Source organism: Mesorhizobium sp. M1329, from assembly GCF_040318035.1.
Lineage (GTDB): Bacteria > Pseudomonadota > Alphaproteobacteria > Rhizobiales > Rhizobiaceae > Mesorhizobium.
In genome coordinates this window covers 56,132-107,258 of the sequence record NZ_JAMYLN010000023.1, presented here as the reverse complement: position 1 = coordinate 107,258, position 51,127 = coordinate 56,132, and the positions used below count along the sequence as shown (strand labels likewise).

The 51,127-nt window shown below is 61.3% G+C and carries 55 protein-coding genes, 1 tRNA gene and 2 pseudogenes (1 of these 58 only partly in view); 27 read left to right on the top strand and 31 right to left on the bottom strand.

Annotated features, from left to right (window positions below):
- Positions 1 to 545: 545 nt before the first annotated feature.
- Positions 546 to 1,727, bottom strand: a complete 1,182-nt coding sequence (locus tag NKH21_RS22290; protein WP_352867545.1) for a tyrosine-type recombinase/integrase — start codon at positions 1,725 to 1,727, stop codon at positions 546 to 548.
- A 112-nt stretch (positions 1,728 to 1,839) separates the two neighbouring features.
- Between NKH21_RS22290 and dusA the strand changes: the two genes are divergently transcribed.
- Entirely contained in the window at positions 1,840 to 2,853 is a 1,014-nt protein-coding gene (gene dusA, locus NKH21_RS22285) for a tRNA dihydrouridine(20/20a) synthase DusA (RefSeq protein WP_502911907.1), read from the top strand.
- Between the two features lie 9 nt (positions 2,854 to 2,862).
- Here dusA and NKH21_RS22280 read toward each other — a convergent pair whose 3' ends face one another.
- Together NKH21_RS22280 and NKH21_RS22275 are read right to left on the bottom strand one after the other, a co-directional pair.
- Positions 2,863 to 3,567: a TIGR02281 family clan AA aspartic protease gene (locus NKH21_RS22280; RefSeq protein ID WP_352666649.1), complete on the bottom strand. Its 705-nt coding sequence runs from the start codon at positions 3,565 to 3,567 to the stop codon at positions 2,863 to 2,865.
- Between the two features lie 13 nt (positions 3,568 to 3,580).
- The gene (locus tag NKH21_RS22275) at positions 3,581 to 3,814 is read right to left on the bottom strand and encodes a DUF1289 domain-containing protein (protein WP_031193575.1); all 234 of its coding nucleotides are present in this window, start codon (positions 3,812 to 3,814) and stop codon (positions 3,581 to 3,583) included.
- A gap of 197 nt (positions 3,815 to 4,011) precedes the next feature.
- On the opposite strand from NKH21_RS22275, the gene NKH21_RS22270 reads away from it, so the two are divergent.
- A complete protein-coding gene (locus tag NKH21_RS22270) occupies positions 4,012 to 5,010 on the top strand; it encodes a nicotinate-nucleotide--dimethylbenzimidazole phosphoribosyltransferase (protein WP_352666872.1) in 999 nt (332 codons plus the stop codon).
- A gap of 4 nt (positions 5,011 to 5,014) precedes the next feature.
- Here NKH21_RS22270 and NKH21_RS22265 read toward each other — a convergent pair whose 3' ends face one another.
- A complete protein-coding gene (locus tag NKH21_RS22265) occupies positions 5,015 to 6,529 on the bottom strand; it encodes a sensor histidine kinase (protein ID WP_352666651.1) in 1,515 nt (504 codons plus the stop codon).
- 75 nt (positions 6,530 to 6,604) lie between these two features.
- Between NKH21_RS22265 and NKH21_RS22260 the strand changes: the two are divergent.
- The 4 genes and pseudogenes from NKH21_RS22260 to NKH21_RS22245 all read left to right on the top strand — a co-directional run bounded on the left by NKH21_RS22260 (position 6,605) and on the right by NKH21_RS22245 (position 9,222).
- Positions 6,605 to 7,229: pseudogene (locus tag NKH21_RS22260) on the top strand (thermonuclease family protein).
- 41 nt (positions 7,230 to 7,270) lie between these two features.
- On the top strand, positions 7,271 to 7,882 hold the full coding sequence (locus NKH21_RS22255) for a glutathione S-transferase (RefSeq protein ID WP_352666656.1): 612 nt from the start codon (positions 7,271 to 7,273) through the stop codon (positions 7,880 to 7,882).
- A gap of 13 nt (positions 7,883 to 7,895) precedes the next feature.
- The gene (locus tag NKH21_RS22250) at positions 7,896 to 8,528 is read left to right on the top strand and encodes a uracil-DNA glycosylase family protein (protein ID WP_352666659.1); all 633 of its coding nucleotides are present in this window, start codon (positions 7,896 to 7,898) and stop codon (positions 8,526 to 8,528) included.
- A gap of 202 nt (positions 8,529 to 8,730) precedes the next feature.
- On the top strand, positions 8,731 to 9,222 hold the full coding sequence (locus tag NKH21_RS22245) for an Lrp/AsnC family transcriptional regulator (protein ID WP_006333679.1): 492 nt from the start codon (positions 8,731 to 8,733) through the stop codon (positions 9,220 to 9,222).
- Between the two features lie 320 nt (positions 9,223 to 9,542).
- On the opposite strand, the gene NKH21_RS22240 is transcribed toward NKH21_RS22245, so the two are convergent.
- The 11 genes and pseudogenes from NKH21_RS22240 to NKH21_RS22190 form a co-directional block, all read right to left on the bottom strand.
- Entirely contained in the window at positions 9,543 to 10,112 is a 570-nt protein-coding gene (locus NKH21_RS22240; protein ID WP_352666662.1) for a DUF3299 domain-containing protein, read from the bottom strand.
- A gap of 62 nt (positions 10,113 to 10,174) precedes the next feature.
- A complete protein-coding gene (locus tag NKH21_RS22235; RefSeq protein ID WP_352666665.1) occupies positions 10,175 to 10,756 on the bottom strand; it encodes a GNAT family N-acetyltransferase in 582 nt (193 codons plus the stop codon).
- On the bottom strand, positions 10,716 to 11,420 hold the full coding sequence (locus NKH21_RS22230) for a DNA alkylation repair protein (protein ID WP_352666668.1): 705 nt from the start codon (positions 11,418 to 11,420) through the stop codon (positions 10,716 to 10,718). Before NKH21_RS22230 ends, NKH21_RS22235 begins: the two co-directional genes overlap by 41 nt.
- 9 nt (positions 11,421 to 11,429) lie before the next feature.
- Positions 11,430 to 12,317: pseudogene (locus NKH21_RS22225) on the bottom strand (NAD(P)-dependent oxidoreductase); the annotation flags it as partial.
- A 46-nt stretch (positions 12,318 to 12,363) separates the two neighbouring features.
- Entirely contained in the window at positions 12,364 to 13,191 is an 828-nt protein-coding gene (locus NKH21_RS22220) for an ABC transporter permease (RefSeq protein WP_352666670.1), read from the bottom strand.
- Complete coding sequence (locus NKH21_RS22215) at positions 13,188 to 13,901, bottom strand: ABC transporter permease (protein ID WP_352666673.1); 714 nt, start codon at positions 13,899 to 13,901, stop codon at positions 13,188 to 13,190. The genes NKH21_RS22220 and NKH21_RS22215 overlap by 4 nt, the downstream gene beginning before the upstream one ends.
- A 118-nt stretch (positions 13,902 to 14,019) precedes the next feature.
- Complete coding sequence (locus NKH21_RS22210; RefSeq protein ID WP_352666676.1) at positions 14,020 to 14,802, bottom strand: ABC transporter substrate-binding protein; 783 nt, start codon at positions 14,800 to 14,802, stop codon at positions 14,020 to 14,022.
- A 213-nt stretch (positions 14,803 to 15,015) separates the two neighbouring features.
- Positions 15,016 to 15,525, bottom strand: a complete 510-nt coding sequence (mobB, locus tag NKH21_RS22205) for a molybdopterin-guanine dinucleotide biosynthesis protein B (protein WP_352666678.1) — start codon at positions 15,523 to 15,525, stop codon at positions 15,016 to 15,018.
- The gene (gene mobA / locus NKH21_RS22200) at positions 15,522 to 16,151 is read right to left on the bottom strand and encodes a molybdenum cofactor guanylyltransferase MobA (protein ID WP_352666681.1); all 630 of its coding nucleotides are present in this window, start codon (positions 16,149 to 16,151) and stop codon (positions 15,522 to 15,524) included. Before mobA ends, mobB begins: the two co-directional genes overlap by 4 nt.
- Before the next feature lie 66 nt (positions 16,152 to 16,217).
- Positions 16,218 to 17,138, bottom strand: a complete 921-nt coding sequence (locus tag NKH21_RS22195; protein ID WP_352666684.1) for a DMT family transporter — start codon at positions 17,136 to 17,138, stop codon at positions 16,218 to 16,220.
- Positions 17,139 to 17,260: 122 nt separating this feature from the next.
- Complete coding sequence (locus NKH21_RS22190; protein WP_352666686.1) at positions 17,261 to 17,617, bottom strand: hypothetical protein; 357 nt, start codon at positions 17,615 to 17,617, stop codon at positions 17,261 to 17,263.
- Between the two features lie 353 nt (positions 17,618 to 17,970).
- Here NKH21_RS22190 and NKH21_RS22185 point away from each other — a divergent pair, with 353 nt between their 5' ends.
- Positions 17,971 to 18,228 carry a hypothetical protein gene (locus NKH21_RS22185; RefSeq protein ID WP_352666688.1) on the top strand — a complete coding sequence of 86 codons (258 nt, stop codon included), beginning with the start codon at positions 17,971 to 17,973 and terminating at the stop codon, positions 18,226 to 18,228.
- Between the two features lie 5 nt (positions 18,229 to 18,233).
- Positions 18,234 to 18,536 carry a hypothetical protein gene (locus NKH21_RS22180; RefSeq protein ID WP_352666691.1) on the top strand — a complete coding sequence of 101 codons (303 nt, stop codon included), beginning with the start codon at positions 18,234 to 18,236 and terminating at the stop codon, positions 18,534 to 18,536.
- A gap of 51 nt (positions 18,537 to 18,587) precedes the next feature.
- On the opposite strand, the gene NKH21_RS22175 is transcribed toward NKH21_RS22180, so the two are convergent.
- The gene (locus NKH21_RS22175; RefSeq protein WP_352666693.1) at positions 18,588 to 19,061 is read right to left on the bottom strand and encodes a hypothetical protein; all 474 of its coding nucleotides are present in this window, start codon (positions 19,059 to 19,061) and stop codon (positions 18,588 to 18,590) included.
- A 55-nt stretch (positions 19,062 to 19,116) separates the two neighbouring features.
- Positions 19,117 to 20,112, bottom strand: coding sequence for a GTP 3',8-cyclase MoaA (gene moaA / locus NKH21_RS22170; RefSeq protein WP_352568644.1), 996 nt, complete (start codon positions 20,110 to 20,112; stop codon positions 19,117 to 19,119).
- Between the two features lie 199 nt (positions 20,113 to 20,311).
- Between moaA and NKH21_RS22165 the strand changes: the two genes are divergently transcribed.
- Positions 20,312 to 20,665: a gamma-butyrobetaine hydroxylase family protein gene (locus NKH21_RS22165; RefSeq protein ID WP_023717628.1), complete on the top strand. Its 354-nt coding sequence runs from the start codon at positions 20,312 to 20,314 to the stop codon at positions 20,663 to 20,665.
- Positions 20,666 to 20,688: 23 nt separating this feature from the next.
- Here NKH21_RS22165 and NKH21_RS22160 read toward each other — a convergent pair whose 3' ends face one another.
- A complete protein-coding gene (locus NKH21_RS22160) occupies positions 20,689 to 21,237 on the bottom strand; it encodes a nuclear transport factor 2 family protein (RefSeq protein ID WP_352666695.1) in 549 nt (182 codons plus the stop codon).
- A gap of 40 nt (positions 21,238 to 21,277) precedes the next feature.
- Here NKH21_RS22160 and NKH21_RS22155 point away from each other — a divergent pair, with 40 nt between their 5' ends.
- Entirely contained in the window at positions 21,278 to 21,889 is a 612-nt protein-coding gene (locus NKH21_RS22155) for a pyridoxamine 5'-phosphate oxidase family protein (protein WP_352666698.1), read from the top strand.
- Positions 21,890 to 21,917: 28 nt separating this feature from the next.
- Here NKH21_RS22155 and NKH21_RS22150 read toward each other — a convergent pair whose 3' ends face one another.
- Positions 21,918 to 22,370, bottom strand: coding sequence for a MarR family winged helix-turn-helix transcriptional regulator (locus tag NKH21_RS22150; protein WP_352666701.1), 453 nt, complete (start codon positions 22,368 to 22,370; stop codon positions 21,918 to 21,920).
- 47 nt (positions 22,371 to 22,417) lie between these two features.
- Between NKH21_RS22150 and NKH21_RS22145 the strand changes: the two genes are divergently transcribed.
- Positions 22,418 to 23,326, top strand: a complete 909-nt coding sequence (locus NKH21_RS22145) for an alpha/beta hydrolase (RefSeq protein ID WP_352666704.1) — start codon at positions 22,418 to 22,420, stop codon at positions 23,324 to 23,326.
- Between the two features lie 35 nt (positions 23,327 to 23,361).
- Here NKH21_RS22145 and NKH21_RS22140 read toward each other — a convergent pair whose 3' ends face one another.
- Positions 23,362 to 23,976, bottom strand: a complete 615-nt coding sequence (locus tag NKH21_RS22140) for a TetR/AcrR family transcriptional regulator (protein ID WP_352867532.1) — start codon at positions 23,974 to 23,976, stop codon at positions 23,362 to 23,364.
- Between the two features lie 98 nt (positions 23,977 to 24,074).
- Here NKH21_RS22140 and NKH21_RS22135 point away from each other — a divergent pair, with 98 nt between their 5' ends.
- Together NKH21_RS22135 and NKH21_RS22130 are read left to right on the top strand one after the other, a co-directional pair.
- Complete coding sequence (locus NKH21_RS22135; RefSeq protein ID WP_352666710.1) at positions 24,075 to 24,821, top strand: 3-oxoacyl-ACP reductase family protein; 747 nt, start codon at positions 24,075 to 24,077, stop codon at positions 24,819 to 24,821.
- A 220-nt stretch (positions 24,822 to 25,041) separates the two neighbouring features.
- Positions 25,042 to 26,937 carry a L,D-transpeptidase family protein gene (locus NKH21_RS22130; protein ID WP_352666713.1) on the top strand — a complete coding sequence of 632 codons (1,896 nt, stop codon included), beginning with the start codon at positions 25,042 to 25,044 and terminating at the stop codon, positions 26,935 to 26,937.
- A gap of 11 nt (positions 26,938 to 26,948) precedes the next feature.
- Here the strand turns inward: NKH21_RS22130 and NKH21_RS22125 are convergent, their stop codons facing one another.
- Positions 26,949 to 27,425, bottom strand: a complete 477-nt coding sequence (locus tag NKH21_RS22125) for a hypothetical protein (RefSeq protein WP_352666716.1) — start codon at positions 27,423 to 27,425, stop codon at positions 26,949 to 26,951.
- 127 nt (positions 27,426 to 27,552) lie between these two features.
- Entirely contained in the window at positions 27,553 to 27,804 is a 252-nt protein-coding gene (locus NKH21_RS22120) for a PepSY domain-containing protein (RefSeq protein ID WP_352666719.1), read from the bottom strand.
- Positions 27,805 to 28,063: 259 nt separating this feature from the next.
- Here NKH21_RS22120 and NKH21_RS22115 point away from each other — a divergent pair, with 259 nt between their 5' ends.
- The gene (locus tag NKH21_RS22115) at positions 28,064 to 28,276 is read left to right on the top strand and encodes a hypothetical protein (protein WP_352867529.1); all 213 of its coding nucleotides are present in this window, start codon (positions 28,064 to 28,066) and stop codon (positions 28,274 to 28,276) included.
- Between the two features lie 38 nt (positions 28,277 to 28,314).
- On the opposite strand, the gene NKH21_RS22110 is transcribed toward NKH21_RS22115, so the two are convergent.
- Positions 28,315 to 28,389: transfer RNA gene (locus tag NKH21_RS22110), tRNA-Val, on the bottom strand.
- Positions 28,390 to 28,490: 101 nt separating this feature from the next.
- On the bottom strand, positions 28,491 to 29,174 hold the full coding sequence (locus tag NKH21_RS22105; RefSeq protein ID WP_352471880.1) for a phosphoglycolate phosphatase: 684 nt from the start codon (positions 29,172 to 29,174) through the stop codon (positions 28,491 to 28,493).
- A 144-nt stretch (positions 29,175 to 29,318) separates the two neighbouring features.
- Between NKH21_RS22105 and rpiA the strand changes: the two genes are divergently transcribed.
- The 3 genes from rpiA (at position 29,319) to gor (ending at position 32,122) form a co-directional block, all read left to right on the top strand.
- Entirely contained in the window at positions 29,319 to 30,050 is a 732-nt protein-coding gene (gene rpiA, locus NKH21_RS22100; protein WP_352666723.1) for a ribose-5-phosphate isomerase RpiA, read from the top strand.
- Positions 30,037 to 30,615, top strand: a complete 579-nt coding sequence (locus NKH21_RS22095; RefSeq protein WP_352491320.1) for a DUF2059 domain-containing protein — start codon at positions 30,037 to 30,039, stop codon at positions 30,613 to 30,615. The genes rpiA and NKH21_RS22095 overlap by 14 nt, the downstream gene beginning before the upstream one ends.
- Positions 30,616 to 30,733: 118 nt before the next feature.
- On the top strand, positions 30,734 to 32,122 hold the full coding sequence (gene gor / locus NKH21_RS22090) for a glutathione-disulfide reductase (protein WP_352666725.1): 1,389 nt from the start codon (positions 30,734 to 30,736) through the stop codon (positions 32,120 to 32,122).
- A 57-nt stretch (positions 32,123 to 32,179) separates the two neighbouring features.
- On the opposite strand, the gene mgtE is transcribed toward gor, so the two are convergent.
- Positions 32,180 to 33,544: a magnesium transporter gene (mgtE, locus tag NKH21_RS22085; RefSeq protein WP_352666728.1), complete on the bottom strand. Its 1,365-nt coding sequence runs from the start codon at positions 33,542 to 33,544 to the stop codon at positions 32,180 to 32,182.
- Between the two features lie 271 nt (positions 33,545 to 33,815).
- A complete protein-coding gene (locus tag NKH21_RS22080; RefSeq protein ID WP_352666730.1) occupies positions 33,816 to 35,705 on the bottom strand; it encodes an ABC transporter ATP-binding protein/permease in 1,890 nt (629 codons plus the stop codon).
- A 638-nt stretch (positions 35,706 to 36,343) separates the two neighbouring features.
- On the opposite strand from NKH21_RS22080, the gene NKH21_RS22075 reads away from it, so the two are divergent.
- Complete coding sequence (locus NKH21_RS22075) at positions 36,344 to 36,778, top strand: hypothetical protein (RefSeq protein WP_352666733.1); 435 nt, start codon at positions 36,344 to 36,346, stop codon at positions 36,776 to 36,778.
- Between the two features lie 6 nt (positions 36,779 to 36,784).
- Here NKH21_RS22075 and NKH21_RS22070 read toward each other — a convergent pair whose 3' ends face one another.
- Complete coding sequence (locus NKH21_RS22070; RefSeq protein WP_292653598.1) at positions 36,785 to 37,462, bottom strand: DsbA family oxidoreductase; 678 nt, start codon at positions 37,460 to 37,462, stop codon at positions 36,785 to 36,787.
- Positions 37,463 to 37,485: 23 nt separating this feature from the next.
- A complete protein-coding gene (locus NKH21_RS22065; RefSeq protein WP_352867525.1) occupies positions 37,486 to 39,306 on the bottom strand; it encodes an extracellular solute-binding protein in 1,821 nt (606 codons plus the stop codon).
- Between the two features lie 229 nt (positions 39,307 to 39,535).
- Here NKH21_RS22065 and NKH21_RS22060 point away from each other — a divergent pair, with 229 nt between their 5' ends.
- Positions 39,536 to 40,165: an invasion associated locus B family protein gene (locus tag NKH21_RS22060; protein WP_352491327.1), complete on the top strand. Its 630-nt coding sequence runs from the start codon at positions 39,536 to 39,538 to the stop codon at positions 40,163 to 40,165.
- Positions 40,166 to 40,282: 117 nt separating this feature from the next.
- On the opposite strand, the gene hspQ is transcribed toward NKH21_RS22060, so the two are convergent.
- Together hspQ and NKH21_RS22050 are read right to left on the bottom strand one after the other, a co-directional pair.
- Positions 40,283 to 40,606 carry a heat shock protein HspQ gene (hspQ, locus tag NKH21_RS22055; RefSeq protein WP_023675043.1) on the bottom strand — a complete coding sequence of 108 codons (324 nt, stop codon included), beginning with the start codon at positions 40,604 to 40,606 and terminating at the stop codon, positions 40,283 to 40,285.
- A gap of 208 nt (positions 40,607 to 40,814) precedes the next feature.
- Positions 40,815 to 42,023 carry a UbiH/UbiF family hydroxylase gene (locus NKH21_RS22050; protein ID WP_352666741.1) on the bottom strand — a complete coding sequence of 403 codons (1,209 nt, stop codon included), beginning with the start codon at positions 42,021 to 42,023 and terminating at the stop codon, positions 40,815 to 40,817.
- 61 nt (positions 42,024 to 42,084) lie between these two features.
- Between NKH21_RS22050 and NKH21_RS22045 the strand changes: the two genes are divergently transcribed.
- The 8 genes from NKH21_RS22045 (at position 42,085) to NKH21_RS22010 (ending at position 50,386) form a co-directional block, all read left to right on the top strand.
- On the top strand, positions 42,085 to 43,008 hold the full coding sequence (locus tag NKH21_RS22045) for a DUF2182 domain-containing protein (RefSeq protein ID WP_352867522.1): 924 nt from the start codon (positions 42,085 to 42,087) through the stop codon (positions 43,006 to 43,008).
- A gap of 14 nt (positions 43,009 to 43,022) precedes the next feature.
- Complete coding sequence (locus tag NKH21_RS22040) at positions 43,023 to 43,637, top strand: DUF1326 domain-containing protein (RefSeq protein ID WP_352666747.1); 615 nt, start codon at positions 43,023 to 43,025, stop codon at positions 43,635 to 43,637.
- Positions 43,638 to 43,672: 35 nt separating this feature from the next.
- The gene (pcsA, locus tag NKH21_RS22035; protein WP_502893794.1) at positions 43,673 to 44,449 is read left to right on the top strand and encodes a phosphatidylcholine synthase; all 777 of its coding nucleotides are present in this window, start codon (positions 43,673 to 43,675) and stop codon (positions 44,447 to 44,449) included.
- A gap of 18 nt (positions 44,450 to 44,467) precedes the next feature.
- Positions 44,468 to 45,445, top strand: coding sequence for a quinone oxidoreductase family protein (locus NKH21_RS22030; RefSeq protein ID WP_352666749.1), 978 nt, complete (start codon positions 44,468 to 44,470; stop codon positions 45,443 to 45,445).
- A 150-nt stretch (positions 45,446 to 45,595) separates the two neighbouring features.
- A complete protein-coding gene (locus tag NKH21_RS22025) occupies positions 45,596 to 47,188 on the top strand; it encodes an ABC transporter ATP-binding protein (protein WP_502911906.1) in 1,593 nt (530 codons plus the stop codon).
- Positions 47,185 to 48,297 carry an ABC transporter permease gene (locus NKH21_RS22020; protein WP_352666875.1) on the top strand — a complete coding sequence of 371 codons (1,113 nt, stop codon included), beginning with the start codon at positions 47,185 to 47,187 and terminating at the stop codon, positions 48,295 to 48,297. Before NKH21_RS22025 ends, NKH21_RS22020 begins: the two co-directional genes overlap by 4 nt.
- The gene (locus NKH21_RS22015; protein WP_352666755.1) at positions 48,297 to 49,271 is read left to right on the top strand and encodes an ABC transporter permease; all 975 of its coding nucleotides are present in this window, start codon (positions 48,297 to 48,299) and stop codon (positions 49,269 to 49,271) included. Before NKH21_RS22020 ends, NKH21_RS22015 begins: the two co-directional genes overlap by 1 nt.
- Before the next feature lie 47 nt (positions 49,272 to 49,318).
- Positions 49,319 to 50,386: a BMP family ABC transporter substrate-binding protein gene (locus tag NKH21_RS22010; RefSeq protein ID WP_352621764.1), complete on the top strand. Its 1,068-nt coding sequence runs from the start codon at positions 49,319 to 49,321 to the stop codon at positions 50,384 to 50,386.
- A gap of 62 nt (positions 50,387 to 50,448) precedes the next feature.
- Here NKH21_RS22010 and rimO read toward each other — a convergent pair whose 3' ends face one another.
- On the bottom strand, positions 50,449 to 51,127 hold the 3' portion of the coding sequence (rimO, locus tag NKH21_RS22005; RefSeq protein WP_352666758.1) for a 30S ribosomal protein S12 methylthiotransferase RimO. Its footprint extends 635 nt past the window's final position; 679 of the gene's 1,314 nt are visible here — the last part of the coding sequence; the start codon falls outside the window, past its right edge; the stop codon is at positions 50,449 to 50,451.

The window sequence follows — 51,127 nt, the reverse complement described above, 5'->3', positions numbered from 1 at the left end:
GGAACGCTACTACGCCATGTTGGATGAACCAGCCATAGCCGCGTGACTCAAACGAAACGGCCTCCGGAAAACCCGGGGCGGTTCACTCTGTAGTCTAGGCAACGCTTTGACAAGTTGTTCGTACTAAAGGCACTCCATCTAGGTCAATTGTGCCCATCCGGGACTAAAACACGATGATTTCCGCTCAAATTCTGTCGCCCAAGGTTTGCGTCGTGCCTGTTGCTGTCTCAGCTTGGATGCTTCGATGCCAACAGATTCGGGCTGAATGGCACCTTGTCGAGGACGAGCTGGAAGCGAGAGAAAAGGCCAGTTTCGTTACACAAATCCTTACATTGATTACAAAACCGGCTATTATCGCTGCGTAAACAACGAGATGCACAAGGCTATTCGGTCTCCAAAACCGCAGGTCCTTTTACCGATGGGAACCACCGACGCCCTATTCCAAAGCATCCGCCGTCCTCAACGTCCTTCTTGCTCGGCAGGGTTGCCGCCATGGCGCCAGGCCGCAAGCAGAGCCAAATTGGCCGTCTATCGGCGCGCCTTCATCATTGATGCTGACCGCTACCATTGTTCCGGTCGGAACGCCGTCGGCGTGGGAATTGCCCGTGTCGCACGAGTTTCAGGCTGGGGTCCTTCTTCGTCACCTCTGTGAGCCATTTCCAACCGTCGTACTTGTCTCCTGTCTGGCGCAAGTGCGTGTAGCGCTTGAGGGATGTCCAGGATCGGTGTCCGGAATTTGATGCGACCCTTGGGATGTTAAAGCCAAGCTCGAACAATCTCGAAACGCCGTCGTGCCGCAGGTCATGAAAGCGAAGGTCCTCGATCTCCAGGAGCTTGCAGGCCAGCGTGAAAGATGCGCCGATCGCGTCGGTCGTGTACGGGAAGATTTGTTCCGCAACCTTGGGCATGGCTTCAACTATCGCCAATGCTTCCTCCTGCAGGTCGCACCAAACATCGTTCCCAATTTTCTGACCGGGATTTTTCATGTCGCGTACGAGGACGCGATGACCCTCCTTGTCCAGGTCTTTCCAGGCTATCCGAATGATCTCCTCTTGCCGGCGGGTTGAGAAGATGGCGAAGGCAATGATCCGGTGCATTGGAATGGACGACGGTCTCGCGGTTGACCGGTCCTCGAAATGCTTCATGAGCTTTTCGAGTTCGACGAGTGTTGGACGACGGTCGCGTTCTCGGCTTTTTGTTGTTAGCCCGAGCCTGTCCGCAACGATCCAGGCGTCTTGCATGGCTTGCCGGTCAAGCGGGTAGTTCCAAGCAGGACGCGCTATGGCGAATACCGCGCCCAGATGGGAAAGATAGTTGGAGACAGTCTGCGGCTGAACGCCCGTCTCGAGCTTCTCGCGCGCGAATGCGACTATGTCGGTGCTCGTGATCGAGGCGCACGCCTTGTTGGCGATATCGAAGTCCTTGATGCTCTTGAGTACCTGGCTTTTCGTGCGGCCGATCTTCTTGTTGCTTTCGCGAATGTAGAGATCTATCGCGTCCGCGAGTGTTGGTACGCGGTTGTCGTTCGACTTGGTTTGCAGTTCCGATTCCAAGGCATCGGGCTGCCCAAGATGCTCTTCACGTTGGCTGAGCCAAGCGGAAGCGGTTAATCGGCGTTCGAAGGTTTTGTTCTCACGCAGAAGGATCTTGCCGCCGCGCTTTATGACAATCTGTGCGAGCCATGCTATAGAGCCATCCTTGCGTGAGCGCTTCACAATGGTGCCCATATCGGTACAACATCCCCTTAGGCGGTACAACATTTGTTGTACCTTTCGGGAAAAACGGTACAAAATCGGACGAAACGAGACAAGCGTAAAAGTGATTAAGAAGGCCTAAGTAGTGGAAACAGAAGAGAAATCGCAAATTATCGTATCTCGGCGTTTTGCCATTGCCCCTATGATGGACTGGACAGACCGGCACTGCCGGTTCTTCCATCGCCAGCTGACGCGCGAGGCGCTGCTCTACACCGAGATGGTGGTGGCCGATGCGGTCATCCACGGCGCACGCGAGCGGCTGCTCGGCTTCGACGACAGCGAACATCCGGTGGCGCTGCAGCTCGGCGGCGCTGATCCGGGAAAGCTGGCCGAGGCGGCGCGCATCGGCGAAGCCTTCGGCTATGATGAAATCAACCTCAATGTCGGCTGTCCGTCCGACCGCGTCCAGTCGGGCACCTTCGGCGCCTGCCTGATGAAGGCGCCTGTGCTCGTCGCGGATTGCGTCGCTGCGATGAAGGCGGCGGTGAAAATACCGGTTACCGTCAAGTGCCGCATCGGCGTCGATGAGCAGGATCCGGAAGCGGCACTCGATGCGTTGGCGGACGGTGTTTTCGCGGCCGGCGCCGACGCGCTTTGGGTGCACGCCCGCAAGGCCTGGCTGGAAGGACTGAGCCCAAAGGAAAATCGCGACATTCCGCCGCTCGACTATAGCCGCGTCTATCGGCTGAAAGCCAGAAAACAAAACAAATTCATCGGCATCAATGGCGGTATTCAATCTCTCGCAGAGGCGCTGACCCATCTCGACCATGTCGACGGCGCCATGCTCGGCCGCGCCGCCTATCACACGCCAGGGATACTGGCCGGCATCGATGCCGCGTTTTACGGCGGCACAGCTGAGCCGTTTGATTTTGCCGCACTGATCGATGCGATGGCGGACTACGCGGCAAGCCATATCGAGCAGGGCGGCCGGCTGGGGCATGTCACCCGGCACATGGTCGGGCTGTTTCACGGCCTGCCCGGTGCACGGCGCTACCGCCAGATCCTTTCCACCGAGGCGACAAAGCCGGGTGCGGGACCGGAGGTGCTCAAGACGGCTTTCGCAGAGGTCGATTTCGGCAGGACCGCAGAGGCGGCCTGAGGAGAAGACTTAATCCCGCAACACCATGCGGTCACCACGGACGTCGAAACCCGATAGCGAGCCGATGAAATTCATGCCGAGCAGGCTCTGGCCGAGCGTGCCGGGTGCGGCGATCATGATGGGCATGTCCTTGCGCACGATGCCGCCGATCGACAATTCATCGGTTCTCACGGCGGCGGCGCGTGTCATGCCGTTGGCGGTAGAGATCGGTATGGTGAAGCGGAGAGCCGCCGAATTGAACCCGACCGCCAGCGCGTCCTCGGCGGTCAGCACGGTGCTGGTCGCGCCGGTATCGACAACCGTCAGGATCGGCGTGCCGTTGATCGTGACGCGCGCTTCGAAATGGCCGTTGCCGGCCTTGTCTAGAGTGACGGTGACATGGCCTTCTTCCACACCCAGCGCCAGCGGACTGCCGGGAACAAGGCCGGCGGTGATGCGGCTGGCGAAATCCTGCAACTCATAGCGGTACTGATAGCCGGCGATCAGCGCCAGCACGATGGCAGCCCAGGCGCCAAGACTGCGTGCCATGGTGCCTAACGGCCTGCCTGATCTGAGCAGGCCGGCGCCGACGAGCGCCGCTAAAGCGCCAAGCCAGATCAGCTGGCTGAAATCGTAATTCTCAATGCCGAATGTACTGCCGGCGGAATCGTTGAGCATGAGCAGGAGTACACCCGCCCCGATCGCGACGATCAGAATCCACAACAGTCGGTTCATCTCTGCGGCCGGTTCACGAGAGGGCGTCGCGTTCGCGTGCCATGCGGCTGCGACGGGTTTCCCGGCGGGGGCGTCGTTCGACCGTTTCCAGCCTTGCCGGCAGCTCGGCCATGACGCTGCGACGGGTTTGCGGGGTCATGTCGATCCAGGCGGCGATTTCCTCGCGCGTGCGCCCGCAACCGAAACAGAAGCCGGTTTTCATATCGATCGAGCAGACCAGGATGCACGGGGATTCAATGGCCGTCATAAGGATTTCCTTGGCTAGCCTCCACATGGTGCAACGACAAAGTCAATGCAAGCCCTCCGGGATGCGCCGCCAACGAATGCTTTCGCGTCAAAACCGCCAAGTTGTACCGGGCCTGGAGGTTGTGCCGGCTTGAGGTTGTGCCGGCTGGCCAAGGCGGCTATGCCGCTCACCAATTCACACGGACGATCGCCATCGACATGACCAGCGCGCTGCCTTTCGACGATTTTCGCGACCTTCTGGTGAGCCTGCCGCCGCCAGATCTGACGGCCAAGGCCCGCGTGCGCCAGTTGTTTGCCAAGGCAGACAAGCCCAAAGGCTCGCTCGGCCGCATCGAGGACGTCGCCGCCTGGCTCGCCGGCTGGAGCGGTCGCGCGCCGCCGGCGGTGACGCGACCATTGGTGGCAATCTTTGCCGGCAATCATGGCGTCACCCGCCACGGCATTTCGCCGCGCCCCGCCGCCGCCACGGCAAATGCAGTCGAGCTCTGCGCCGCCGGCGGTGCAGCGATCAACCAGATCTGCATCGCTTACGATCTCGGCTTGAAGGTGTTCGATCTGGCTCTGCACATTCCGACAGCCGACATCACCGAGGATGCGGCACTGGACGAGCGCGGTTGCGCCGCCACCATGGCGTTTGGCATGGAAGCGATTGCCGGTGGCACCGACCTGCTTTGCCTTGGCGACCTCGGCGTCGGTAATTCGACTGTCGCCGCGGCTCTTTGCACGGCACTTTTCGGCGGCAGCAGCGCCGACTGGATCGGCCCTGGATCGGGGGCCGACGCGGCAATGCAGAGGCGCAAGGCGGAGGTGGTCGATGCCGCGATCACGTTTCACGGCGCGAGCCTCAAGGACCCGCTGGAAGCGCTGCGCCGGGTCGGCGGACGGGAATTCGCAGCGATCTGCGGCGCCATTCTGGCGGCGCGGATGCAGAAGATCCCGGTGCTGCTCGATGGATTCACGGCGACTGCGGCCGCTGGTGTCCTACATACCGCCAACCCAGCCGCGCTCGATCATTGTCTCCTCGCAAGCCTGTCGCCGGAGCCTGGCCATGCCAAGGCCGCCGAGCGCCTCGGCCTTCGCCCGCTGCTCGATCTGGGCGTCAGTCAAGGCGAGGGGGTAGGGGCGGCTCTTGCCGCCGGCCTGGTCAAGGCGGCCGCGCTGACCAGTTCAGGCATGGCGGCGGCGGTCCGCGGTTAAGAACTCAGCGCCGGCGCGAAGCAACCGCCTTGGTCGGCAGCGCCGGCAGTTCCTCCATCACCCGGCTCAGCGGGAAGATGGCGATCGCCTCGGTGCCTTCGCGCAGCCTGGAATGGAGCTGGAATTCGCCGCCATGCATGGCAAGCAGGCCTTGCACGATCGGCAGGCCTAGCCCGGTGCCCTGTTCGGCGCTCTTGATGGCGATCGAGCCCTGGCCGAAGGCCGAGAGCACGATCGGAATCTCGTCCTCCGGTATGCCCGGCCCATTGTCCTTGACGGAGAGATATTGCCCACCGCCCGCCGTCCAGCCGACGCGCACGCGGATTTCGCCGCCGGTGGCGGTGAACTTGATGGCATTGGACAACAGGTTGAGCGCAATCTGCCGCACCGCGCGTTCGTCGGCGAACAGGCGCGGCAACGCGTTTTCGAAATCCTGGACGATGCGGATGTCCTTGTTGCGCGCCTTCAGCTCCATCATGTGGCAGCAATCCTCGACGACGGAGAGCAGCATCATCGGCTCCTCGTTGAGCTGGTAGCGGCCCGCTTCGATGCGCGACAAATCGAGAATTTCGTTGATCAGGTCGAGCAGATGCTGTCCGGAGTCGTGCACGTCACGGGCATAGTCGCGATAGGTCGGGTTGCTCATCGGGCCGAGCACCTCGTTGGCCATCACTTCGGAAAAGCCGAGAATGGCGTTGAGCGGTGTGCGCAGTTCGTGGCTCATCGAGGCCAGGAAACGCGATTTCGCCAGATTGGCGTCTTCCGCCCGCCGCCGTGCCTCGTCCGACATCGATTTCGCCGTCTCCAGTTCGGCGATCAGCGCATCCTTTTCGGAGCGGAACGACAGCAGCATCAGCGAGGAACGGTTGAGCTGGCGCGCTACATAGGCGAAGAAAGGCAACGACGCGATCAGCAAGCCTGCCATGATCACTTCGACCGGCATCCATAATTTCGCACTGGCATAAGCATAGATGGCGACCGGGAGGGCGAAGGTCGCCAACAGCGCACCGCGCAGCGACGAGGCCAGGATCGCGGTTGCCGACATGGCGAGCAGCAGCACCACCGCCTTGGCGACCTGGAACTGATCCATTTGGCAAGTTTCGCAGCTGAGCCATGCGAACCAGGCCCAGCCAAGCCCGCAAAGAAACTGGCCGATCAGGAAATCCCTATGCGTTTCCAGCGGGTTGAGCTCGGACGCTTGAGTGACGCGTCTGGCCATGAATGCAACGATGGTATAGCAGATGAATGTGAACAGCGCCCAGACGCCGATCTCCTTGCCGATGCCCGCGAGCAAGCCTGCCGCGGCCGTTGCCAGAACGAGCAGCGGGATGACGATCACGCCGCCGGTCATCGAAAGCGCGTGGAGCTTCAATAGCTCGCGGTCGAAGTCGGGATTTCCGGCTTGCTGCGAAAGACGGTCGCGCGTCTTGCGCACCGCGCGCGCGACATCGCTGTTGCGATGGCGTTTCCTGCGGTCCACAATAAACTTGTCCGCCGTGGTCGAGCGTTGCAGGGGCATGAAGTCTTCAATTTACGCGGGCAGCAATTTCAAATCGTTAAGCTACGTTCGAATGATTAACCAACGGTTTGCCATATGAGCCGTTCGTGGTCGCGATGGCCGCGCCAGCGATACTATGCGCCGCCTCCGCGAAGCCTGTGGCGCAGGCTGATGGACTATGGGCTGACACTCATTGTGCTCGGCCTGCTGATCCTCCTGGCGGCCGCGCCTCGACCGAGTGGAGACGCGCAAGACGGAGGGCGCGGCCATCGTCAATGATGGCGATAGCATCATCCTCGGCAGCGAGCGTATCCGCATGCGTGGCATCGACGCGCCGGAATATTCGCAGATCTGCCGCAAGGACGATGCCGATTATCCCTGCGGCAAGCTCGCGCGGCAGTCCCTGGTGCGGTTGATAGCCGGCAAAGCCGTCTCCTGCAGCGGCTGGCAGCGCGACCGCTACGGCAGGCTGCTCGGCGACTGCAAGGCCGGCGGCAAGGATCTCAACAGCGCGCAGGTCGAGGCCGGCTGGGCGGTCGCCTTTGGCGATTTCGAGACCGAGGAAGCCGCTGCGCGCGCGGGCAAAGCCGGCATCTGGGCCGGAACTTTCGACGAACCGAAGAACTGGCGCGAGAGCCACGGCCACGAGCTGGTCGAAAGAAAGCACGGCACCTTGGCGTCGATCGGCGATGCCTTGCGCGAAATTTTTCGCTTCTGGTGAGCTGTGCCTATAGTTCGTCGGGGCGGACGAGGAGGATAGAGATGAAGCTGTTCGACGGCGGGCGCGCGCCCAATCCACGTCGGGTTCGGATTTTTCTGGCCGAAAAGGGACTTCAGGTTCCGCTGGTGCCGGTCGACATGGGCGCGCTGGAGCACAAAGAGCAGCCGGTCAGCTCGCGCAATCCGCTGAAGCGTCTGCCGGTGCTCGAGCTCGACGATGGCACCATCATCACCGAATCCGTCGCAATCTGTCGTTATTTCGAGGAACTGCACCCCGAGCCGGCTTTGTTCGGGCGTGGCGCGCTCGGCAAGGCGATCGTTGAGATGTGGCAAAGACGTGTGGAGTTCAATCTGTTCGGCTGCGTCGCCGCGGCGTTCCGGCATATCCACCCCGCAATGAGGGAATGGGAGATCCCGCAAATCCCCGAATGGGGCGAGGCTAACAAGCCGAAGGCGATCGAATTCCTGAGATTTCTGGACGCTGAGCTCGCCGGCAGGGAATTCGTCGCCGGTGATGCCTATTCGATCGCCGACATCACCGGGCTGGTCGCCATCGACTTCATGAAGCCGGCTCGCATCAAGGTACCCGAAGAGTGCACCAACGTGCTGCGCTGGTATCGAGAAATCTCCAGCCGGCCGAGTGCCGCCGCCTGAGAACGAGTCTCAAATGAGCGAAGAGCTGGTGAGCGAAGAGTTGGAAGCCCTCACGGCGAGGGTACGCGCCTGCCGCATCTGCATCGATAACCCGGCCGGCAGGCCGTTGCCGCACCGACCGCGGCCCGTGCTCAGGCCATCTTCGAGCGCGCGTATCCTGATCGCCAGCCAGGCGCCGGGCACCAAGGTCCACGTGTCAGGCATGCCGTTCACCGACGCCTCCGGCGACCGGCTGCGAAGCTGGCTAGGCGTCGGCAGCGAGGAATTCTATGACACGGACAAATTTGCCATCGTGCCGATGGGCTTTTGCTTTCCCGGTCAGGACGCCAAGGGCGCCGACCTGCCGCCGCGCCGCGAATGTGCGCCGGCATGGCGCGCATCGCTGATGGCGCTGATGCCGCAAGTCGATATGGTGCTGACGATCGGCATCTACGCGCAAAGCTGGCATATGGGCGCGGCGCGCCGTCCCTCGCTGACGGAAACGGTCATGGATTGGCGTGCCATCTGGGCGGCGGCGACCGAACCGAAAGTCCTGCCGCTGCCGCACCCGTCCTGGCGCAACACTGGTTGGCTGAAGCGCAATCCATGGTTTGAAATGGATTTGCTGCCCTTTCTGAGATCGGAAATCCGCTATCGCCTCGGCTAGCCATTCAGCAAGAAATCACTCGCTTTTGCGCTATTCAACAGAATTTCTTTCTTGTAATAGGCTTGAGCAAGAGGGAATATGGTAATCCATTCCTCGAAGCGCGTCGCGCATGAGGGGACGCGCGTTAAATTCTTGTTTTTATGCATGTCGTTGTGCCAAGGCCGCTGCGCACTTTGGACGACTTGCATCAGGGGAGCACCCAATGGACCGCCTCGATAGAAAAATCCTCCGCCTCCTGCAGGAGGATGCGACGCTTGCAGTCGCCGACGTCGCCAAAAAGGTCGGCCTGTCGACGACGCCGTGCTGGCGGCGCATCCAGAAGCTCGAGGAAGAGGGCGTCATCAAGCGCCGCGTCGCCATCCTCGATCATGAAAAGGTCAATGTGCGGGTCACGGTGTTCGTCTCGATCCGCACCAATTCGCATAGCCATGAATGGCTGCGGCGCTTTTCGGAAGTTATCCAGGAATTTCCCGAAGTGGTCGAATTCTACCGCATGAGCGGCGACGTCGACTATCTCTTGCGCGTCGTGGTGCCCGACATCGCCGCCTACGATGCCTTCTACAAGCGGCTGATCGCCAAGATCGAGATCCGCGACGTGTCGTCTTCCTTCGCCATGGAGCAGATCAAGTACACGACCGAAATGCCGCTCGACTATATGGTGCTGGACAAGGAATCGGGTGCGAACGCCGCCTGAGCGCTATAGCGTCAACACCATCTGCTGCAGAGGCGGCCGTTGACTGAGCAAACCCTAATAGTCGGTTTTCGCAACGACGGCACCGACAATGTCCGTTTGATCGTCGAACCGTGGGCGGAAGAATTCGATATCCTAGGAAAATCTGCTGCGGAAATATCAATATTCTTCACAACGCCAGGCAGGATAGACAGCCGGCATGCTCAGGGCACGTTTGTGATATGGCTTTGGGAGGGCTGCCGCGCAAAGGTATCCATTAATGGAGCGGATCATACCCGCTCAATGTCAATTCCAATTCCATCTATTCTTTGAGCTAGGCCCGCTTAGTTCTTCTTGTTGAGGAAGCTCCAGGGGGAATTGGCCGGCAGCGTGATCGTGTCCGGGACCGCGTCGACGTCGACCACCTCGGCCTTGCGGATCGTGTAACCCGACTGGATGACGCTGACGCCGTCGAGGATGAAAAGCTGGCTCTTCTCCATGCCCGGCCGTAATGCGCCGGTCACCGAAACCGGCTGGTAGGCCTCGGACATCCTGTAGGGGCGGGCAGGCGTGACGAGGACCATCTGGTTGGGCGGTGGTGTCGGCATATGGCTGCAGGCTCCCGTCCAGGGGACCAGCAGGAACAGGTAGACGAGATCGCCCTCACGATCGACCGGCAGCGCGTAGCCCGCGAGTTGCACGGTCTTGTCCTGCAAATTGAGAGACAGCGTTTCGCCATGATCCGGCATTTTGGCCGCGATCATCGGCAGCCCGACGCTTTCGGCGGCTGGCTGGGTCGGCGGGCGCAGATCTTTCCAGAAAATGCGCATGGTTCCGGCGGAAGCGCCTGCCGCGATGGCGGACGCCAACAAGGCAGTTGCCATGATCGTGCCTGATTTAAAACGGTTGCTCATCGCTGCTCCGCCGCTGAGCCTTGATCTGCGGACATCAAGTAAAGCTGCCGCAGCCCCACAGGTCAACGCTCAAGCCGCATCACGTGCCGGCGCGAGCCGGTCGTGCCGACCTCGCGAAAGCCGCGGGCGACGAACATGTCGCGAAAGCCCATGAAACGGTAGCTCGGTGAGGCCTGGTCGACGGGATAGGCTTCGATCGTCTTGGCACCTTTGGCGAAGGCGTGATCGATGGCCGCGTCGAGCAATACCCTTGCCAGCCCGCCGCCGCGCAACGCCTTCGGCACGTAGAAGCAGACGATCGACCAGATGCCCATCTCGCTTTTGTCCTGCTGCCGTGACAGCTTGCGGTAGGTCTCGCGCGGCGCGACCGAGCACCAGCCGACGGTCCGGCCATCGATTTTGGCGACAATGCCGACCGGCGTGCCGGTATCGATCAGCGCCATAATCGCGCGTTTCCTCTCGTCGTTTCCGACATGCTCGCGGTTGTCGAGATTACGCCAGGCCATGCACCAGCAGTATTTCGGCCCGCCCGGTTGCTCGAACAGGTTTTCGAAATCGGCGCGCGTCGATCGCGTCACCTCCGTGAAGCGGACCTTGCTCAGGTCAAGCTTTTCTGGCGGCGAGCCGTTGGAGCGTCTTGGCATCGGAAAGTTCCTTTACGGCGCCCTTGCCAATCCAGCGTGCAGTCTTGTCCGTCGAGGCCGCCAGTTTTTGCGCCAGGGCAAGGGCAGGGCCGTGCAAATTCATCGATCGCTTGCCGATCGAACGAAGCGCCCAATTCACGGCCTTCTTCACGAAATTACGGCCGTCGGTGGCCTGTGCCTCGATGGTCGACAGGAATTCCAGGAAGGTCGCCTCCGGTTCTTTCTTCCGGTGGACTACCGACCAAGCCATCATGGCAAAGGCGGTGCGTCGAACGAATTCCCGTTCGTCGACCGCAAATTCGGCGATCAATTGCCTCCAGCAATCCGTATCGACAAAGAGATCCGAGACGCCGTCGACGATATCCCAAGAGTCGAACGTCGCCGCCCATCGTCTTGCGTCCGCGGCAGAGAACCGCTCCGGATCGGCCGTGACGGAAGCGATAAACTGCGCCTCCATGATGCCTGTTCGCCAAAGCTCGAAGGCACGCTCATGGTTGCGCTTGATTTTCCTGGCAATCTGCCGCTGCACGCCGTGCGGGATACCGAGCGCACGTTCGATCTTGATGCCGTAGCGCAGCATGCCAAGTCGATTTTCCTCCGAGGCGATCGAGCGCAGATGAGCGACGATTTCGTCGGCGCTGGATTGAGGCGAAAGCTCGGCCACGGCGAAACCCTATTTCTCCAGCCGCGCCAGCAGCGAGGACGTGTCCCAGCGCTTGCCGCCCATCGCCTGCACGTCCTTGTAGAACTGGTCGACAAGTGCCGTCACCGGCAGTTTGGCGCCGTTGCGGTCGGCCTCGGCGAGGCAGATGCCAAGATCCTTGCGCATCCAGTCGACGGCGAAGCCGAAATCATATTTGCCGGCATTCATCGTCTTGTGGCGGTTCTCCATCTGCCAGGATCCGGCCGCACCCTTGGAAATCACGTCTATGACCTTTTCGATGTCGAGCCCAGCCTGCTTGCCGAAATGGAGGCCCTCGGCGAGGCCCTGAACGAGGCCGGCGATGCAGATCTGGTTGATCATCTTGGTGAGCTGGCCAGCCCCGGCTGGTCCCATCAACCCGACCATGCGGGCATAAGCATCTATGACTGGCTTGGCCCTGTCGAAGGCGTCGGGCTCGCCACCGACCATCACGGTCAGCATGCCATTCTCGGCGCCTGCCTGACCGCCGGAGACCGGGGCGTCGAGGAACGAAAACCCGAGCGCTTGCGCCTGCTGCGCCAGTTCGCGCGCGACCTCCGCGGATGCCGTGGTGTTGTCGATGAAGATGGCGCCCTTCTTCATGGAATTGAAGACGCCTCCGGCGCCGGTCGTCACTGAGCGCAGATCGTCGTCATTGCCGACGCAGGAAAAGACAAAATCCTTTCCCCTGGCCGCTTCCGCCGGCGTTGCGGCCAGGCTGCCGCCATGCTGGCCAACCCATTGCTCGGCTTTCGCCCTGGTGCGGTTGTAGACGGTGACGTCATGGCCACCCTTGTTCTTGAGGTGCCCGGCCATCGGATAGCCCATGACGCCAAGACCGAGAAATGCCACAGAAGCCATGTTTTCGAATCCCTTGAAAGCCTGCTTTGCGGCCTTCTTACCGGATCAGGCACGGTGATGGGAGTCAGCGGTGCAGATGGATGGTGATGCGCCGTTCGATCCACTCGACGCCGTGGCGCAATGTTTCGACGATGATCAGATAGATGATCGCCGCCCAGATATACGACTGAAAGTCGAAGGTGCGCGCATAGGTGAGCCGGGTGATGCCCATCAAATCGTAGACCGTGATGATGGCGACGATTGCCGAGCCCTTGATCATCAGGATGATCTCGTTGCCATACGGGCGCAACGCGACGATCAGCGCCTGCGGCAGGATGATCTTCCACATCGTCTGCAGTTTGTGCAGGCCGAGCGAGGCGGCACCTTCCCACTGGCCTCTCGGCACGCTCTCGATCGCGCCACGCAAGATCTCGGCCTGGTACGCGGCCGTATTCAGCGAAAAGGCGAAGATCGCGCAGTTGAATGCTTCGCGGAAGAAGCCCCACAGTCCGACCATCTCGAGCTCCGGCCGGAAGGAGCCGACCCCGTAGTAGACCAGGAAGGTCTGCGCCAACAGCGGCGTGCCGCGAAAGAAATAGACATAGGCATAGGCGAACCCCGAAAGGATCGGGTTCTTCGACATGCGTGCATAGGCGATCGGCACCGACAGGATCGCGCCAAGCACAATCGAGATGGCAACCAGCAACAGGGTGATGCCGAGGCCGGATATGTAGCCGGGTGCATATTTCTGGAAGAACGCCGGGTTCCACGCAGCGACCAGGTAGACGACCATGCCAATGCCGAGAGCGATCCACAGGCCGACCAGAACATGGCCGAGGATGCGTTGGCGCGACCAGCCGCGTGCGGGCGGCGGCGGCCGGTCGACCTTCAGCGTGTCGGTGGCAAGGCTCATCTCTTGACCTCGCTGCCGCCGACCGCTCGTTCGATCGCGTTGATGCCGAAGGAGGAGACGATCGCCAGCAGGAGATAGATCAGGCCGGCAAAACCATAAAACAGGAAAGCATGCTTGGTGACGCGAGCGGCAACCCCGCTCTGCCGAAGGATCTCGTTGAGGCCGACCGCCGAGACGAGCGCAGTGTCCTTGAGCAGGATAAGCCAGAGATTGGCAAGTCCGGGCAATGCGATGCGGATCAACTGCGGCAGCACGATCAGCCGCATCGTTTGGCCGCTGGACAGGCCAACTGAATAGCCTCCCTCATATTGCCCTTTTGGAATCGCGCGGAACGCGGATAAAAACACCTCGCTGGAATAAGAGGAGAAAATGAAGCACAGCGCGATCATGCCGGCGACGAAGCTGTTGACGTCGGCGGACGTTCCGGGGCTCACCAGCCGGACAATGTACTGCAGGATCAATGGGATGCCGAAGAAGATCAGAAACAGCGTGAGCAGCTCGGGTATTCCGCGAAAAATCGTGGTGTAGATGTTCCCGGCCAGCCTCAGCGACGGCTCTTCCGACTGTTTGGCCAGCGCCACGAAAAAGCCGAGCGTCAGCCCGAAGGGCAGAGTGGCCAGCGCAAGACATACCGTGACAAACATACCCGCGGCAATGTCGTCGAGCCAGCCTTCGGGTCCCCAACTGAGAAGCGTCAGTGCGCTCTGCATCCGCCGGCCTGTTCTCCTTGAGGCTCTTTGAGACCCGTGCCGCGTCATCCCTCGTGCGCGACATCCTTATAAGAACGGCGGGAATCTCCCGCCGTTCACGTCGTTCTATGTCGGTCGATCAGGACTCGCCGCCATAGACGTCGAATTTGAAGTACTTGTCATTGATTTCCTTGTACTTTCCGTTCGCGCGGATGGCGTCGATCGCCGCATTGAACTGGTTGACCAGATCGGTCTCGCCCTTGCGCACGGCAATGCCGGCGCCCGGACCGTGGATTTCGATAACCGGCTGGATTGTGCCGACCAGCTTGCAGCAGGCGCCGTCCGGCGAATCCAGCCATTGCTGCAGCACGACGACGTCGTCATTGGCGGCATCGAGCCGGCCATTGGCCAGATCGAGCTGGTATTCCTGCGCGGTCGGGTACGGCTTGACGGTGCTGTCGGTATAAGTCTTGGTCGAATAGTTGAAATGCGTGGTGGACGCCTGCACGCCGATCGTCTTGCCGGCCAAATCTTCCTTGGTGACACCCTTGATGTCGGTGTCCTTGGGCGCGGCGATCGCCGGCGGCGTGTTGTAATATTTGTGGGTGAAGTCGACCTTCTCGGCGCGTTCCGGCGTGATCGACATAGACGCGACGATGGCGTCGAACTTGCCTGCCTGAAGGGCTGGAATGATGCCGTCCCAGTCCTGCGCGACAAAGGTGCACTTCACCTTCATCTCGTCGCAGAGCGCCTTGGCAATGTCGATATCGAAGCCCACGAGCTGGCCGTCGGCAGTCAGATTGTTGAATGGGGGATAGGCTCCCTCCGTGCCGATCCGCAAGGTTTTTTCCTGGGCCTGGGCAACGCCAAGCGTCAGCAGCGCAGCCGATGTGGCGAGCGCGATACGCAGTGCAATACGCATAATAGTCCTCTCTGTTGGTCCCGGCCGTCGTTCCCGAACGGCTCTGTGGGCGGTGCTTTTGACCGCCCGCTGGCGCGATACTCCCATTCTTTCCCAAGAAAAAGCAACTGCAAAACCGTCGCTTGAGGGAAGGTCATGTTCAGAAAGCGATGACGTTGGGTCAGACGCCTAAATTGGAAAGCAAGCGGGCGGAAACTGTCTTCTGCCGCATTCTCAGCGCGACAGGCCGGTGGCGCGCTCGATGAAGTCAGCTATCGAATTCGTGTCGTCGAGATCGAAGGCCGGCAGGTCTTGGCCAACAATGGGGAAGTCGGACGCGATGGCGACAATGTGTGGATCGCCTGCCGAGAGCGGTGTCCGGTCCTTGGCCTCGAGCCGTCTCGTCTCGATTTTCTTGTGCGCCTCGCGCTTGTAACCCTCGACCAGCACGATATCGGAGGGTGCCAGCCGTGACAGGATCGCGTCCAGCTTCGGCTCGTCCTCGCCCCGCAATTCGTGCATCAGCGCCCAGCGCCTGCCCGACACGACCGCGACCTCCGTCGCTCCCGCCTGCCGATGGCGAAAGCTGTCCGCGCCGGGTTTGTCGATGTCGAAATCATGATGGGCGTGTTTTACAGTCGACACTTTCCAGTTGCGCCGGACGAGTTCTGCTACCAGCTTTTCGGTCAATGTCGTCTTGCCGGAGTTCTTCCAGCCGGTGATGCCGAAAATACGTCTTTTCATGGCTCGATGCTCTGCAACAGATGCGCGGCCTGGGCAAGGTCGTCCGGAGTGTTGATGTTGAAGAACGGATCTATTTCGGCCCCGCCGAATTTCAGGATGGGAAATTCCACTTCGACAAAACCGTGCCGGTCGATGAACGCCGAAACGCGCCGGTTGTCTTCCTCGATGAGAAATTGTCGCAAGGCCTGATCCAACCCTAGCGGCCAGAGTGCAAAAGTCGGATGCAGTTTGCCGCCGGAACAGGCGACCGCAATCGAGCCGCGGCGTTCGTCGGCTGCCGCGAGCAGCTGCTCAACCATATCCCTGGGCAGGAAAGGCGTATCGCCGGCAGCCGTGACCAGCGCCTGGCAGGTCGTGTCGGAAGCCCATTCGAGGCCGGTCAGGATCCCGGCAAGCGGCCCGGCATGACCTTTGACAGTGTCGGCAAGCACTGGAAGCCCCGTCGCGGCAAACCTTGTCGGATCGCCATTGGCGTTTAGCGCAAGCGGTCCGACCTGTGGGCTAAGGCGCGAAACGACACGGTCGAGCAGAGTACCGTCGCCAAGCGCAAGCAGGGTCTTGTCGCCGCCGCCCATCCGGCTCGACCGGCCGCCGGCCAGAATGATCCCTGCGATATGTCGGCCCATCGTTTGCTGCCTAGACCCAATGACCAAAATCCAGTTTTCAAATCAGACGATCGTCGACGGTCACGCCTATATGCCGTCCGGCGCCATGTCCGGTCCAGCGCTTTCGGCAGCCGTCTTTTGCCGGCCGACGATCCGTTCGCGGTAGAGTGCATAGAGGCCTGACGCGATGATGATCGAGGCACCGAGGATCATCGGCAGATCGGGGACATCGCCGAAGACTGTGAAGCCAAGCAGGATCGACCAGAGCAGGGCGGTGTAGCGGAACGGCGCGATAAAGGAGATATCGCCCACCCGCATGGCCGTGATGATGAACTGGTAGCCTATGAGCACAAGCACTGCCGCCAGCGCCAGGAACGCCGTGCTTTTTCCTGTCATTGGCGTCCAGCCGCCCATCGGCGAAAGCAATGCCGCGCCCAGAACCGTCATGGCAAGTGCGGTAGCGGTCGACACCAGCAATGTCGGAATTGCCTGCGGTATCCGCTTGGTGGCGAGATCACGCACCGCACAACATGCAACGCTGGCCAGCGCCAGCAGAGAAAAGACGCTGAACCCTTCGAAGCCCGGCCGCACGATGATCAGCACGCCGGCAAAACCAACGGCAATAGCCAGCCAGCGCCGCCAGCCGACGGCCTCGTTGAACACAAGCGCAGCGCCCATCGTCACCGCCAGCGGCAGCGCCTGCAGCACGGCGGAGACATTGGCGATCGGAAGATGTGCCAGAGCAACCAGGAACGACACAGTGGCGCCGGCCTCGCTGGCGACGCGCAGCGCAACTGTCGGCTGCAGCATCGAACCTGGCCGGGCAAGCGCGCCGCGTTGCCACGCAAGCAGGCCAACGAAAAGCGAAGCGAAGGCGCCGCGGATCAGCATGACCTGCGCCATGTTCATCGATTCCGACGAGAATTTGGTGATCGCGTCGTTGAGGGTGAAACCAGCCATGGCCACCATCATGAACAACGCGCCGCGCAGATTTGGCGAAAGAGGCAAGGCGATTACCGGGTGAGTCCTGCAGCAAGCGTCTAGCAGGCACCCACAAGACAGCAACGTCAAAGGGCTGGGCCACAGCCTTTCTGTGGCCCATGACATCTGCCGCGCAAGAGCGGCATGGCTTATTTGGGTGTCAGTACCTCGGTGCCGTTGCCTTCCTTGCCGGCAATCGTCCACAGGCCATGCAGTGAGCCGTCGTCCTGCACCTTGTAGACGACAAGACCGACCGCCTTGCCCATGATATAGCCGGCGGAGAAGGCATCGTCGTTGCGCATGCAGATGCCGTCCGAGGACGAGCCGCCTGTCTCCCAATGGATCGTGCAGGTCGTCTCGCTGGTCAGCGTGATAGTCGCGTCGCCACCATAGGACGATCCATCGAAATTGGTGCCGGCCACGGCATAGGTGCCGCCGATCGACTGGGCCGCCGCGGGCAGGGCCGCGAGGTTGAGCAATGCAAGAGAAAGAATGAGTTTGCGCATATGGTATTCCCCCACTGGGCGAAGAACCGCTCCAGGGCAGAGGCTAGGCCCGAATGGGCTTGCGGTAAATCCGCTGACCGTTTGCGGACAAGACCTTTTCTGGGTGTGACCCCGAAAAGGTGCCGTTCTAAAGGATGGGTTCGGAGGGCAAATCGATCACACTGCGGCTCCAGGAAAACTTTTCGACGCTATCAAATTTGCTCGGCAAGATTCACCAAATTGGTCATTGTAGGCTTCTGATCTTGTCTGGGAGGTAATCCATGATGAACGCACGAGGCAATGCGGACAGGCTTGGCACAGGCAGCAGGCGGTCGTCGGCTTTCCGGTTCTCTTCTGTCTTGGCGGTTATGCTCATGGCGATAGCGCCTGCGTTCGCCGAGAACGGCGCTTCGGCGTCGGCAGTCGAACGGATGTCCACGCCGGGTCACGAAGCGGATGAGCTCGCTCGCCGCGTCGGGAAATGGACCGTCGTCAACACGATCTGGCCAACGCCCGGTGCCGAGCCGATCGTGATGACCGGGCTGGTGGCCGAGCGCACGATGATCGGCCCCTTCATGCAGGAGGTGATGCGCCCGGCGCCCGGGTCGAAAATCCAGACTTCCAGCGGATAGCCTATTTGAGCTATGACCGGGTGGAGGGCCGCTGGAAGTATGTCTCCATGGATACCCGTTTCCCGGCAGGGATCATGCCCGCCTGGAGTTTTGGTGGCGAGGAGGACGGCAAGATTTCACTGCTGTTCGAGCCGCTTGGTTTCGTCGGGTTCGGGCCCGAGGTCGAAGGGCGGTTCACTGCCTCCGATTTCGTCATTTCCAGGGACGGCGACAATCACGAAGTGGCCGAGCAACATTTCCTCCAGGCCAATGGCAGCGGCAAGAAATGGATTGCCGTACGATACGACTACACCCGTCAACAACCGTGACTCGCCAGCAAAAACAACGGGCTGCCAATAAGTTCTGACGTCGCCGGATGCTCACGGTCCCCTGAGGCTGCCGGCGATCGCATCGACGAGCGGGTCGAATTTCGATTTCAGGGCTGGCGGGTAGTCGATCCAGACCGTGCGGATGACACCGTCTTTTCCGAACAGGCGGCGTTCGTAGAAGATGTTTCCGCCTTTGATGCCCGACAGCACCGCCCAGTTCTTGCCGGTCTTGCTGTAGGTGATCTTGTAATCAGGTTCCTTGCTGGCCCTCTCGGCGGAGACGAAGGCTGTCGGGGTGTCATCATCGATGTTGAGGATACCCGAACAGATCAGGCTGGCGCCATCGGCGGTGAGCCATTGCTGTCCATCGCCATTGTCCGGCTCGGGCTGGCGAAGAGTGAAGATTTCATCCGGAAAGGTGCAGACGGTACCGAAGCGCTCGTTCGTATAGGTAAATGGCGCGGCGACTGCCGTGGTCCCCGCCATCACTCCGAAAAACGTCAGGACTGCAAAAAACCGCTGCACGCCTTGCCTCGCGCCGATACCAAGGCGATTATTCTTGCACGAAATCGGCGAAAAATCAGCCGCCGGTGACGCTCATATGCCGCGACACCGACGGACGGTTGGTGCGGCGATCGATGATGAAGTCATGGCCTTTGGGCTTGCGGCCGATTGCTTCGTCGATGGCATCGGCGACCAGCTCGTTGCCTTCCGACGCACGCAGCGGCGCGCGCAGGTCGGCGGCATCTTCCTGGCCGAGGCACATGTAAAGAGTGCCGGTGCAGGTCAGCCGGACCCGGTTGCAGCTTTCGCAGAAATTATGCGTCATCGGCGTGATGAAACCCAGCCGTCCGCCGGTCTCGGCGACTTGGACATAGCGGGCCGGGCCACCGGTCTTGTAAGGGATGTCGCTTAGCGTGAACTGGCGCTCGAGTGCCGCGCGCAGTAGCGACAGCGGCAAATACTGGTCGGTGCGGTCGGCGTCGATCTCGCCCATCGGCATAGTTTCGATGACCGTCAGATCCATGCCGCGGCCATGCGCCCAGCGCAGCATTTCCGGCAATTCGGCGTCATTGAAGTCCTTCAACGCCACGGCGTTGAGCTTTACCTTCAGCCCGGCCGCCTGCGCGGCGTCGATGCCGTCCATGACCTTGTCCAGATTCCCCCAGCGGGTGATCTGGCGGAATTTGTCGGCATCGAGCGTATCGAGCGAGACGTTGATCCGCTTGACGCCGCAGTCGGCGAGCTCGGCGGCAAAGCGGGAAAGCTGCGATCCGTTGGTGGTCAGCGTCAGCTCTTCCAGCGCACCGCTCTCGAGATGCCGCGAAAGCTGGCGCACCAGGTGCATGATGTTCTTGCGTACCAGCGGCTCACCTCCGGTGAGGCGGAGCTTGCGCACGCCCTTTTCGATAAAGACCGTGCAGAGCCGGTCGAGTTCTTCCAGCGACAGCAGGTCCTTCTTGGGCAGGAACGTCATGTCCTCGGCCATGCAATAGGTGCAGCGGAAATCGCAGCGGTCGGTGACCGACACGCGCAGGTAGGTGATCGTGCGACCGAAAGGATCGATCATATCCATGCTTATGCGCTTCCCGTGGCCGTGAACGGCTTCGTTATATATTGCTATGTGATACGAGCCAACTTGCCATTCAAGATAGAAGCTCGCGATCTTCGGTAACATTCCGACGCCGACAGATCATGTCGGAACTTTCCATGCGGCCTTTTCCCTCGACACGAAGCGGCGTAGGGAAGGGCAGTTCTCCGCAGGATCCACCACCATGACAGCGCCGAAGGAACTCAGGGTCTCGAAAGATCGCAAGCTGCTTTCCGTGACCTTTCCGGGCCATCAGCCGTTCGAGTTGCCGGCCGAGTTGCTGCGCGTCGCCTCGCCATCCGCCGAGGTGCAGGGCCATTCGCCCGAACAGCGCGTCACCGTTCCCGGCAAGCGCAATGTCGCGATCCTTAAGATCGAGCCGGTCGGGAATTATGCCGTACGCATCACCTTCGACGATTTCCATGATACCGGCATCTTCACCTGGAATTACCTGCACACGCTGGGTCATGAGAAGGATGCACGCTGGGCCGCCTACCTCGCCGAACTGGAAGAGAAAGGCCTGAGCCGCGACCGTTGAATGGAGCCCGCAGGACTCTCCGGTCAACGCAGGATCGCCAGTATCTCGCTGGTGTCGTAATAAAACGGCGTGCCTTCGATCAGCCGGTCATTCTTGAAGCGCAAGACTTCGGCAAACGGCTGTTTGATGGTTGCACCATTGGCCCGCGATGTCAGCGAAAGCGAGCAGCTCATGAATACCGTGTCATCGTTTTGGGCGACCTGAAGGTCCTCCACCGCCACGTCGCTCCAGATTTCCCGCATCTTGCGGAAAAGGGCGCCAACGCCGTCGAGGCCGTTCCAGTCACCGGCATAGGGCAGGGAGCGCGGCTCATGCACGACAATCTCGGCATGAAATGCGCCGGCAAGCATATCGAGGCTCTCCGACCCTGATTGCAGGAAACGCATTTCAACATTGAACATGTTTTCGATAAGTTTCATGGCGGTGCGTCGCCGGTCGTGCGGTTTATCCATTTTTCGGTCTCCGTATCCGTCGGCACGATTGTGTAGGTGAAAGCGTTTGCGCTTGTTCGCGTTGCCTCGACACCCGTTTCCTGATGACGGCAAACGGGCATTATGTCGTGAAAACGTCATGCATCTGGAGTAGCGCCGGCAAAGTTTTGGAGACGAAAACATGTCGATGATCACCAGCGTCGAACAACTCGAAGCGCTCTATGGCCTGCCCGGCGAGGCGTCGGTGGTCAAAGAACTCGACCAGCTGATTCCCGAATACGCAGCTATCATCGAGGCTTCGCCGTTTGCCGTGCTCGCGACCTGCGGGCCTGAAGGGCTGGACTGCTCGCCGCGCGGCGATCTCGCCGGCTTCGTCCGCATCCACGATCCGAAAACGCTGATGATGCCGGACCGGCGTGGCAACAACCGTGCCGATTCGCTAAGGAACATCCTTCGCGATCCGCGCGTCGCGCTCCTGTTCCTGGTGCCGGGTTCCGGTACGACGCTGCGCGTCAATGGCCGCGCCCACATCACCACCGATCCTGCGCTCTGCGCCTCGTTCGCCGTCGAGGGCAAGCCGGCGCGCTCGGTGACGATTGTCGAGATCGATGCGGTTTATTTCCAGTGCGCCCGCGCCATCCACCGATCGGAACTGTGGAATCCGGCAAGGCAGGTCGACCCGAAATCGCTGCCGACCCCCGGACAGATCCTCGAGATCACCAGCCGCAAGAACATCGACGGCGAGGTCTACGACAAGGAATGGCCGGAGCGCGCAAAAAAATCGATGTGGTGAAAGCACTTGGTGGTGGAGCACTGGGCGGTCAGGCGGTCTTCAAAACCTCGGCAACCCTCCGCATCTGTTCGCCGATCATGTCGCATTGTTCCGGCGTCGACTGGCTCATCGCCTTTTCGATCAGTGTCATGTGGACCTTCAGCGCCTGCATCAGCAGTGCCTCGCCGGCCTCGGTCAACGTCAGCCGCAGCACGCGCTTGTCCTTCTCGTCGCCCTCGCGGCGCAGCAGGCCGCGGGTCTCCAACTGCGGCAAAAGCATGGTGATGTTGGAGCGGCCGACCAGCAGGCGGCGAGCGAGGTCGTGCTGCGACATGCCGGGATGGCGGTAGAGGTTCATCAGCACGTCGAGCTGCGCCGGCTTCAGGTCGAGTGGCGCCAGCTTCACCGCCAGGGTGCGTTCCACCACGTGGCAGGCACGCGCCACCGCGACCCAGTTGCGAAAACGCGGGTTGTCCCAGGGCAGGTCTTGCTTAATGTTCATGTTTGAACTATTATGTTCATGCTTGAACCAATGAATGGATCGCCACTATGGCATCATTTGGACTGAAGGTCATCCGCGGCACGTTCGGCGTGGCCGAGCATGTGGCGCCGCGACTCACCGGGCGCGCCGCATTCGAGCTGTTCTGCCGCACACCGCACGAAAAGAGCTTGAGCCAAGGTGAGCGCCGCGCAATCGATCGCGCCGCCGATTTCATGACCCAAGCGCGCCATCACCGGCTAAAGACCAGAACCGGCTGCGTCATGGTGCATGAATTCCGGCCCGAGGCGGGCAGGGCAACTGCCGGCACCGTGCTCGTCATCCATGGTTGGCGTTCGCGCACCGAATACATGCGCACATTGATCGAAGCCTATCGCGATGCAGGCTACAAGGTGGTCTCGCTCGACCTGCCGGGCCACGGCCAGTCGCAGGGCCGCCGGCTTACCCTGGTCAGTGCGGTCGATGCGGTACGGGTTGCCGGCGAATGGTTCGGGCCGTTTGCCGCCATCGTCGGCCATTCCTTTGGTGGTGCCGTTGCCGCCAATGCCGTCGCCGGTTCGATCAGGAACATCCCGCGATTGGCGGCCGGGCGGTTGGTGCTTATCGCCGCGCCGAGCTCCCTGCCGGCGATCTTTGCTGATTTCAGCCGCATGCTGAATGTCGGCTCGCGCTCGCAGGCCGCCATGGCCGACCGGGTCGAGCGCATCGCCGGCCGGCCGTTGCATGAGTTCACCGGTGACCGCCAGTTGGCAAGCACGCCGCTGCCGACGCTGGTGATCCACGCACCGGACGACCGCGAAGTGTCCGCCGAGCATGCAAGGCTCTATGCGCGCGCCGGAAACCATGTGCGGCTGTGCTGGGCCGACGGGCTCGGCCACCGCCGCATTCTTGCCGACAAGGGTGTGGTGGAGCGTGCCGTTGGCTTCGTTGCGGGCAGGCTGGAGCCGTCTCTGCAGTGATCTGAATGTCTGTTCTTGTCTGCCGGGTTCGATCGTCACGCCGCCCCGGTGTCGGCCATCGCTATCCAAGCTGCCATTGCCCCAGCCACCGTCGCCAGAAGGGCCGAACGCGACGCGCCGTCGCGCGCCTGGATCGACATGCCGTGCTGCACGGTCGCGTAGAAGGTCGCGGCCGTACCGCAGTCGAAATCGGCCGGCAACTCCCCCTCGGCCACGCCACGCTCGAGCCGTCTCAGCAATGCTTCGCGGTTTTCGGCGCGGCGACGGCGCAGATCATCGCAGATGGCACCGCGGCTTGAGTCCTGGTGCAATGCGCCGAGCGCGATAAGGCAGCCTTGCGGACGACCGGTCTGTGAATAGGCCCTGGCAGTCTGCCGCAGGAACCGCTCGACGGCCTGGCGTGCGGTCGGCGCCTTTTCCAGCGCGGACCAGATCTCGGTTCCCTCGACCCGCGTGTAAAGCTCGGTTGCCTCGAGAAACAGCGCTTCCTTGCTGCCGAAGGCGGCATAGAGGCTGGGTGAGTTGATGCCCATTGCAGCGGTCAGGTCGCTTATCGACGCGCCCTCATAACCCTTGGCCCAAAACACTTCCATTGCGCGCCGCAAGGCGGCGGCTCGATCGAAGGTGCGGGGGCGGCCTCGTTCCGGCATGGCATCCTTTCTGTATTGATCGATACATAATCCAGTTGACCTTGTTCAGCAAGGCTGGCAGATATTTATGTATCAATCACTACAAAATGGAGAAGCAGATGTCATCCAGAAGCTTGAACGGCAAGGCCGCCCTCGTCACCGGCGGCAGTCGCGGCATTGGTGCGGCGATCGCAAGAAGGCTCGCGGCCGACGGCGCAGGGGTGGCAATCACCTATGTGAATGGCGAGGAAGGGGCGCGCGGGGTGGTCAGGGAAATCGAAGCGGCCGGCGGCCGGGCCTTTGCCATCAAGGCCGACAATCGCGATGCTGCGGCGATCGAGGCGGCAGTCGATGAGGCAGCAAAAGCCTTCGGACGGCTCGACATCCTGGTCAATAGCGCCGGCATCTGGCGCGCTGCGCCGATCGATGTCCTGTCGCTTGCCGACTTCGATGAGACAATGGAGGTCAACCTCAGAGCCCCGTTTGTCGCCGCCAAGGCGGCAGCAGCGCATATGGGCGAGGGTGGCCGGATCATCTCGATCGGCAGCAATCTGGCCGAGCGTGCCACGGACGCCGGCCTGAGCGCCTATTCGGCCAGCAAGGCTGCCTTGGTTGGCCTGACCAAGGCCTTTGCACGCGATCTCGGTCCGCGCGGCATCACCGCCAATGTCGTCCATCCCGGGTCGACCGATACCGACATGAATCCGGCAGCCGGCCCGCACGCCGAGCATCAGCGCCAGAAGATGGCGATGCCTCGCTTCGGCACGGCCGACGAGATCGCCGGCATGGTCGCCTGGCTTGCCGGTCCCGAAGGGCGCTTCGTGACAGGCGCGGCATTGACCATCGACGGCGGCGCCAACGCTTGAGGCTTGGCTCACGGGCACTTCCATTGATCGGGGGCGATGGCGGAACCGCTTGGCCCGTCACGATGTTGTGAAACCGTTCTGCAACAGACGTTCCGAAATTTATGGAAGCTTAACGAAATCAGTATGAATCAGTGTAGTCACGCCTTACATCCGCCATGCGGTGGGCGAGACCGTGAAAGCGGTGCGGAACGGGATCCGGTTCAACCGGAGCGGGTGATCCATGAAACTCCTTGGAAACAAAGCAACCGTGCTGCCGTTTGCGGTGGCCGCGGCAATGCTGGCCTTCGGGGCGCCGAAGGCTGAAGCGCAAGGGTTCTTCGATATGCTTTTCGGCGGCGGCGTCAAACACGCACCGCCGAAAGGTAACTTTCCGCCGCCACCGTCAAAATACAAGCCCAAGGCGCCGGCCGCTTCCGGTGGGGGCGGTGGTGGTGCGCAAATCAGCAGCCCGTCCTATTACACCTACAAGAGCGATCCGCTGGTGCGCGTCGATTTTTCGGCACTGTCGGCAACGCCTGAACCGGCAACGCCTCAGGATGCTGCATTCGAGCCGGCGGCCACCGGGGCTGCATTCCGCGAAGCCGTTGCCGGGCTCGACGGCTATGACCTCTACGCCGAGAAGGACATCGCCAAGGCGCTGATCGCCTATTACTCGGCCAATCCGGATTTCATCTGGGTGACGGGAACCAGTCCCAACAGCCGTGCCGAGGATGCGGTGCGGGTGCTGGGCGAGGCCGCGAGCTACGGCCTGACGCCCGCGGATTACACCGTCGAAGTTCCGGCAGCAGGCGCATCGGCGGGCAATGCCGATGAACGCCTGAAAGAGCTGGTCCGCTTCGAGATGGCGCTGTCGGCGCGTGTCCTGCGCTACGCCCGTGACGCACAAAGCGGCCGCGTCGATCCCAACCGCATGACCGGCTACTACGATTTTCCGCCGAAGCCGCTCGACATGGAAGGGGTGCTGAACACGCTGGCCCACACCCAGCAAGTGCGCACCTATCTCGAATCGCGGCATCCACAGAATTCCGAGTATCAGGCACTGCGTGTCGAACTGGAAGCGCTCCAGGCCAGCGCCGACGACGAAGTCACCATCGATCCCAATCTGCTGTTGAAGCCGGGGCAGACCAACCCCGAGCTGCCGAAGCTGTTGACAAAGATCGCGCGCAATCTCGATGACGAGATGGGCGGCGCCTATGGCGAGGTCCTGGCGAGGCTCGCCACCAGCGAGGTCTACGATCCGGAGCTGGTGCCGGTGATCAAGGCGGTGCAGAAACGGGCCGGCATGAAAGGCGACGGCGTCATCGGTCCCCGTACCGTTGCATCGTTGGCCGGAACGTCCAAGGCCGACAAAATTCAGAAGGTTCGGGTTGCGCTCGAAGAGTTGCGCTGGCTGCCTTCCGACCTTGGCAGCCCGCGCGTCTTCATCAACCAGCCGGCTTTCACCGCGAGCTATATCGATGATGGCGAGGAGAAGCTGAAGACCCGCGCCGTCGTTGGCAGGCCCACCAACCAGACTGCTTTCTTCTACGACCAGATAGAGCAGGTCGACTTCCATCCCTATTGGGGCGTGCCGCAGTCGATCCTGGTCAACGAGATGCTGCCGCGGCTGCGCCGGGATCCTGGCTATCTCGACCGCGCCGGCTACGAGGTGGTCAATGCCCGCGGCAAGCGCATTCCCTCATCCTCGGTCAATTGGGGTGCCTACGGCGCAAAGATACCCTACGGCGTGCGCCAGCTGCCGAGCGAGGCCAATGCGCTGGGCGAATTGAAGATACTGTTTCCCAACAAGCACGCCATCTACATGCACGACACACCGCAGAAGTCGTTTTTCCAGCGCGACATGCGCGCGCTCAGCCATGGTTGTGTTCGCTTGCAGGATCCGCGCGGCATGGCGGCTGCCGTTCTCGGCACCTCGGTCGACTACATTGAGGACAAACTGAAACACGGACATTCGACCGAAGACGTGACACGCAAGATCCCGGTCTATGTCGCCTATTTCACCGCGTGGCCGGACCTGTCCGGCACCGTCGAATATTTCAATGACGTCTACGGCCGCGACACAAGGCTGCAGCAGGCGCTCGACAGCACGGAAGCGGTGCGTTCGCCGGCAAGCTGACGAATGCGATTCTAGCGCTGAAACAGCGGACGCCGGAAGCCGGCGTCGCGTCCGGCGATCAGCCAATAGACCAGGCCGGCGACAATGCCTGCCGCGGCAATGATACCGATATCGGCCCAGCGCTCCGGGTTCGTGTCGTCCGGTACACTGGGCCAGATCAAGGCGAAACCGCCAACCGCGGCCGCTGCGCCGAAGATCATGTGCAGCCAAAAACTGCGCAGCGAGAAAAACTCGGCAATCAGTGCGAAGATCAGCGTCTGCAGGCCGGTCAGCACGATCGTCAGAAAATAGATGAACATGCCGAGCGGCGGCAACAGCAGCACCGCAACGGGGGTGACACCCATGACGTCGAAATAATTCGGCGCGTTTGGCAGCGAGCTCAACCCGCCATAAATCGCCGCCACCGCGATCAGCCCAACCAGTACCGCTATCAAATAGCCCGCGAGCATCATCAGAAAGCGTTTCAATACGTGCTTTACCGTCGCCATGCCCACCCCCGCGCGCAATGATAGCCCGCAGTCAGCCATCAAAGTCATATCTGCGCAAGTGTGTGCCGAAAGTCGGGGGACTTCGAGGCGCGCCATTTTTTAGAATTTGGACCGTTGGCGGCCAGCTTCATTTCGGCGCGGCTGTCACCGGATCATAGGTGATTTCGACTTTCGCCTTGTCGTTCGTGTAGTAGGTGACAGTGTAGGCGCCGCTGTCCCAATCGATTTCCTTGATGTAGCGGAAGTCGTCGCGCTGCTCGACCTTGGCAATGATTTCCGACAGCTTCTTGGCATTCTGCGGCGGCACCGGATTGTCGTCCGCGGCAAAGGCCGATCCGCCGACAAGCAGCACGGCGGCCGCCAAAACAAGTCTGGACATGGCTTTCCCTCACATTTCGATCAGCAGAAACTCGTTTCCATGCAGGTTTGTTCCGGGATCGCCGGGCGTTGCGCTACAACGAGGCGCCGGCCGTGCCTGATTTATGGCCACCGAAAGAACACGGCGACTGCTTAAAAATCATGATGCGTCGTCTCAACATCGCGGCCATAATAGTGCCGGTGGTCATTCGGGGGTCTACATGCAAACGCGTCATGCCATCATATTTGTACTTTTCACACTGTCCATCCTGGCCGTTTCGATGCCTGTCCAGAAAGCCGCAGCGCTGGAACCTGAGCGCTATACAGTCTATTGCGCCGACGACCGTATCGAGGTTTCGTTCTGGGATATCGAGCAGATGAAGGTGCGGGCCGGCTCCAACGTTTACCAGTTCCAGAGCTATACGAGCTACAGCAGCGCTTTGAATTTTGCCCAAAAGAATTTTGGCGGCGAGGGGGCTACCTGCAGCTGCTAGCCGCTCTGGCTTGGCTTGAATTGATTCAGGAAAGCAGATGGTGGGCGATGCAGGGATTGAACCTGCGACCCCACCCGTGTGAAGGGTGTGCTCTCCCGCTGAGCTAATCGCCCGCTCGTTGCCCGAAGGCCAAGCGCGCCGCGATATAAGGGAGGCCGGCCTGCGAAGTCAACCACTTGTCGGTCGGCATCTGCGGTTCGCCTGAGGCCCGGCTTCAGCCTTCTGCCGCGGCCATCAGCCCTTGGACCAGATCGAGCGTCAGCGAATCGAAATGCGAGATTACCGCCGACGGTTCGAACTCTCGCACATGACGGTCGGTGTAGCCGAAATCGACTGCCACCACAGGAATCCCGGCGGCCTTTGCCGTGTCGATGTCGGTCTGCGAATCACCGACCATCAGTGCACGGTGCGGGTCGCCGCCGGCGCGCGCGATGGTCTGCGTGAGATGGCGCGGGTCGGGCTTGCGGAACGGAAAACTGTCCTGGCCGCAGATCGCCGCGAAATGCCTGGTCATACCGAGCGCTTCGATCAATGCCACCGAATTGGCCTCGTATTTGTTGGTGCAGATGGCCAGCAGGTAACCGGCTGCCTCGAACCGTGCGATCGCCTCGGGGACGCCGGGGTAGGGGCGCGATTTGCCGGGGATGTTAACGGTGTAATGGTCCAGAAACAGCTTGAGCAGGCGGTCGTGCTCCTCCACTGCCAGTGACCTATGCTGCGCTGCGTGAGCGCGCTCGATCATCACCCGGCCGCCATGGCCGACGAAGCGCTTGAAGCCGGCTTCGTCGACGGCCGCGAGCTGGCTGGCGGCAAGGCTGTGGTTGAGACTGTCGAGCAGGTCCGGCGCCGTGTCGATCAGCGTCCCGTCGAGGTCGAACACGATGATCGGTCGGGTCATGGCCTGTCCTGTGACGATTCGATTGCCGGCAGGCGATAACCGCTGCGGCCCGTTCAGGCAAGCCGGCTTATCCACCGCGGGCAAGGTCCTTTGACCAGCCCGGCAAAAATGCTACGAGCGCCGAAACAAATCTCGGGACCCGGCATGGATGCGAGGCAATTGAAGGTTGAGGCCGCGCGAGCAGCGCTTGCCCATGTCACGGATGGCATGCGGCTCGGCATCGGCACCGGCACGACGGCGGATGAGTTCGTACGGCTGCTCGCCGACAAGGTCGCCACCGGCCTGACTGTCATCGGCGTGCCGACCTCCGAGCGCACCGCCGTCCTTTGCACCGAGCTTGGTGTGCCTCTGTCGACCCTTGAGCAAACGCCCGAGCTCGACCTTACCATCGACGGCGCCGACGAGATCGATCCTGCACTGACATTGGTCAAGGGCGGCGGCGGCGCGCTGCTGCGCGAAAAGATCGTCGCGGCGGCCTCCGGCCGCATGATCGTCATCGCCGACAGCTCCAAGATGGTCGAGATGATCGGTCGTTTTCCGCTGCCCATCGAAGTCAACCGGTTCGGCCTGCGCGCCACCGAAATTGCGGTTGGCGCGGCGGCTGCAAACCTTGGCCTTTCCGGCCCTGTTACATTGAGGATGACGGGGAGCCAGCCATTTGTTACAGACGGCGGCCATTTTATCCTCGATGCATCTTTTGGCCGCATTCCGGATACAAGAGCGCTTTCGAATGCTCTCCACGCCATTCCGGGCGTGGTCGAGCATGGTCTTTTCATCGGGCTGGCATCAACGGCCATTATAGCCGGCGGCGATGGCATCCAAACCGTCCATGCCGCCCGAAAATCAGGGAGTTTTACCGATCATGATGTTGCATAACCGGGTTGGCCGCTTTTTTGCCATGCTGGCGGCCTCGGCCGTTTTCGCGTTTTCGTCGCCTGCGTTTTCGCAGGACGTCACCGATGCGCATTTGAAGGCGGCGCGCGCCGCGGTCGCGGCGATCCATGCGACGGATACATTCGACAACATCCTGCCGCAAGCGGCCGCGGCACTCGAGCAGCAGCTGATCCAGAAGAACCCGGACATGCAGGAACTGATCGCAAAGACGATCAACGAGAAGGCGATGGTCCTGGCATCGCGCCGCGCCGACCTGGAAAAGGAAGCAGCGCTCGCCTATGCAAAGGTGTTCTCGGAAAAGGAACTCAATGAAATTGCCGCCTTCTACAATTCCGATTCCGGCAAGAAGCTGCTCGATAACGGCCCGATCGTAACGCGCGAACTGGTGAAGGCTGCCGAGATCTGGCAGAACGGCCTGGCTCGCGATCTGGCCCAGCAGGTCGGCGAGACCCTGGGCGCAGCGGCGAATGCCAAGGCGCCGGCTGCACCTGCCGACGGTACCGCTCCGGCCGACGGCGCAGCTCCCGCGGACGCCACACCGAATTGATTGCGGACTTCAGAGCGGCCTGACCGACACTGGACCAGAAAGCCCGGCAAGTCCGGGCTTTTCTTTTGATAGTCGGCAGCCTACCTGTCTCGGTGTTTGAGGGGCAAGGAGTTCAGCCATGGCCGGTTACGACTACGATCTTTTCGTCATCGGCGGCGGCTCCGGCGGGGTGAGGGCGGCGCGCGTCGCGGCCGCACTCGGCAAGCGTGTCGGCATTGCCGAGGAATATCGCTACGGCGGCACATGCGTGATCCGCGGCTGCGTGCCGAAGAAGCTCTATGTCTACGCCTCGCAATTCCCCGAGCATTTCGCCGACGCCGCCGGTTATGGCTGGACGGTGCCTGAGGCGCGTTTCGACTGGCAGACGCTGGTCGCCAACAAGGACCGGGAAATCAGCCGGCTGGAGGCCATCTACAAGAAGAACGTGCAGGGCGCCGGCGGCGAGGTCTTTCATTCGCGCGCCACCCTGGTCGATCCGCATGTGGTGCATCTTCTCGGTGAGGATCGCACCGTTACCGCCGACCAGATCCTGATCGCTACCGGCGGGCGCCCGGCGCCGCATCCGGCATTGCCCGGCCATGAGCACTGTATCTTTTCCAACGAGGCCTTCGATCTAAAGGAGTTGCCGAAGGCAATCATGATCGAGGGCGGCGGCTACATCGCCGTCGAATTCGCCAACATCTTTCACGGCCTTGGCGTCGACACGACGCTGGTCTACCGCGGCAAGGAGATCCTCAGCCGTTTCGACATGGACCTCAGACGTATGCTGCACGAAACGATGGAAAAGAAGGGGATAAAAATCCTCTGCCACGCCGTGTCCGAGTGGGTCAGGAAGCGGCCTGACGGCCGGCTCGACGCGCTTGTCACCGGCGGCACCGTGCTGACGGTCGACCAGGTCATGCTCGCCATCGGCCGCATTCCCAATACCGAGAACATGGGCCTGGAAGGCGTTGGCATCGAGATGACCAAAACCGGGGCAATCCACGTCGACGAATACTCCCGCACGAACATCGACAACATCTGGGCAATCGGTGACGTCACCCACCGCGTGCAATTGACGCCGGTGGCAATCCACGAGGCGATGTGCTTCGTCGAGACCGCCTTCAAGGACAATCCGACGGCGCCCGACCACGACACGATCGCTACCGCAGTCTTTTCGCAGCCCGAGATCGGCACGGTCGGCCTGTCGGAGGATGAGGCGGCAAAACGCTTCTCGGATCTTGAAATCTACCGGGCCACCTTCCGGCCGATGCGGCACACACTTTCCGGCCGCGATGAAAAGATGCTGATGAAGCTGGTCGTCGACGGCGCCTCGAAAAAGGTCCTCGGCGCCCACATCCTCGGGCCGGATGCCGGCGAAATGGCGCAGCTTCTCGGCATACCCCTGAAGGCGGGGCTGACCAAGGATGATTTCGATCGCACCATGGCGGTGCATCCGACCGCGGCGGAAGAACTCGTCACCATGTACAGGCCGACTTACCGGGTGAAGGATGGAGAGCGCGTCTGACGCGACAATAAACCCATCGCGGCAACGAAATTGCCGCGATGGAAGTGCGTGAGTTTTTTACAGCAGCGTTCCGCGCAGGATCACCAGCGCAACCGAAAAATAGATCACCAGCCCGGTGACGTCGACCAGCGTGGCCACGAACGGAGCCGATGCGCTGGCCGGGTCGAAGCCGATGCGCTTCAGGGCGAACGGCAGCATCGATCCAGACAGCGAGCCGAAGGTGACGATGCCAACCAGCGTGGCGCCGATCGTCATTGCGATCAGCGGCCAGTGCGGGCCGTAGTCGTAGAAGCCGAGATACTGCCAGAGCGCAATGCGGCAGACGCCGACCACGCCAAGAATCGAGCCAAGCACCAGGCCGGTGGGCAGCTCGCGCAATGCCACCCGCCACCAGTCGCCAAGGCCGATCTCGCGCAGCGCCAGCGCCCGGATGACGAGCGAGGTCGCCTGCGAGCCGGAATTGCCGCCGGAGCTCATGATCAATGGAATGAATAGCGTCAGCACGATCGCCTTTTCCAGCTCGCCCTCGTAGCTTTGCATCGCGTTGGCGGTCAGCATCTCGCTGATAAACAGCGCGCATAGCCAGCCGGCGCGCTTCTGGATCATCGCTAGAAAGCCCATCTTCATATAGGGCTCGTCCAGAGCCTCCATGCCGCCGAAACGATGCACGTCCTCGGTCGTTTCCTCGATCATCGTGTCGATAATATCGTCGATGGTAACGATGCCGAGGAGCTTGCCGTTGTCCACGACCGGGACGGCGAGCAGATCATATTTCGAGATCAACTGAGCAACCTTTTCACTATCGGTCAGCGGTGAAACGGTGATAGGCGCACGATCCGGCGCTATTGCCATGATCAGCTCGTCGGGCTCGCCAGCGATCAGTCGACGCAGGCTGGTCGAGCGCAACAGGACATGCGTTTGCGGATCGACGATGTAGATCGCGTAGACAGTTTCGCGCGTCCGCTCCACCTTGCGGATATAATCCAGAGTGCGGGCCACGCTCCAGTCCGGCGGCACGCTGACATATTCGGTCGTCATGAGCGAGGCGGCGCTGCCCTCGGGGTAGCCGAGAATGGCGAGCAGCGTCACGCGCAGCGGTGGCGCCAGGCCACCAAGCAGCTCGGAACGAGCCGGTTCGTTCAGATCGCGCAGTATGTCGGCGGCACGGTCGACCGACATGGCGGCAAGCAGTCTGCCTGCCTTGATGCGGGGCAGCGCCTCGACCAGTTCGGCTGCGCCGTCGAGTTCAGGCTGGTCGAAGATCTCGACCAGCCGCTCGAACGGCACCTCGCAAAGCAGCTCCGATGCCGTCTCGCGGGGCTCCTGGTTCAAGGCCTCGACGATGTCGGCGATGTGTTCGTTGGCAAGCACGCGGGCGATGGCGATGGCATCGCCGCCCGCAACGGGGGAAAACTCGTTCATGGCTCACTCCTTGCCGTCCGGCAGGACGTGAGCCGGTCAGGTCACGTCAAGCGGACGGCGGTTGCGTTCGACTGTGACTGTCGCCAGGCATGGCGCGGTGACCTTTCTGCTCGCGGGTTCGAGTTGAGATTCTGCAAGCCGGCGCAACATAGGAGAGCGCCTTGCCGAGTCAATCGTGAGAGCGGGTTAAAGCGGCGGCAAACCGACTGGATCGCGAGACTGTGATCGGGCGACGTGGCAGGCTGGCTGGACGCTGGCAATGGTACCGCGGCTATCTCTGCTTCAGCCGGCGGGGAAAGCGCAGCCATTTGTCCTCGGCCGGCCGCGTCGGCTGCGTGAGGATGGTGGTGAGCTCGACCGGCAAGCTCGGAACCAGCGGCTTCTTGGTGGCGACGCCGTCGGCGATCGCAACCACGCTGTGGTAGAATTCGGTGCCCGCGAGCGATCTCGGCGGCGTCGCCTCATGCATGATCGAGATCACAGTTGCATCAGGGCAATTGTCCTTGATCGCCTGGTGGAAGGCGATCCGTCCATCGGGGTCGAGCGCGCCGGTGGCTTCATCGAGGAACAGCAATCCTGGCTGCTGCAGCACGATGCGGGCGACAACCAGCTTCTGTTTCTGCCCACCCGACAGAACCTGGTCCCAGATCTTTCCTTCACGGCTCTCATCGGCCAAATGCTCGATGAAATCGCCGAGGCCGGCCTTGTGCAGGGCGGATGCGACCTGCACGTCGGCGTAATCATGCTCGGAACCGGGCAGGCAGACCAGTTGCCTCAGTGAAACCTGCTGCAGCTTCACCTCCTGGGCGGCGTAGAAACTCCTGACCCCTTCAGGGAAGACGATGGTGCCGCGGCCGTAAGGCCACAGGCCGTTGATCGCCTTGATCAGCGAGGTCTTGCCGCAACCGGATTCGCCCTTGAGGAAAGTCCACTCGCCACGCCGGAAGCGCAAATTTGCAGCACTCAGGAAGGGCGTTGCGTCCTCGCCCTGATGCGCAAGCTCTAGTTTCTGGATGGTCAGGCCGAAGACCGGGTTTTGGCGGTCGTAGCGGAAGTCGGACCGGCCGGTCTGCTGATAAAATTCCTGCGGGTGCTGGACGTTTTCGATCGCGTTTGCGAGTTCCGTGACGCGCTGGCTGTTGGCCCGCAGCGCGGCGATGGCAGGCATGACGTGGATGAACCACGAGCATTGACTGATCAGCGAGTTGACCATCTCGGAGCCGGTTATGTAGCCCTTGAGATCGAAGCCGTTATGGATAAAGGGAACCAAGCCTGGCCCGTAGGCGACAATGCGGGCACCGATGAAATTGTAGATCAGCTCGAATGAATTGTAGCCTGTGTTGACGATGTTCAGCCGCGCCCAGGTGCGGTCGATGTCGACATAGCGCTGGGTGTGCACTGCCTTCTGCACGTTCTCGCCTTGCGATGCGGCGACATGAAAACTGCGGCGCAGGAACGTGATCAGCTCGCCGCGATAGCTGCCTTCGGCCTGCTGCATCCTGACATTGAGCCGTTCCAGCAGCCTGCCCAGCTTGACCGCGATCCAGGTGTTCAACGGCACATAGGTGGCGACCGCCAGAAAGGCGAGAACGGCGCTGCCATAGCTGCCGAGGAACTCCAGCCCCTTGACCTCCGCCGAGTGCGCAAGCAGTTGCTGGCCAACGAAATACAATGAAGTAGCAACGGCCAGAACCCCCATCGCGAGGCCGATGGCTCCGCCCGTCATATCCTTGATCGATTCCTGGATGCGCTGATCGATATTGTCGGGAGCGGCGGCACCTGACGAGCCATGCTGAGCGTGGAAATGGGTGTGATTGGCGTCAAGCAGGGCTTCGTTGAACTGGCTGTCCAGCCAGCCGCGCCACTTGCGATGCAAAGTTGCGGATACCAGGCTGCGGATACCGGTAAAACCCGCATCCTTGAGCAAGACCAGGAGGACAAGTATCCCGGCATTGGTCAGCAGTGTCTGAAGCGGGGTGGTGTTTGCGGCATCGTGGAAAAAGGCGATCGAGTTGACCAGCTCTCCGGATGCTACGGCAAACCAGACGCCTGACTTGCTGGAGAGCGCGGTGAGCAGGGCGATCACCAGTGTCAGCGTCCAGGCTTCCATCCAGCGGTCTGAGAACCAGTAGGCCCGCACCAGTCCCCAGAAGCTGCGCATCGACGATACGGGCGTCAGGGGCGACTGCCTTGCGGCACCGCGGAGCCATTTTTCCGATATTGAATGTCGCGTTGGTCTATCGACCCGAATCACTATCCCGCCCAAACGATTTTTCTTTTGTTACGGACAGTAACACCAATTGATCATTTTCCATTAGCTTTTCTCCGGCCGCAGGTGGCTTAGCTCGCGGGCCGTTGCAGTGGAGCAACAGAATGAATGATCGCGGCGTTAGGCCGTTACGTTTCGAGGGGTGGAATACCAACGCCATTTCAAGTAGTTACTTGCCTGCGCCGGAGCAAGTAGAGACCTTCCCCTAGGGAAGGTCTTCACACAGCTTTGTGAACATAGAAGCGCCGCCCAGCGGTCGATCTTCACAGCCTGAACCGATCTTCAGTCCGCCTTTACAGTCAGGTCCGACCTCGTCGGCGGCCAGAACGTGACCGTATGATTCGTGGTTGAAGCCGCCTTGTCAGGACCCCGTAATCGGCCAGGCACTGACTTGCCGTTACAGTCCAGGATGCAGACCAACATCGATCAGACCGTACTTTTTTAGAGCGCGCGCAAACTGCGTTTGACAATGATGCGCTGCGGATCGAACCTGCCCGGATGCATCAAGGTTTGAACCGGGGGAGTTCTTCATGCTTGCACGGACATTGGTTGTGGCGATGCTCGCAATGTTGGCCTGGCTGCCGCCGACATATGCCGGCAGCCAGACCGTTCCCGCAAACGCCGAGGGACAGATCGAGTTCAACACGCCGTCCGGCAATATTGGCTGCATCTACACGCCGAAGGGCGGCACCAGCACCTACGAGCCGCAGGATGGCGGACCGGAACTGAGTTGTTCGCGCGTCGAGCCCAGCTACGTCACCATCATCCTCGGCCCGAAAGGCCCGGCGACGCTGATCAAGAATCCGGGCGAGCAAGGCTGCTGCGGCGACGTCACCAAGCTGGCGTACGGCAATAGCTGGAGCAAGGGGCCGTTTTCCTGCCAGTCATCCACCAGGGGATTGACCTGCACCGGCAAGCATGGCCATGGCTTTTTCGTCAGCAAGGCCAAGGTGACGGTGAAATAGTCCGACTCAGTTGGCCGTTTCCAGTTCGCCGCGTGCCTTGGCTGCGGCGACCTGGCGGAGTGCATCGGCAAGCGTATCGGCGTCCTGGGCGCCCATCACCGCATATTTGCCTTCAAGCAGAAAGCACGGCACGCCCGATATGCCCATGCGCGAAGCGGTGGCGATTTCGGTGCGCACCGCCTCGACATCGGCGTCGGTCGGCAGAAGCGTTTCGACCACGGAGGCATCCATGCCGGCCTCGCGGGCGGCTTCGATCAGCACGGCATGATCGCCGAGATTGGCGCCTTCCTCGAAATTCAGTTGGAACAGCCGGCGCACCAGCCGGTTCTGAACCGCCTCGCCGGCCGTCCCGGCCCAGCGAATGAGACGGTGCGCATCCAGCGTATTGGGCGCGACCTTGATGGCGTCGAAGGCGAAGGAGATGCCTTCAGCCTCGCCCAGCGGCTCGATCCGGGCATGGATTTCGCGGATGCGTTGCTCGCTGCCGAATTTCGCCACCATATAGTCGCGGCGGTTCTTGCCTTCGGGCGGGATTGTCGGGTCGAGTTGGAAGGGCCGCCAGCGTATGTGAACGTCGATATCGACGGCGGCAATCGCCTTGTCGAGCCGTTTCTGGCCGATAAAGCACCAGGGGCATACCACGTCGGAGACCACATCGACGGTAATCGAGTTCTCGTCGTTCATCTTGGTCTCCTGTTCTGAAGAGGTCACTTCGGTTTGCGCCACCAGGTCGGCAACTGATAACCGTATATGGGCGTCTTTTGCGGATGTTCCAGATAGTTCCAATAGGCAAGCCATTGCTGGTTGTTGTGCTGGGTCGGCACCATGTAGTTGCCGGAGATCAGCAGCCGGTCGAGAACGCGGACGGCGGCGACATAGTCCTCCTTCGAGCGAGCTCTCAGCATCGCCTCGATCGCCGCATCCACCGCCGGATCGGCGACGCCGGCGAGGTTGAACGATCCTTCGGCCTTGGCGGCAGCCGATCCCCAGCGCCCGGTTTGCTCGATACCCGGCGACAGCGAGTTGTTGAAACCGGTCGAGCCGACCAGCACCTCGAAATCGAAACGCTGCTTGCGCGACTGGATCTGATCACCGTCGAGGCTGCGGATGCCGACATCGATGCCGAGCTTCTCAAGGGTGCGCTGATAGATAGCGGCAAGTCGCTCTTCATCCTGCGAGGCGGTCAGTATCTCGAAACCGAACGGCTTTCCCTCGGGATCGAGCATCGCGCCGTCCTGCAACGTATAGCCCGCGCTCTTCAGCAGCTCGAATGCCGCCTTCAGCACCTTGCGGTCCTGGCCGGAGCCGTCGGTAACGGGCGGCCTGTAGGTGCCGTCCATGACATCTGCGGGCACGCGGCCGGGGTAGGGGGCCAGCAGGGCCTTTTCCCTTTCGCTGGCCGGGTGGCCGAGCGCGGACAGCTCGGAATTCTGCCAAAAGCTCATTGTGCGCGTGTATTTGCCGCCGAACAGATTCTTGTTGGCCCATTCGAAATCGTAGAGCATGCCGAGCGCGCGCCGCACGACCGGGTTGGAAAATTTCGGCAGCCGCGTGTTGAACAGGAAACCGTTGACCGCCGGCGGAATGCCGGTATCGAAAGTTTCGGCGATGACCTCGCCCCTGTGGAAGGCCGGAAAATCGAGATCGCGCTCGCGTTTGACCGGGTCGCTGTCGTCGTCGATGGCGCAGATGCCCTTCTTGAACGCTTCCTGCTTGGCGTTGGCGTTGAGGAAATATTCGATGGTGATCTGGTCGTAATTGTCGAAGCCGCGCTTGGACGGCACGTCCTTGCCCCAATAGTCCGGATTGCGCTTGAACACGATGCGCTGGCCGGGCACGACTTGCGCCACCGTGTAAGGCCCGCTGCCGATCACCGGCTTCAGCGTCGTCCTGTCGAAGGTGTCCTTGTTGAATGCGTGTTTCGGGATGATCGGCGTCAGCGCAATGATCAGCGGAAATTCGCGGTCCGCCTTGTCGTTGAAGGTGAAGCGCACACTGCGGTCACCGGTCTTTTCGAGCTTGGCGATCGCTTTCATCCGCAGGCTGTAAGGTGGCCGGCCCTTCTCGGTGAAGACGTCATAGGTGAACAACACGTCTTCCGGCGTCACCGGCTCGCCGTCCGACCATTTTGCGCTGGGATCGAGGTGGAATTCGATGCTCTTGCGCTCGGGATCCATGTCGGCGGTATCGGCGAGCAGGCCGTAGAGACTGAAGGCCTCGTCGTAGTTGCGCTGCATCAACGGCTCGAAGACGAGATTGCCAAAGGCTTGATCCATCATGCCGCGCGCGGTGGTGCGCAGGCTTCTCAGGATGAACGGATTGAGATTGTCGAAGCTGCAGACGACGCAATAGGTAATGCTGCCGCCCTTAGGCGCGTCGGGATTCACGTAGTTGAAATGCTTGTAGTCGGACGGCATCGCCGGCTCGCCCTGCATGGCAAGCGCGTGCTTCGGTTCCGACAGGGCCGGCTGCAGGGAAAGGCCGACAAACAAGATTGCGGCGATCAGCCAAACGACAACGCGGCCCATGACCGTCTCCTTCCCGATTCGATGCGCAGCATACATGAGCCGGTCGTGCACCGGCCAACCCCTTGACCAACCCGTCGGCCAAGATTCGCGAGGCCCGGGCTGGATTCGGCATCGCTTGCAGTGTAACACGCCGTCCGAAGTCATTCTGTTGCCTCATTTCGGCAACAGGTAGCTGGACCACACGGCGGGAAAAAGCCGGTTCCGGGATCATTTGAGAGGAATGCACGACATGACGAGCCTGAACAGCAACGCGTACCGCCTGTCGGTCATGGCCGCTGGCGTGGTCGGCATTCTCGGCGCCGGGATTCCCGCTGCTTCCGCGCAGCAGCAACAGCAGATTCCGCAAGGCTGGTTCAAGGCCTGCACCAAGCAGGAAGACGTCGACATCTGCAATGTCCAGAACATCACCACCGCCGGCAACGGCCAGCTCATCACCGGCGTCAGCCTGATCGAATTGAAGGGCAAGGTGAACCGCAAGGTGTTTCAGGTGACGGTTCCGACCGGCCGTCTGGTTCCTCCCGGCATCGGCCTCCAGATCGACGGCGGCAAGGCGCAGAAGCTCGACTATGTGATCTGTTTCCCGGATCGCTGCGTGGCGGAAGTCCCGTTGAGCGATCAGCTCGTCGCATCCTTCAAGAAGGGATCGGCGCTGACGCTCACCTCAGTCAATTTCCAAAACCAGCCGAACCCGATCAAGATTGCGCTGACCGGCTTCAGCGGCGCCTTCGACGGCCCGCCGCTGCAGCAGTCGGACATCGAGGACCGGCAGAAAAAGCTCCAGGACTTCGTCGCCAAGAACAATCAGGATTTTGCCAAGAAGCTCAAGGAAGAGCAGGAGAAGGCGAAGGCCGCCAACTGATCGACGGGTTTTCGAACCAACAAAAAGCGGGGTTCATGCCCCGCTTTTTTCGTTTGGACCGGACGTTTGTCGGGTCAAGCCATGTCTCAAGCCTGTCCCAGCCCGATCCCGACTAAGTCAATGTCGCAATTGGTGCTTTGGCTCGTAGCGTCCGTCCGGCTTCTTGTCGAACATTTCACCAATCTGCGGATGCCGGACCGGTTCGCCCGACCGGTCCTCGAGTAAATTCTGCTCGGACACATAGGCGATGTATTCCGTTTCGGAATTCTCGGCGAGCAGATGATAGAAAGGCTGGTCCTTGCGCGGCCGCACGTCAGCGGGGATCGCCTCGTACCATTCGTCGGTATTGGCGAATTGCGGGTCGACGTCGAAAATGACGCCGCGGAATGGAAACAGCCGGTGCCGAACCACCTGTCCGATCGAGAATTTGGCTGTCTTCATCGTACTCACCACTTGAACTTCTTGAACGCCACGCATCCTGAAACACGCAAGAAAACGCTCCAGGACTTTAGACTCTTACGCACCAATCCGGCAAAGATTGGCCCAGACCTTACGGTCGACATCGTCATTATTTGGCGCAGACGCCGCGTCAATTCAATCCCGATCCCCTTGATGCCAAGATGCGGATCAAGGGCGGTGCCCAAGATCGCTATCGCGCAGCCGGTTTTCGCAATCCGCCAAAAAACGCCGCAAAACCGCTGCCGGGTCGAAGACCCTCGCGCATGAAAAACGCCCGCAACGGCGCAAACCCCTCAAGCGCGCCCAGGCCAGCGCTGCGCACCAACTGGGCCGGCAGCATGTCGGAAAGCAACGACATGTTCAGCAGATTGACCGCGCTGCTGCGCGCCAGAATGTCCGGCCGCCGATTGAAATCATAGGCTGCAAGCGCCTGGGCGGCGCCCGGGTCCGAGCGGTTTCTGCTTGCGGTACCAATCAGGTCGTCGATGTCCCGGATGCCGAGATTGAGGCCTTGCGCGCCGATTGGGGGAAACACGTGGGCGGCTTCACCGACAAGTGCCACGCGGCGATGCGCAAACCGCCACGGGCTCACCGCTGAAAGGGGATAGACCTGCCGGCCGGGCTCAACCGAAACGCGGCCCAGCATCGATTGCATTCGCTGTTCGACCCGCGCCGAAAGCTCGGCGTCGTCGAGTGCTGCAAGGTCCCTGGCGATATCGGGTTCGAGCACCCAGACAAGGCTGGACCGGTTGCCGGGCAGGGGAACCTGTGTGAACGGACCGGTCTCGGTGTGGAATTCGGTCGAGGTGAAGGCATGATCGCTGCGGTGACCGAAATTGAGCACCAGCGCCGCCTGCGGATAGGATCGGACCGAGGTGCGGATGCCGGCTGCCTCGCGGGCCGGCGACTGACGGCCATCGGCGCCAACCGCCAACGACGCCTCAACCTCGCTGCCATCGGCGAGAACGGCATGGGCATGGTCGGCATCGAGGCGCCATGCCTCCACCATCGACTTTCGCCATTCGATGCCCGAATGCGCGACAGCCTCGGCTAGCGTGCGGTTGAGAACGCTGTTGGGCAAGTTCAGCCCGAATTGCTCTTCGTTGATCTCGCTGGCACGAAAGGTCACTGTCGGGCTGCGGATCAGCCGGTTGGTTGCGTCAACGATGCGCATCACCTTGAGCGGCGCTGCGTGCGACCTGATTCCGTCGAAGATCCCGAGCCGTTCGAACATCTTCAGGGCAGGGTTCATCAAGGCTGTCGTCCGGCCATCGGGGCCGGCTGCTTCGGGTCCGACGAGCGTCACGGGAAAGCCCGCCTCGGCAAAGCCAAGCGCCGCGATCAGCCCCGCAGGGCCGCTGCCTGCGACCAGTATCCGTGCTGTTTCCCGATGGTTCAAATTCGGCTTCCGGATTGCGAGGTGAGGCCCGTCCGACCTGTTGGTCCATATAGGTCAGGTGATGCGGCTTGATCAACGCGGCGATTCGGCCCATTCGGTTGCCATGACCGGCCAACAAGACGATTTCAGCCACCTCGACGGCACCGGCCGCGCGATGGCGAGCGTTGCGCGCAACCCTCGACTGGCGGTGAGCGTCGTTGCCGGCATGGGCATCGCCCTTGCCTGGCTTCTTCTCGGCGTAATGGCAGTTCGTGGTGCCGTAAGCCGGCTCCCCGGCGCTGCCGTGCTGGAATACCTGCCGCAACTGCCGCTACCGGATTTCCTTGCGCGTTTATTCGCTCTCTGCCTTGCGCCGGCGCCGCTTCGCGCAAGCCTAGGCGCGCAAGGCGAGGCACTCACCGCGATGTGGCTGTTGATGGCCATCGCGACCATGCTGCCCTCCGCGGCGCCGATGATCCGCACCTATTGCGAGATCGCAGATACCGCCCGGATCAAGAGGGAGCCGGTCGTCCATCCGCTGATCCTGGTCGCTGGATATTTGAGCGTCTGGCTTGTCGCCTCGGCAATGTTCGCTGCCCTGACGCTCGCAATCCATGCATTCGCGTCATCCGGGCAGATGCTCGATCCGCTGGTTGGAATTGCCGGAGCAGCCGCGCTGTCGATCGCTGGTCTCTATCAGTTCAGCTGGCTGAAGGAAGCCTGCCTGGAGAAGTGCAGAAATCCGTTCTCGGTCCTGTTCGCCAACTGGAGCGCCAGGCCCATTCGCATTTTCCGGCTCGGCATGGAGCAGGGCCTGTGGTGCCTTGGATGCTGCTGGGCGCTGATGCTGGTAATGTTTGCGGTCGGTGTGATGAACGTGTTCTGGATGGCGCTGATCGGCCTGTTCAGCCTGGTCGAAAAACAGACGGCAGGCAATCTGCCGACGCGGTTGGGCGGTGCGATACTGCTTGTCTGGGCAGCAGCGCTACTAGTAGTCTCGGCATGAGGGGGGAGAATTCGATGACGGATCAAAACTGGGCAATGAAGGGAGAGCTCGTCCTCTCCTGCAATTGCACGGTTTTTTGCCCTTGCGTGCTGTCGCTCGGCAATCATCCGCCGACCGAAGGCTATTGCCAGACCTGGGCCGGATTCCGCATCGATGCCGGTCATTTCGGCGAGGTCGACCTGTCCGGTCTCAATCTTGGGCTGGTCATGGAAATCCCCGGTTATATGAGTCGCGGCAATTGGACGGCCGGTTTGTTCATCGACAAGCGCGCCTCGGTTTACGCTATGAAGGCACTGACCAAGATCTTCACCGGCAAGGCCGGTGGAACCACATCGCTGCTCTCCATCCTGGTCGGACAGTTCCTCGGCGCCGAGCAGGTGCCGATCACCTACGAGACGCGTGAGAAAACGCGCATCTTCCAGATACCGAAGATCATCGATGGCGCGGTGACGCCAATCACCGGAAAGGATCGCGACAAGGATACGGTCATCAGCAATTCGGAATACTGGATTGCGCCGGAAATCATCGTCGCCAAATCCGACAAGAGCAAAATGCGGGCCTTTGGCCGCAACTGGAACTTTGCTGGCCGTTCGGCCGAAATCTGCAAGCTGGACTGGCGGGGCCCGTGAGCAAGAAGACGACGGCCAGGAAAATCGCCGACCGGATTCCGCGGCCGAAGAAGAAAGTCACATGGCCGCAGGCGCGGGCGTTCTCGGTCCATCTCTTGACCGCGTCGGGCTCATTCCTGGCGTTTCTGTCGCTAGTGGCAGCAAGCGAGCAGCGCTGGACGGCGATGTTCTGGTGGCTGGGCCTGGCACTTTTCGTCGATGGCATCGATGGGCCGATCGCCAGGAAGCTCGACGTCAAGGAAATCCTGCCGACATGGTCTGGCGAACTGCTCGACAACATCATCGACTACGTGACCTACGTGTTGATTCCGGCCTTCGCGCTCTATCAGCGCGGCTTCATGGGCGAGCGCCTGTCGTTCCTGTCGGCGGCGATAATCGTGGTGTCGAGCGCAATCTACTATGCCGATACCGGCATGAAGACGAAGGAGAATTTCTTCAAGGGCTTTCCGGTCGTCTGGAACATGGTGGTGTTCACGCTGTTCGTCATCGAGCCCGGACAATGGGTTTCCTTCGCCGTGGTCGTGGTGGCCGGCATTCTCACCTTCGTGCCGATCAATTTCATCCATCCGGTGCGGGTGAAGCGGCTGCGGCCAATCAATCTCGGCATGACGCTGCTTTGGTGCGCTTTCGGCGCGCTGGCGCTGGCGCAGGCCGCACTTGCCTCCTTCTACGACCAGATTGGCGTGCTGGGCGAGCAGGTCAGCGATTTCATCAAGATCGGGATTACGGTCACCGGACTTTACCTCGCTTGCATCGGCGCTATCATGCAGTTCTTCCCAAATCTCGGCGCCAAGCCGGACAAGAAAGCCTGATCCCAAGAGAGCCAGAAAATGTCCAAAGCGATCCGCATCCATGCCCATGGCGGCCCGGAGGTCCTGACCTATGAGGATGCCGATCCCGGGCAGCCGGGCTCGGGACAGATCCTGGTCAAGCACACCGCGATCGGTCTCAATTTCATCGACGTCTATTATCGCTCTGGCCTTTATCCGCCGCAGGGCGGATTTCCGCTGATCCCCGGCGGCGAGGCGGCCGGCGTGGTCTTGGATGTCGGCTCGGACGTCGACTGGCTCAAACCCGGCGATCGCATCGCCTACGCCGTGACGACCGGCGCCTATGCCGGGCAGCGCGTGATCGCCGCCGACCGCGTGGTGAAGGTGCCGGACGGCATCAGCGACGAACAGGCCGCAGCGATGATGCTAAAGGGCATGACCGCCGAGTACTTGTTGCGCCGTACATTCAAGGTGAAAGCTGGCGACACGATCCTGTTTCATGCGGCGGCCGGCGGTGTCGGGCTGATCCTCGGCCAATGGGCCAAGCATCTCGGCGCGACAGTGATCGGCACGGCGAGTTCCACCGACAAGATCGAGATCGCCAAGGCGCATGGCTTCGACCACGTGATCAACTATCGCGAACAGGATTTCGTGGCCGGCGTTGCCGCTATCACCGGTGGCAAGAAATGCGACGTTGTCTATGACTCGGTCGGCAACGACACGTTTCCAGCCTCGCTCGATTGCCTGCGGCCGCTCGGCACGTTCGTCAGCTTCGGTCAATCGTCTGGGCCGATCCCACCTTTCAGCATCTCGCTGCTGGCGCAGAAGGGCTCGCTGTTCGCAACGCGGCCGACGCTGTTCGTCTACAATGCCAGGCGCGAAGATCTCGAGGCTTCCGCCGCCGCCTTGTTCGATGTGGTGCTCAGCGGCGCCGTCAAGATCAAGATCAACCAGCGTTACGCGCTCAGCGATGCGGGCAAGGCGCATGCCGATCTCGAAGGGCGCCGGACCACCGGGACAACAATACTTATCCCTTGAGCCCGCATTTTCGGCCCGCCAACGCCGCCGTTCTTGCGAACTGCTCTTTACCGCTTGAGTTTCCGCTGAAATTCTTGAAGCTCTTTCAAGTCGCGAGGCGCTTACCGTAGAGAGCAGCCCGCGCATACGATGCTTGCGGGAACACAGAACATGTCTGGCAAACCAGATGGAGGCACCGTGAGTGCAGATCAGGACGGCGCAAACCTGCTTGAGGTTCGCGGCCTCACAAAGATATTCGGCACATTGACGGCGTGCGACCATGTCGATCTCAACATCGCCAAGGGCGAGATCCATGCGTTGCTTGGCGAGAACGGCGCCGGCAAGTCGACCCTGGTGAAAATGCTGTTTGGATCGCTGGAACCGAATTCCGGCGAGATTTTCTGGAATGGCCAGGCGGTCAGGATCACCAGCCCCGGTACCGCAAAAAAGCTCGGCATCGGCATGGTTTTCCAGCATTTTTCGCTGTTCGAAGCGCTGACGGCTGCGGAGAACATCGCGCTGTCGCTGGATGACGGCTCGCCGATCAGCACGATCGCGGCCAAGGCGAGGGCGCTCTCCTACAGTTACGGCCTGCCTCTCGATCCGCTGTCGCTGGTCGGTGATCTGTCGGTCGGCGAGCGTCAGCGTATCGAAATCATCCGCTGCCTGCTGCAGACGCCACAACTCATCATCCTCGACGAGCCGACTTCGGTGCTGACGCCGCAGGAGGCCGATAAGCTGTTCGAGACGCTCGAACGGCTGCGTTCGGAAGGAAAGTCCATCCTCTACATTTCGCACCGGCTGGAAGAGGTCAAACGGATCTGCGACCGCGCCACCGTGCTGCGTCACGGCAAGGTGGTCGGCCATTGCAATCCGCGCCAGGAAACCGCGTCTTCGTTGGCGCGGATGATGGTCGGCAACGAGGTGCAGGCCGTGATGCGGGCGCCGGCCGAGGGTATCGAGACCGCGCCGGTGCTGCTTCAAATCCGCGAACTCACCCGCAAGCCGGCGACCCCGTTCTCGATCCCGCTCAGGAACATCAATCTTGAAGTCCGCGCCGGCGAGGTGATCGGCATTGCCGGTGTGGCGGGCAACGGCCAGGGCGAATTTTTCGAATCCGTTTCCGGCGAGGTGCTGCAGCAGGATGCCGGCTCGGTCCGCATCCGCGGTAAGGATGCCGGCGGCCTCACCATCACAGGCAGGCGCCTGATGGGCGCTGCCTTCGTCCCGGAAGAGCGGCTCGGCCATGGCGCAGCACCGCGCATGAAGCTTTCGGAGAACCTGCTCCTGTCGCGCCACGCCACCGATGGCAAGATGTTTGTCAGCGCCGGTGGAATGGTCAAGGGCGATGCGATCTATACCGCTGCCCAGCGCATCATAAAGGCAATGGACGTGCGCAAGAGCTCGCCGGATCCGGAGGCTGCGGCTCTTTCGGGCGGCAATCTGCAGAAATTCATCGTTGGCCGCGAACTCGACCGCCGGCCGAGCGTCTTGGTGGTCAATCAGCCGACCTGGGGGGTCGACGCGGGTGCGGCGGCCCACATCCGCCAGGCGCTGATCGAACTGGCGCGCAGCGGCTCGGCGGTGCTGGTGATCAGCCAGGACCTCGACGAGCTGTTCGAGATTTCCGATGCGATCACGGTCATGCACAATGGCGAACTTTCGAAGCCGCTGCCGATAGCTGAAGCGACATTCGAGAAGATCGGGCTGCTGATGGGCGGCGCCGAACCCGGGCATGCCGAACATACGCTGGAGACGGCCTGATGCGCCTCGAACTTGTAAAACGCCCGCAGCGCTCGATGCTGTTTTCGGCACTCTCGCCTTTCATCGCTTTCGTTTTGACGATCATTGCCGGTGCCATCATGTTCGCGCTGCTCGGCGTCAACCCGTTGACTGCGTTCCGCATCTACTTCATCGAACCGATCAGCCAGGTCTGGCAGCTGCATGAGCTGGCGATCAAGGCCGCCCCCCTGATCCTGATCGCGGTCGGACTGTCGGTCTGCTACAAGGCCAACATCTGGAACATCGGCGCCGAAGGCCAGTTCATCCTGGGCGGCATTGTCGGCTCGATCATCCCCGTGCTGTTTCCGCAGTTGGAAGGCCCATTGGTGCTGCCGCTGATGCTTCTGCTCGGCATGGTCGGCGGGGCCGCCTATGCTGCAATCCCGGCACTGCTGAAGACGCGCTTCAACACCAACGAGATCCTGACCAGCCTGATGCTGGTCTATGTCGCCCAGCTCTTCCTCGATTGGCTGGTGCGCGGGCCATGGCGCGATCCGCAGGGGCATGGTTTCCCGCAAACCATCCAGTTCAACGACTCGGCCATACTGCCGGAACTCCTCCCGGAATCCGGCCGGGCAAACTGGGGATTTGTCTTCGCGCTGATCGCGGCGATACTGATCTGGATCCTGATGAGCCGCATGCTAAAAGGCTTCGAGGTCCGCGTGCTCGGCTCAAGCCCGAGGGCAGGGCGCTTCGCCGGGTTTGGCCTTAACCGTATGGTCTTCTTTGCCTTCCTGCTGTCGGGCGCACTGGCCGGACTTGCAGGGATTTCGGAGGTCTCGGGCGCGATCGGACAATTGCAGCCGGTGATCTCGCCCGGCTACGGATTTACCGCCATCATCGTGGCATTCCTCGGCCGGCTCAATCCGCTCGGCATCGTCGCCGCAGGGCTTGTGCTGGCGCTGACCTATCTCGGCGGCGAGGCAGTGCAAAGCGCGCTCGGCATCTCCGACAAGGTGGCGCGAGTGTTCCAGGGCATGCTTTTGTTCTTCGTGCTCGGCTGCGACACGCTCATCCATTACCGCATTCGCCTGACCGGCTTTTCCGCGCCGAAGCTCGAGGCGGCGCCGAAACTGGAGGAAGCCCGCTGATGGACATCACCGTCAACATACTCTTGACCATCGCCACGGCGGCGACGCCGCTGCTGATCGCGGCGATCGGCGAACTGGTGGTCGAACGTTCCGGCGTGCTCAATCTCGGCGTCGAAGGCATGATGATCATGGGTGCGGTCGGCGGGTTCGGCGCCGGCTATCTCACCGGCTCGCCGTGGATAGGGCTGTTGGCGGCAATTGCCATGGGGGCAGTGTTCTCGCTGCTGTTCGCCGTCATGACGCTGTCGCTGGCCACCAACCAGGTGGCAACCGGCCTGTCCCTGACACTGCTCGGCCTCGGTCTTTCCGGCATGATGGGGACGAATTTTGTCGGCCAGCCCGGCGAGAGATTGCCTAACCTCGATATTCCCGGCCTGACCGCAATCCCGGTCGTCGGCAGGCTGCTGTTCGGTCAGGATCCAATCTTTTACATCTCGATCGCGCTGACCGCCGCCGTCATGTGGTTCCTGTTCAAGACCCGCACCGGGCTCACGCTGCGCTCGATCGGCGACAGCCATGCATCCGCCCATGCGCTTGGCATTCACGTCATCCGCTACCGTTATCTCTCAGTGATTTTCGGCGGCGCTTGTGCCGGCCTCGCCGGCGGTCACCTATCGCTGGTCTACACACCGCAATGGGTGGAGAACATGACCGCCGGCCGCGGCTGGATCGCGCTGGCTCTGGTCGTTTTCGCCTCCTGGCGGCCATGGCGGGTGCTGGCCGGCGCCTATATTTTCGGCGCGATCTGGGTTGGCCAGCTTCACGTCCAAGCCATAAATCTGCAGGACTTCGTCGACGCCCCCTGGTTGCTCTACAAGTTAATTTCGTTCTTAAAATCGTTTCCCTCGCAACTGCTTTCTTCGCTGCCCTATCTGGCAACCGTCGTGGTTCTCGTTCTAATCTCGCGCAACAAGCGTTTGACGATGATGAACACGCCGGCCTCCTTGGGCCAGCCATTCGTTCCGGATCGTTGACAACAAAAAGACGGAAGCTCCAAGGCTTAACTCAGAGAGGTAACACAATGAAAAAACTGCTTATTGCCCTGATGGCGACGACGGCCGCATTGTCATTGGCGGCCTCAGCCGAGGCGGCGGACAAGCTGAAGGCGTGCTGGGTCTACACCGGCCCGATCGGCGATTTCGGCTACTCCTACCAGCACGACCAAGGTCGCCTCGAGGTGGAAAAGGCACTCGGCGACAAGGTCGAGACCGCCTATCTCGAAAACGTCTCCGAAGGCCCCGATGCCGATCGCGCCTTCGAGCGCCTGGCGCGCGAGGGATGCAAGATCATTTTCGGCACGTCCTTCGGCTTCATGGACCCGGAAGTGAAGATCGCCAAGAAATTTCCCAAGGTGATGTTCGAGCATGCCACCGGTTACAAGACGGCTGAAAATCTCGGCATCTACAATGCGCGTTTCTATGAAGGCCGCTACGTGCTTGGCCAGATCGCCGCCAAGCAATCGAAGTCGGGCGTCGCCGGCTACATCGTTTCCTTCCCGATCCCAGAAGTGGTGATGGGCATAAATTCCTTTATGCTCGGCGCACAGTCGATCAACCCGAACTTCAAGGCGAAGATCGTGTGGGTGAACTCCTGGTTCGATCCGGGCAAGGAGGCCGACGCTGCCAAGGCATTGTTCGACCAGGGCGCCGATATCATTGTCCAGCACACCGACTCGACCGCTGCCTTGCAGGTGGCGGAGGAGCGCAAGCTGCACGGCTTCGGGCAGTCCTCCGACATGATCAAGTTCGCGCCGCACGCGCAGCTGACCGCGCTGACCGACGAGTGGGGTCCCTACTACATCAGCCGCGTCCAGGCGGCGCTCGACGGCACCTGGAAGCCCGACAATGTCTGGCTCGGCATTAAGGACGGCGCCGTCAAGCTGGCGCCGTTCACCAACATGCCCGACGACGTCAAGGCGATGGCCGAAGCCACCACCAAGAAGATCGCCGACGGCTGGAACCCCTTCACCGGGCCGATCGCCAAGCAGGACGGCACACCTTGGCTGAAGGAGGGCGAGGTCGCCGACGACGCCACGCTGCTCGGCATGAATTTCTACGTGAAGGGCGTCGACGACAAGCTGCCGCAGTAGGCAGCCGGAAACATATCGAACGAAGGGGCGCCACGCGGCGCCCTTTTGTTTTGGACGGAATATCAGACAGCTGAGCCGTAAAGGTCGTAAGCGTCAGCGCGCTCGATCTTGACCGTGACGATGTCGCCGGCGCGCAATGGCCGCCGCGACTGGATATGGACCGAACCGTCGATTTCGGGCGCATCGTATTTGGTCCGGCCCTTGGCCGCATTGCCATGCGCCTCGTCGATCAGGACCGGCAGGCGCTTGCCAATTTTCTTGGTGAGCTGCGTTGCCGAAATCTTCTGCTGGCGCTGCATGAAGCGGTGCCAGCGGGCTTCCTTGATCTCCTGCGGCACTTGCTCGAGGCCGAGCTCGTTGGAGCGGGCGCCTCTAACCGGCTCGTATTTGAAACAGCCGGCGCGGTCGATCTTGGCCTCGTCCAGCCAGTCGAGCAGCATCTCGAAATCGTCATCCGTCTCGCCGGGGAAGCCGACGATGAAGGTGGAGCGGATGGCAAGGTCCGGACAGACTTCGCGCCAGCCGCGAATGCGCTCGAGCGTCTTTTCGCCATGAGCTGGCCGACGCATATTCTTCAGCACCTGCGGCGAGGCGTGCTGGAACGGAATGTCGAGATAGGGAAGAATCTTGCCTTCGGCCATCAGTGGGATGACGTCTGCGACATGCGGGTAGGGATAGACATAGTGCATGCGCACCCAGACACCGAGCTTGCCGAGTTCCTCCGACAAATCCAAGAATTTC

What these genes read in the sequence shown, in the direction of transcription:
- rpiA (WP_352666723.1), top strand. Translation starts at nt 29,319, where the DNA reads ATGGATGCGAGGCAATTGAAGGTTGAGGCCGCGCGAGCAGCGCTTGCC.
- NKH21_RS22265 (WP_352666651.1), bottom strand. Translation starts at nt 6,529, where the DNA reads ATGCCCCTGCAACGCTCGACCACGGCGGACAAGTTTATTGTGGACCGC.
- NKH21_RS22290 (WP_352867545.1), bottom strand. Translation starts at nt 1,727, where the DNA reads ATGGGCACCATTGTGAAGCGCTCACGCAAGGATGGCTCTATAGCATGG.
- NKH21_RS22140 (WP_352867532.1), bottom strand. Translation starts at nt 23,976, where the DNA reads ATGCCGGAACGAGGCCGCCCCCGCACCTTCGATCGAGCCGCCGCCTTG.
- NKH21_RS22105 (WP_352471880.1), bottom strand. Translation starts at nt 29,174, where the DNA reads ATGACCCGACCGATCATCGTGTTCGACCTCGACGGGACGCTGATCGAC.
- NKH21_RS22010 (WP_352621764.1), top strand. Translation starts at nt 49,319, where the DNA reads ATGAAAAAACTGCTTATTGCCCTGATGGCGACGACGGCCGCATTGTCA.
- NKH21_RS22080 (WP_352666730.1), bottom strand. Translation starts at nt 35,705, where the DNA reads ATGCGCAGCTTCTGGGGACTGGTGCGGGCCTACTGGTTCTCAGACCGC.
- NKH21_RS22040 (WP_352666747.1), top strand. Translation starts at nt 43,023, where the DNA reads ATGACGGATCAAAACTGGGCAATGAAGGGAGAGCTCGTCCTCTCCTGC.
- NKH21_RS22245 (WP_006333679.1), top strand. Translation starts at nt 8,731, where the DNA reads ATGGACCGCCTCGATAGAAAAATCCTCCGCCTCCTGCAGGAGGATGCG.
- NKH21_RS22160 (WP_352666695.1), bottom strand. Translation starts at nt 21,237, where the DNA reads ATGACGTTTTCACGACATAATGCCCGTTTGCCGTCATCAGGAAACGGG.
- NKH21_RS22250 (WP_352666659.1), top strand. Translation starts at nt 7,896, where the DNA reads ATGAGCGAAGAGCTGGTGAGCGAAGAGTTGGAAGCCCTCACGGCGAGG.
- NKH21_RS22280 (WP_352666649.1), bottom strand. Translation starts at nt 3,567, where the DNA reads ATGAACCGACTGTTGTGGATTCTGATCGTCGCGATCGGGGCGGGTGTA.
- NKH21_RS22030 (WP_352666749.1), top strand. Translation starts at nt 44,468, where the DNA reads ATGTCCAAAGCGATCCGCATCCATGCCCATGGCGGCCCGGAGGTCCTG.
- NKH21_RS22130 (WP_352666713.1), top strand. Translation starts at nt 25,042, where the DNA reads ATGAAACTCCTTGGAAACAAAGCAACCGTGCTGCCGTTTGCGGTGGCC.
- NKH21_RS22060 (WP_352491327.1), top strand. Translation starts at nt 39,536, where the DNA reads ATGACGAGCCTGAACAGCAACGCGTACCGCCTGTCGGTCATGGCCGCT.
- gor (WP_352666725.1), top strand. Translation starts at nt 30,734, where the DNA reads ATGGCCGGTTACGACTACGATCTTTTCGTCATCGGCGGCGGCTCCGGC.
- mgtE (WP_352666728.1), bottom strand. Translation starts at nt 33,544, where the DNA reads ATGAACGAGTTTTCCCCCGTTGCGGGCGGCGATGCCATCGCCATCGCC.
- NKH21_RS22095 (WP_352491320.1), top strand. Translation starts at nt 30,037, where the DNA reads ATGATGTTGCATAACCGGGTTGGCCGCTTTTTTGCCATGCTGGCGGCC.
- NKH21_RS22165 (WP_023717628.1), top strand. Translation starts at nt 20,312, where the DNA reads ATGACAGCGCCGAAGGAACTCAGGGTCTCGAAAGATCGCAAGCTGCTT.
- NKH21_RS22215 (WP_352666673.1), bottom strand. Translation starts at nt 13,901, where the DNA reads ATGCAGAGCGCACTGACGCTTCTCAGTTGGGGACCCGAAGGCTGGCTC.
- NKH21_RS22070 (WP_292653598.1), bottom strand. Translation starts at nt 37,462, where the DNA reads ATGAACGACGAGAACTCGATTACCGTCGATGTGGTCTCCGACGTGGTA.
- NKH21_RS22210 (WP_352666676.1), bottom strand. Translation starts at nt 14,802, where the DNA reads ATGCGTATTGCACTGCGTATCGCGCTCGCCACATCGGCTGCGCTGCTG.
- NKH21_RS22275 (WP_031193575.1), bottom strand. Translation starts at nt 3,814, where the DNA reads ATGACGGCCATTGAATCCCCGTGCATCCTGGTCTGCTCGATCGATATG.
- NKH21_RS22235 (WP_352666665.1), bottom strand. Translation starts at nt 10,756, where the DNA reads ATGCCAAGACGCTCCAACGGCTCGCCGCCAGAAAAGCTTGACCTGAGC.
- NKH21_RS22270 (WP_352666872.1), top strand. Translation starts at nt 4,012, where the DNA reads ATGACCAGCGCGCTGCCTTTCGACGATTTTCGCGACCTTCTGGTGAGC.
- NKH21_RS22045 (WP_352867522.1), top strand. Translation starts at nt 42,085, where the DNA reads ATGCGGCTTGATCAACGCGGCGATTCGGCCCATTCGGTTGCCATGACC.
- NKH21_RS22155 (WP_352666698.1), top strand. Translation starts at nt 21,278, where the DNA reads ATGTCGATGATCACCAGCGTCGAACAACTCGAAGCGCTCTATGGCCTG.
- NKH21_RS22125 (WP_352666716.1), bottom strand. Translation starts at nt 27,425, where the DNA reads ATGGCGACGGTAAAGCACGTATTGAAACGCTTTCTGATGATGCTCGCG.
- NKH21_RS22255 (WP_352666656.1), top strand. Translation starts at nt 7,271, where the DNA reads ATGAAGCTGTTCGACGGCGGGCGCGCGCCCAATCCACGTCGGGTTCGG.
- NKH21_RS22025 (WP_502911906.1), top strand. Translation starts at nt 45,596, where the DNA reads ATGTCTGGCAAACCAGATGGAGGCACCGTGAGTGCAGATCAGGACGGC.
- NKH21_RS22240 (WP_352666662.1), bottom strand. Translation starts at nt 10,112, where the DNA reads ATGAGCAACCGTTTTAAATCAGGCACGATCATGGCAACTGCCTTGTTG.
- NKH21_RS22015 (WP_352666755.1), top strand. Translation starts at nt 48,297, where the DNA reads ATGGACATCACCGTCAACATACTCTTGACCATCGCCACGGCGGCGACG.
- mobA (WP_352666681.1), bottom strand. Translation starts at nt 16,151, where the DNA reads ATGGGCCGACATATCGCAGGGATCATTCTGGCCGGCGGCCGGTCGAGC.
- NKH21_RS22115 (WP_352867529.1), top strand. Translation starts at nt 28,064, where the DNA reads ATGCCTGTCCAGAAAGCCGCAGCGCTGGAACCTGAGCGCTATACAGTC.
- NKH21_RS22075 (WP_352666733.1), top strand. Translation starts at nt 36,344, where the DNA reads ATGCTTGCACGGACATTGGTTGTGGCGATGCTCGCAATGTTGGCCTGG.
- NKH21_RS22150 (WP_352666701.1), bottom strand. Translation starts at nt 22,370, where the DNA reads ATGAACATTAAGCAAGACCTGCCCTGGGACAACCCGCGTTTTCGCAAC.
- NKH21_RS22065 (WP_352867525.1), bottom strand. Translation starts at nt 39,306, where the DNA reads ATGGGCCGCGTTGTCGTTTGGCTGATCGCCGCAATCTTGTTTGTCGGC.
- NKH21_RS22190 (WP_352666686.1), bottom strand. Translation starts at nt 17,617, where the DNA reads ATGCGCAAACTCATTCTTTCTCTTGCATTGCTCAACCTCGCGGCCCTG.
- hspQ (WP_023675043.1), bottom strand. Translation starts at nt 40,606, where the DNA reads ATGAAGACAGCCAAATTCTCGATCGGACAGGTGGTTCGGCACCGGCTG.
- NKH21_RS22220 (WP_352666670.1), bottom strand. Translation starts at nt 13,191, where the DNA reads ATGAGCCTTGCCACCGACACGCTGAAGGTCGACCGGCCGCCGCCGCCC.
- NKH21_RS22145 (WP_352666704.1), top strand. Translation starts at nt 22,418, where the DNA reads ATGGCATCATTTGGACTGAAGGTCATCCGCGGCACGTTCGGCGTGGCC.
- moaA (WP_352568644.1), bottom strand. Translation starts at nt 20,112, where the DNA reads ATGGATATGATCGATCCTTTCGGTCGCACGATCACCTACCTGCGCGTG.
- NKH21_RS22185 (WP_352666688.1), top strand. Translation starts at nt 17,971, where the DNA reads ATGGCGATAGCGCCTGCGTTCGCCGAGAACGGCGCTTCGGCGTCGGCA.
- NKH21_RS22120 (WP_352666719.1), bottom strand. Translation starts at nt 27,804, where the DNA reads ATGTCCAGACTTGTTTTGGCGGCCGCCGTGCTGCTTGTCGGCGGATCG.
- NKH21_RS22135 (WP_352666710.1), top strand. Translation starts at nt 24,075, where the DNA reads ATGTCATCCAGAAGCTTGAACGGCAAGGCCGCCCTCGTCACCGGCGGC.
- mobB (WP_352666678.1), bottom strand. Translation starts at nt 15,525, where the DNA reads ATGAAAAGACGTATTTTCGGCATCACCGGCTGGAAGAACTCCGGCAAG.